This window comes from Streptomyces sp. GESEQ-4, assembly GCF_017948455.1.
Lineage (GTDB): Bacteria > Actinomycetota > Actinomycetes > Streptomycetales > Streptomycetaceae > Streptomyces.
In genome coordinates, this window is sequence record NZ_JAFFSU010000002.1 from 1 (window position 1) to 54,206 (window position 54,206).

The 54,206-nt window shown below is 69.4% G+C and carries 56 protein-coding genes, 1 pseudogene and 1 riboswitch (1 of these 58 running past the window's edge); of the genes and pseudogenes, 32 read left to right on the plus strand and 25 right to left on the minus strand.

All coding sequences use genetic code 11. From position 1 onward, the window contains the following. Positions 1-161: 161 nt before the first annotated feature. The 10 genes from KCH48_RS05305 to KCH48_RS05350 all read left to right on the plus strand — a co-directional run bounded on the left by KCH48_RS05305 (position 162) and on the right by KCH48_RS05350 (position 10,397). The gene (locus tag KCH48_RS05305; protein WP_210570956.1) at positions 162-773 is read left to right on the plus strand and encodes a CDP-alcohol phosphatidyltransferase family protein; all 612 of its coding nucleotides are present in this window, start codon (positions 162-164) and stop codon (positions 771-773) included. A 115-nt stretch (positions 774-888) separates the two neighbouring features. After that, positions 889-3,384, plus strand: a complete 2,496-nt coding sequence (locus tag KCH48_RS05310; protein ID WP_210570957.1) for a mannose-1-phosphate guanyltransferase — start codon at positions 889-891, stop codon at positions 3,382-3,384. Between the two features lie 167 nt (positions 3,385-3,551). Next, on the plus strand, positions 3,552-4,382 hold the full coding sequence (locus tag KCH48_RS05315; RefSeq protein ID WP_246884892.1) for a DUF881 domain-containing protein: 831 nt from the start codon (positions 3,552-3,554) through the stop codon (positions 4,380-4,382). Continuing rightward, positions 4,379-4,711, plus strand: coding sequence for a small basic family protein (locus KCH48_RS05320; protein ID WP_003988855.1), 333 nt, complete (start codon positions 4,379-4,381; stop codon positions 4,709-4,711). Before KCH48_RS05315 ends, KCH48_RS05320 begins: the two co-directional genes overlap by 4 nt. 5 nt (positions 4,712-4,716) lie before the next feature. Beyond that, on the plus strand, positions 4,717-5,580 hold the full coding sequence (locus KCH48_RS05325) for a DUF881 domain-containing protein (protein ID WP_210570959.1): 864 nt from the start codon (positions 4,717-4,719) through the stop codon (positions 5,578-5,580). Between the two features lie 130 nt (positions 5,581-5,710). Further along, positions 5,711-6,601 (plus strand): FHA domain-containing protein, encoded by an 891-nt coding sequence (locus tag KCH48_RS43395; protein ID WP_374104655.1) that lies wholly within the window; start codon positions 5,711-5,713, stop codon positions 6,599-6,601. 43 nt (positions 6,602-6,644) lie between these two features. Beyond that, complete coding sequence (locus tag KCH48_RS05335) at positions 6,645-7,382, plus strand: MerR family transcriptional regulator (RefSeq protein ID WP_210570961.1); 738 nt, start codon at positions 6,645-6,647, stop codon at positions 7,380-7,382. A gap of 85 nt (positions 7,383-7,467) precedes the next feature. Beyond that, the gene (locus KCH48_RS05340; protein WP_004002801.1) at positions 7,468-7,941 is read left to right on the plus strand and encodes a bifunctional nuclease family protein; all 474 of its coding nucleotides are present in this window, start codon (positions 7,468-7,470) and stop codon (positions 7,939-7,941) included. A 260-nt stretch (positions 7,942-8,201) separates the two neighbouring features. Further along, positions 8,202-8,846: a MerR family transcriptional regulator gene (locus tag KCH48_RS05345; RefSeq protein WP_210570962.1), complete on the plus strand. Its 645-nt coding sequence runs from the start codon at positions 8,202-8,204 to the stop codon at positions 8,844-8,846. Between the two features lie 57 nt (positions 8,847-8,903). After that, on the plus strand, positions 8,904-10,397 hold the full coding sequence (locus KCH48_RS05350; RefSeq protein WP_210570963.1) for a DNA polymerase IV: 1,494 nt from the start codon (positions 8,904-8,906) through the stop codon (positions 10,395-10,397). Here KCH48_RS05350 and KCH48_RS05355 read toward each other — a convergent pair. Continuing rightward, positions 10,319-10,690, minus strand: a complete 372-nt coding sequence (locus KCH48_RS05355; protein ID WP_210570964.1) for a PRC-barrel domain-containing protein — start codon at positions 10,688-10,690, stop codon at positions 10,319-10,321. The two genes, KCH48_RS05350 and KCH48_RS05355, sit on opposite strands and share 79 nt — an antisense overlap. Before the next feature lie 113 nt (positions 10,691-10,803). After that, positions 10,804-10,899: riboswitch (glycine riboswitch) on the plus strand. Between the two features lie 175 nt (positions 10,900-11,074). On the opposite strand from KCH48_RS05355, the gene gcvP reads away from it, so the two are divergent. After that, positions 11,075-13,960, plus strand: coding sequence for an aminomethyl-transferring glycine dehydrogenase (gene gcvP, locus KCH48_RS05360; protein ID WP_210570965.1), 2,886 nt, complete (start codon positions 11,075-11,077; stop codon positions 13,958-13,960). A 50-nt stretch (positions 13,961-14,010) separates the two neighbouring features. Here the strand turns inward: gcvP and KCH48_RS05365 are convergent, their stop codons facing one another. From KCH48_RS05365 to KCH48_RS05395, 7 genes are all read right to left on the minus strand, one after another. Next, positions 14,011-14,430: a molybdopterin-binding protein gene (locus tag KCH48_RS05365; RefSeq protein WP_210570966.1), complete on the minus strand. Its 420-nt coding sequence runs from the start codon at positions 14,428-14,430 to the stop codon at positions 14,011-14,013. A gap of 27 nt (positions 14,431-14,457) precedes the next feature. Next, positions 14,458-15,549 carry an ABC transporter ATP-binding protein gene (locus KCH48_RS05370; RefSeq protein ID WP_210571471.1) on the minus strand — a complete coding sequence of 364 codons (1,092 nt, stop codon included), beginning with the start codon at positions 15,547-15,549 and terminating at the stop codon, positions 14,458-14,460. Between the two features lie 259 nt (positions 15,550-15,808). After that, positions 15,809-16,648: an ABC transporter permease gene (locus tag KCH48_RS05375; protein WP_374104656.1), complete on the minus strand. Its 840-nt coding sequence runs from the start codon at positions 16,646-16,648 to the stop codon at positions 15,809-15,811. Beyond that, positions 16,645-17,463, minus strand: coding sequence for a molybdate ABC transporter substrate-binding protein (modA, locus tag KCH48_RS05380; protein WP_210570967.1), 819 nt, complete (start codon positions 17,461-17,463; stop codon positions 16,645-16,647). The genes KCH48_RS05375 and modA overlap by 4 nt, the downstream gene beginning before the upstream one ends. A 165-nt stretch (positions 17,464-17,628) precedes the next feature. Further along, positions 17,629-18,024, minus strand: a complete 396-nt coding sequence (locus KCH48_RS05385) for a molybdopterin-binding protein (protein ID WP_210570968.1) — start codon at positions 18,022-18,024, stop codon at positions 17,629-17,631. A gap of 58 nt (positions 18,025-18,082) precedes the next feature. Next, complete coding sequence (locus tag KCH48_RS05390; protein ID WP_210570969.1) at positions 18,083-18,610, minus strand: hypothetical protein; 528 nt, start codon at positions 18,608-18,610, stop codon at positions 18,083-18,085. 186 nt (positions 18,611-18,796) lie between these two features. Beyond that, positions 18,797-20,746 carry an APC family permease gene (locus KCH48_RS05395; RefSeq protein WP_210570970.1) on the minus strand — a complete coding sequence of 650 codons (1,950 nt, stop codon included), beginning with the start codon at positions 20,744-20,746 and terminating at the stop codon, positions 18,797-18,799. Between the two features lie 427 nt (positions 20,747-21,173). On the opposite strand from KCH48_RS05395, the gene kdpF reads away from it, so the two are divergent. The 9 genes and pseudogenes from kdpF to KCH48_RS05440 all read left to right on the plus strand — a co-directional run bounded on the left by kdpF (position 21,174) and on the right by KCH48_RS05440 (position 30,731). Further along, positions 21,174-21,263 (plus strand): K(+)-transporting ATPase subunit F, encoded by a 90-nt coding sequence (gene kdpF, locus KCH48_RS05400; protein ID WP_009326374.1) that lies wholly within the window; start codon positions 21,174-21,176, stop codon positions 21,261-21,263. An 8-nt stretch (positions 21,264-21,271) separates the two neighbouring features. Further along, positions 21,272-22,936 carry a potassium-transporting ATPase subunit KdpA gene (gene kdpA, locus KCH48_RS05405; protein ID WP_210570971.1) on the plus strand — a complete coding sequence of 555 codons (1,665 nt, stop codon included), beginning with the start codon at positions 21,272-21,274 and terminating at the stop codon, positions 22,934-22,936. Continuing rightward, complete coding sequence (kdpB, locus tag KCH48_RS05410) at positions 22,933-25,050, plus strand: potassium-transporting ATPase subunit KdpB (protein ID WP_210570972.1); 2,118 nt, start codon at positions 22,933-22,935, stop codon at positions 25,048-25,050. The genes kdpA and kdpB overlap by 4 nt, the downstream gene beginning before the upstream one ends. Positions 25,051-25,055: 5 nt before the next feature. Further along, positions 25,056-25,688 (plus strand): potassium-transporting ATPase subunit C, encoded by a 633-nt coding sequence (locus tag KCH48_RS05415; RefSeq protein ID WP_210570973.1) that lies wholly within the window; start codon positions 25,056-25,058, stop codon positions 25,686-25,688. Further along, positions 25,688-26,223 (plus strand): annotated as a pseudogene (locus KCH48_RS05420) (response regulator). The gene KCH48_RS05415 and the pseudogene KCH48_RS05420 overlap by 1 nt, the downstream one beginning before the upstream one ends. Before the next feature lie 287 nt (positions 26,224-26,510). Beyond that, positions 26,511-27,803 (plus strand): extracellular solute-binding protein, encoded by a 1,293-nt coding sequence (locus tag KCH48_RS05425; RefSeq protein WP_210571472.1) that lies wholly within the window; start codon positions 26,511-26,513, stop codon positions 27,801-27,803. 6 nt (positions 27,804-27,809) lie between these two features. Continuing rightward, positions 27,810-28,808, plus strand: coding sequence for a carbohydrate ABC transporter permease (locus tag KCH48_RS05430; protein WP_210570974.1), 999 nt, complete (start codon positions 27,810-27,812; stop codon positions 28,806-28,808). A gap of 56 nt (positions 28,809-28,864) precedes the next feature. Continuing rightward, complete coding sequence (locus tag KCH48_RS05435) at positions 28,865-29,629, plus strand: carbohydrate ABC transporter permease (RefSeq protein ID WP_246884931.1); 765 nt, start codon at positions 28,865-28,867, stop codon at positions 29,627-29,629. Positions 29,630-29,675: 46 nt separating this feature from the next. Next, positions 29,676-30,731 carry an endo-1,4-beta-xylanase gene (locus KCH48_RS05440; RefSeq protein ID WP_210570976.1) on the plus strand — a complete coding sequence of 352 codons (1,056 nt, stop codon included), beginning with the start codon at positions 29,676-29,678 and terminating at the stop codon, positions 30,729-30,731. Here KCH48_RS05440 and KCH48_RS05445 read toward each other — a convergent pair. The 3 genes from KCH48_RS05445 to KCH48_RS05455 form a co-directional block, all read right to left on the minus strand. Beyond that, positions 30,724-31,767, minus strand: coding sequence for a LacI family DNA-binding transcriptional regulator (locus KCH48_RS05445; RefSeq protein WP_210570977.1), 1,044 nt, complete (start codon positions 31,765-31,767; stop codon positions 30,724-30,726). The two genes, KCH48_RS05440 and KCH48_RS05445, sit on opposite strands and share 8 nt — an antisense overlap. A 242-nt stretch (positions 31,768-32,009) precedes the next feature. Further along, complete coding sequence (locus KCH48_RS05450) at positions 32,010-32,204, minus strand: DUF5999 family protein (protein ID WP_210570978.1); 195 nt, start codon at positions 32,202-32,204, stop codon at positions 32,010-32,012. Positions 32,205-32,662: 458 nt separating this feature from the next. Continuing rightward, the gene (locus tag KCH48_RS05455) at positions 32,663-33,247 is read right to left on the minus strand and encodes a hypothetical protein (RefSeq protein WP_210570979.1); all 585 of its coding nucleotides are present in this window, start codon (positions 33,245-33,247) and stop codon (positions 32,663-32,665) included. A gap of 558 nt (positions 33,248-33,805) precedes the next feature. On the opposite strand from KCH48_RS05455, the gene KCH48_RS05460 reads away from it, so the two are divergent. Then, positions 33,806-35,323, plus strand: coding sequence for a glutamate-cysteine ligase family protein (locus KCH48_RS05460; RefSeq protein WP_210570980.1), 1,518 nt, complete (start codon positions 33,806-33,808; stop codon positions 35,321-35,323). 10 nt (positions 35,324-35,333) lie between these two features. Here KCH48_RS05460 and KCH48_RS05465 read toward each other — a convergent pair whose 3' ends face one another. Beyond that, positions 35,334-37,106, minus strand: a complete 1,773-nt coding sequence (locus tag KCH48_RS05465; protein WP_210570981.1) for a substrate-binding and VWA domain-containing protein — start codon at positions 37,104-37,106, stop codon at positions 35,334-35,336. 110 nt (positions 37,107-37,216) lie between these two features. On the opposite strand from KCH48_RS05465, the gene KCH48_RS05470 reads away from it, so the two are divergent. Continuing rightward, positions 37,217-38,017: a CPBP family intramembrane glutamic endopeptidase gene (locus KCH48_RS05470; protein WP_210570982.1), complete on the plus strand. Its 801-nt coding sequence runs from the start codon at positions 37,217-37,219 to the stop codon at positions 38,015-38,017. 9 nt (positions 38,018-38,026) lie between these two features. Here KCH48_RS05470 and KCH48_RS05475 read toward each other — a convergent pair whose 3' ends face one another. Continuing rightward, complete coding sequence (locus tag KCH48_RS05475) at positions 38,027-38,836, minus strand: PhzF family phenazine biosynthesis protein (protein WP_210570983.1); 810 nt, start codon at positions 38,834-38,836, stop codon at positions 38,027-38,029. A 187-nt stretch (positions 38,837-39,023) separates the two neighbouring features. On the opposite strand from KCH48_RS05475, the gene KCH48_RS05480 reads away from it, so the two are divergent. After that, the gene (locus KCH48_RS05480) at positions 39,024-39,626 is read left to right on the plus strand and encodes a PadR family transcriptional regulator (RefSeq protein WP_210570984.1); all 603 of its coding nucleotides are present in this window, start codon (positions 39,024-39,026) and stop codon (positions 39,624-39,626) included. A 136-nt stretch (positions 39,627-39,762) separates the two neighbouring features. On the opposite strand, the gene KCH48_RS05485 is transcribed toward KCH48_RS05480, so the two are convergent. Beyond that, positions 39,763-40,191: an SRPBCC family protein gene (locus tag KCH48_RS05485; protein ID WP_210570985.1), complete on the minus strand. Its 429-nt coding sequence runs from the start codon at positions 40,189-40,191 to the stop codon at positions 39,763-39,765. A gap of 112 nt (positions 40,192-40,303) precedes the next feature. Beyond that, positions 40,304-40,492, minus strand: a complete 189-nt coding sequence (locus KCH48_RS05490; protein WP_210570986.1) for a hypothetical protein — start codon at positions 40,490-40,492, stop codon at positions 40,304-40,306. A gap of 161 nt (positions 40,493-40,653) precedes the next feature. Here KCH48_RS05490 and KCH48_RS05495 point away from each other — a divergent pair, with 161 nt between their 5' ends. Together KCH48_RS05495 and KCH48_RS05500 are read left to right on the plus strand one after the other, a co-directional pair. Then, positions 40,654-41,184: a Clp protease N-terminal domain-containing protein gene (locus KCH48_RS05495; RefSeq protein WP_210570987.1), complete on the plus strand. Its 531-nt coding sequence runs from the start codon at positions 40,654-40,656 to the stop codon at positions 41,182-41,184. Between the two features lie 80 nt (positions 41,185-41,264). Continuing rightward, the gene (locus tag KCH48_RS05500; RefSeq protein ID WP_210571473.1) at positions 41,265-42,275 is read left to right on the plus strand and encodes a DMT family transporter; all 1,011 of its coding nucleotides are present in this window, start codon (positions 41,265-41,267) and stop codon (positions 42,273-42,275) included. Positions 42,276-42,391: 116 nt separating this feature from the next. Here KCH48_RS05500 and KCH48_RS05505 read toward each other — a convergent pair whose 3' ends face one another. Further along, the gene (locus tag KCH48_RS05505; RefSeq protein ID WP_210570988.1) at positions 42,392-43,078 is read right to left on the minus strand and encodes a pyridoxamine 5'-phosphate oxidase family protein; all 687 of its coding nucleotides are present in this window, start codon (positions 43,076-43,078) and stop codon (positions 42,392-42,394) included. Positions 43,079-43,113: 35 nt separating this feature from the next. On the opposite strand from KCH48_RS05505, the gene KCH48_RS05510 reads away from it, so the two are divergent. Then, positions 43,114-44,445 carry an aminotransferase class I/II-fold pyridoxal phosphate-dependent enzyme gene (locus KCH48_RS05510; RefSeq protein ID WP_210570989.1) on the plus strand — a complete coding sequence of 444 codons (1,332 nt, stop codon included), beginning with the start codon at positions 43,114-43,116 and terminating at the stop codon, positions 44,443-44,445. Here KCH48_RS05510 and KCH48_RS05515 read toward each other — a convergent pair. After that, entirely contained in the window at positions 44,436-45,440 is a 1,005-nt protein-coding gene (locus tag KCH48_RS05515) for a DMT family transporter (protein WP_210570990.1), read from the minus strand. The two genes, KCH48_RS05510 and KCH48_RS05515, sit on opposite strands and share 10 nt — an antisense overlap. 75 nt (positions 45,441-45,515) lie before the next feature. On the opposite strand from KCH48_RS05515, the gene KCH48_RS05520 reads away from it, so the two are divergent. Continuing rightward, entirely contained in the window at positions 45,516-46,418 is a 903-nt protein-coding gene (locus KCH48_RS05520) for a LysR family transcriptional regulator (protein WP_210570991.1), read from the plus strand. Between the two features lie 118 nt (positions 46,419-46,536). Here KCH48_RS05520 and KCH48_RS05525 read toward each other — a convergent pair whose 3' ends face one another. Next, on the minus strand, positions 46,537-47,004 hold the full coding sequence (locus tag KCH48_RS05525) for a pyridoxamine 5'-phosphate oxidase family protein (protein ID WP_210570992.1): 468 nt from the start codon (positions 47,002-47,004) through the stop codon (positions 46,537-46,539). Positions 47,005-47,146: 142 nt separating this feature from the next. On the opposite strand from KCH48_RS05525, the gene KCH48_RS05530 reads away from it, so the two are divergent. Further along, positions 47,147-47,797 carry a cysteine hydrolase family protein gene (locus tag KCH48_RS05530; RefSeq protein WP_210570993.1) on the plus strand — a complete coding sequence of 217 codons (651 nt, stop codon included), beginning with the start codon at positions 47,147-47,149 and terminating at the stop codon, positions 47,795-47,797. Here KCH48_RS05530 and KCH48_RS05535 read toward each other — a convergent pair. Beyond that, positions 47,784-48,278, minus strand: coding sequence for a Rieske (2Fe-2S) protein (locus KCH48_RS05535; RefSeq protein WP_210570994.1), 495 nt, complete (start codon positions 48,276-48,278; stop codon positions 47,784-47,786). The genes KCH48_RS05530 and KCH48_RS05535 overlap by 14 nt on opposite strands. A 254-nt stretch (positions 48,279-48,532) precedes the next feature. Between KCH48_RS05535 and KCH48_RS05540 the strand changes: the two genes are divergently transcribed. The 3 genes from KCH48_RS05540 to KCH48_RS05550 all read left to right on the plus strand — a co-directional run bounded on the left by KCH48_RS05540 (position 48,533) and on the right by KCH48_RS05550 (position 50,448). Further along, complete coding sequence (locus KCH48_RS05540) at positions 48,533-49,222, plus strand: GAF domain-containing protein (protein ID WP_246884896.1); 690 nt, start codon at positions 48,533-48,535, stop codon at positions 49,220-49,222. Positions 49,223-49,277: 55 nt separating this feature from the next. Beyond that, entirely contained in the window at positions 49,278-50,015 is a 738-nt protein-coding gene (locus tag KCH48_RS05545) for a GAF domain-containing protein (protein WP_210570995.1), read from the plus strand. 229 nt (positions 50,016-50,244) lie between these two features. Continuing rightward, positions 50,245-50,448 carry a cold-shock protein gene (locus KCH48_RS05550; protein WP_210570996.1) on the plus strand — a complete coding sequence of 68 codons (204 nt, stop codon included), beginning with the start codon at positions 50,245-50,247 and terminating at the stop codon, positions 50,446-50,448. Between the two features lie 88 nt (positions 50,449-50,536). On the opposite strand, the gene KCH48_RS05555 is transcribed toward KCH48_RS05550, so the two are convergent. Then, positions 50,537-50,803: a DUF6480 family protein gene (locus tag KCH48_RS05555; RefSeq protein ID WP_210571514.1), complete on the minus strand. Its 267-nt coding sequence runs from the start codon at positions 50,801-50,803 to the stop codon at positions 50,537-50,539. Between the two features lie 100 nt (positions 50,804-50,903). Here KCH48_RS05555 and KCH48_RS05560 point away from each other — a divergent pair, with 100 nt between their 5' ends. Then, entirely contained in the window at positions 50,904-51,407 is a 504-nt protein-coding gene (locus tag KCH48_RS05560) for a DUF5709 domain-containing protein (protein WP_210570997.1), read from the plus strand. Between the two features lie 22 nt (positions 51,408-51,429). Here the strand turns inward: KCH48_RS05560 and KCH48_RS05565 are convergent, their stop codons facing one another. The 5 genes in view from KCH48_RS05565 to KCH48_RS05585 are tightly spaced (at most 43 nt apart) and all read right to left on the minus strand, a layout consistent with a single transcriptional unit that may run on beyond the window. Further along, a complete protein-coding gene (locus tag KCH48_RS05565) occupies positions 51,430-51,714 on the minus strand; it encodes a gas vesicle protein K (protein WP_210570998.1) in 285 nt (94 codons plus the stop codon). 43 nt (positions 51,715-51,757) lie between these two features. Further along, positions 51,758-52,561: a GvpL/GvpF family gas vesicle protein gene (locus KCH48_RS05570; RefSeq protein ID WP_210570999.1), complete on the minus strand. Its 804-nt coding sequence runs from the start codon at positions 52,559-52,561 to the stop codon at positions 51,758-51,760. Next, a complete protein-coding gene (locus tag KCH48_RS05575) occupies positions 52,558-52,926 on the minus strand; it encodes a gas vesicle protein (protein ID WP_210571000.1) in 369 nt (122 codons plus the stop codon). Before KCH48_RS05575 ends, KCH48_RS05570 begins: the two co-directional genes overlap by 4 nt. Beyond that, positions 52,923-53,975 (minus strand): SRPBCC family protein, encoded by a 1,053-nt coding sequence (locus tag KCH48_RS05580; RefSeq protein ID WP_210571001.1) that lies wholly within the window; start codon positions 53,973-53,975, stop codon positions 52,923-52,925. The genes KCH48_RS05575 and KCH48_RS05580 overlap by 4 nt, the downstream gene beginning before the upstream one ends. Next, positions 53,972-54,206: the final stretch of a DNA primase gene (locus KCH48_RS05585; RefSeq protein WP_210571002.1), read on the minus strand. Its footprint extends 368 nt past the window's final position; 235 of the gene's 603 nt are visible here — the last part of the coding sequence; its start codon lies beyond the right edge, outside the window; the stop codon is at positions 53,972-53,974. The genes KCH48_RS05580 and KCH48_RS05585 overlap by 4 nt, the downstream gene beginning before the upstream one ends.

Here is a 54,206-nt window from a genome sequence, read left to right on the forward strand (position 1 = left end):
GCGCCGATGGTACTGCAGGGGGGACCCTGTGGGAGAGTAGGACACCGCCGAACTCCTTTTAGAGCTCTGGCTCTTGGGCGTCATGCCCAAGAGCCAGAGCTTTTTTGCGTTGAGGTAAGGTCAGGGAGCATCGTTGGCTCGTTCCCACAGGAGGCTCCCGGGTGGAGGTCCAGGAGACCCGCGTCCAGACAGACCGGGTCCTCACCATCCCCAACATCCTCAGCATGGCCCGCCTTGTCGGCGTGCCTGTTTTCCTGTGGCTGATCCTCCGGCCCGAGTTCGGAGGGCCCAAGAGCGATGGCTGGGCGCTCCTTGTGCTGATGCTCAGCGGGGTGAGCGACTACCTGGACGGGAAGCTCGCCCGACGTTGGAACCAGATCAGCAGCCTTGGCCGGCTTCTTGATCCCGCCGCGGACCGGCTCTACATTCTCTCGACGCTGGTCGGACTCACCTGGCGGGAGATTCTGCCGATCTGGTTGACCGCTGTACTTCTGGCACGTGAGTTGGTCCTGCTGGTCATGGTGGGTATCCTCAGGCGCCACGGCTATCCGCCGCCGCAGGTGAACTTCCTGGGCAAGGCAGCCACGTTCAACTTGATGTATGCCTTCCCTCTGCTGTTGCTCAGTGACGGAAGTGGATGGATCTCGTCACTCGCTGCTATTTTCGGCTGGGCGTTCGCCGGATGGGGTACAACGCTGTACTGGTGGGCAGGAGTCCTCTACGTGGTACAAGTCCGCCGCCTGATCCGTGCGGACGCAGCCATGGCCGATTGAACTCGCGGATTGGGGCGGGCGTAGTCCCGCGATGGCCCGCGACGGAAATATGCGGGACAATCTGGACGGGTAAAGTCGGCTAGACCGTCGTCACTTCGAGGAGGACGCTTCCGACATGAAGGCCGTCGTGATGGCCGGAGGCGAAGGCACACGCCTTCGCCCTATGACCTCAAGCATGCCCAAGCCGCTCCTGCCGGTGGCCAACCGCCCGATCATGGAGCATGTTCTGCGGCTGCTCAAAAGGCATGGGCTCACCGAGACCGTCGTCACCGTGCAGTTCCTGGCCTCGCTGGTCAAGAACTATTTCGGTGACGGTGAGGAGCTCGGAATGGAGCTCACCTATGCCAACGAGGAGAAGCCACTCGGTACTGCCGGAAGCGTCAAGAACGCCGAAGAGGCGTTGAAGGACGATGCTTTCCTCGTCATCTCCGGCGATGCACTGACCGACTTCGACCTCACCGAACTGATCCGTTTCCACAAGGAGAAGGGCGCACTGGTCACGGTCTGTCTGACGCGTGTGCCCAATCCGCTGGAATTCGGTATCACCATCGTCGACGAAGAGGGCCGGGTCGAGCGGTTCCTCGAGAAACCGACCTGGGGCCAGGTCTTCTCGGACACCGTGAACACCGGTATCTACGTCATGGAGCCCGAGGTCTTCGACTATGTCGAGCCCGATGTGCCCGTCGACTGGTCCGGCGATGTCTTCCCTCAGCTGATGAAGGAGGGCAAGCCTGTCTTCGGCTATATCGCTGAGGGCTACTGGGAGGACGTCGGCACGCATGAGAGCTATGTGAAGGCGCAGGCCGACGTCCTGGAAGGCAAGGTCGACGTCGAGCTCGACGGCTTCGAGATCTCGCCGGGGGTGTGGGTGGCGGAGGGCGCCGAGGTGCATGCCGACGCTGTGCTCCGCGGTCCTCTCTATATCGGGGACTACGCCAAGGTCGAGGCCGGCGCCGAAATTCGAGAGCACACGGTCGTGGGCTCGAACGTGGTCGTCAAGAGCGGGGCGTTTCTGCACAAGGCCGTGGTGCACGACAACGTGTACGTGGGGCAGCACAGCAACTTGCGTGGCTGTGTCGTCGGTAAGAACACCGACATCATGCGCGCCGCCCGGATCGAGGACGGCGCCGTGATCGGCGACGAGTGCCTGATCGGTGAAGAATCGATCGTTCAGGGCAACGTCCGCGTCTACCCCTTCAAGACCATCGAGGCCGGTGCCTTCGTCAACACCTCGGTGATCTGGGAGTCCAGGGGCCAGGCACATCTCTTTGGAGCTCGTGGGGTCTCCGGAATCCTGAACGTGGAGATCACACCCGAACTCGCTGTGCGGCTCGCCGGCGCCTATGCCACGACCCTCAAGAAGGGCTCCACGGTCACTACGGCCCGCGACCACTCGCGCGGTGCACGGGCGCTGAAGCGAGCAGTCATTTCCGCGCTGCAGGCCAGCGCCATCGACGTACGGGATCTGGAGAACGTACCGCTGCCCGTGGCACGGCAGCAGACCGCGCGGGGCAGTGCCGGTGGAATCATGATCCGGACCACTCCGGGCGTGCCGGACTCCGTGGACATCATGTTCTTCGACGGACAGGGTGCCGATCTTTCGCAGGGCAGCCAGCGGAAGTTGGACCGGGTGTTCGCGCGTCAGGAGTACCGGCGGGCGTTCCCGGGTGAGATCGGTGATCTGCACTTCCCGGCCAGCGTCTTTGACTCGTACACGGGGTCGCTGCTGCGGAATGTCGACACCACCGGGGTCACTGAGTCGGGTCTCAAGGTCGTCGTGGACGCGTCGAACGGCAGCGCCGGGCTGGTGCTGCCGAGCCTGCTCGGCAAGTTGGGTGTGGACTCGCTGACGATCAATCCCGGTCTGGACGAGTCGAGGCCCACCGAGACGGCGGATGCGCGGCGGTCGGGGCTGGTGCGGCTGGGAGAGATCGTGGCGTCCGCCCGGGCCGCGTTCGGGGTGCGGTTCGATCCTGTCGGTGAGCGGCTTTCGCTGGTCGACGAGAAGGGACGGATCGTCGAGGACGACCGGGCGTTGCTCGTCATGCTCGACCTGGTGGCCGCGGAGCGGCGCAGCGGGCGTGTGGCCCTGCCGGTGACGACCACGAGGATCGCCGAGCAGGTGGCGGCGTACCACGGGACGCAGGTCGAGTGGACGACCACCTCGCCCGACGATCTGACCCGGGTCGGACGTGACGACTCGACGATCTTCGGCGGGGACGGCCGGGGTGGGTTCATCATCCCGGAGTTCAGCAGCGTCTTCGACGGTACGGCGGCCTTCGTGCGCCTGATCGGGCTGGTCGCGCGGACGCAGCTCACGCTCAGCCAGATCGATGCGCGGATTCCGCGGGCGCATGTCATCAAGCGGGATCTGGCGACTCCCTGGGCCGTCAAGGGCCTTGTGATGCGGCGGGTTGTGGAGGCTGCCGGAGACCGCTTCGTGGACACCACGGACGGTGTGCGGGTGGTGGAGACCGACGGGCGCTGGGTGATGGTGCTGCCCGACCCGGCCGAGGCGGTCACGCACCTCTGGGCGGAGGGCCCCGACGACGCCTCCGCGCAGGCTCTGCTCGACGAGTGGTCGGCGGTCGTGGACAGCGCCGGGCGCTGAAAAACGTGGCACGCGCGCGTGCCGGACAAGTGTCCTCAAGGGGGCCTGTCCGGCACGCCGGTGGGGCCATTCGGAGGTAGTGGCCGCGACATGCGACGATGTGCGGCATGCCGCAGCAGCCCCCCGTTCGGAGCACACCCACGCGCCCTGCGCGTCCGGATGCCTCCATGTCGCTGCTCACCAATGTGATGGACCACAGCCTCGACGAGGGGTACGCCGAAGCGGCGGCCCGGAAAGAGGCCGCCGGCGGCATGCCCAAGACCCTCAGGGCGAAACTGGGCCTTGCCGTCGGTCTGGTGCTGGCGGCGCTTGTCGTCACCGTCGGAGCCGCCCAAGCGCGTGTCGCCGCGCCTGTCGTGGCGAAGGAGCGCGAGGAACTGATCGACCGCATCGACCGTGAGACCTCGACTGCGGACCAGCTCGAGGACGCCGTCGATCAGCTGCGCGCCGAGGTGAGTACGCGGCAGCGCGAGGCTCTGAAGCGGAGCGGCGGCAGTGATCAGGCGGAGTTGGTGGGTCTGCTGTCGGGGGCCACGGAGGTGCACGGCCCCGGTGTGAAGCTGGTCGTCGACGACGCCGAGGAAGCGTCGACCGGTGGTGACGGTGATCCCCGTGAGACCTCCGGGTTCTCCGACACCGGACGGGTGCGCGACCGAGACATGCAGCGCGTGGTGAACGGGCTGTGGGAGTCGGGGGCCGAAGCCGTCTCCATCAACGGGCAGCGGCTGACGGCGCTGTCGGCGATCAGGGCCGCGGGTGACGCGATACTGGTCGACAACAAGCCGCTGGTGCCGCCGTACACGGTGCTCGCGGTGGGGGACGGGGACCGGCTGAGCACCAGGTTCCAGAACAGCGCCGACGGGCTGTATCTGAATGCCCTGCAGGAGAACTACGGCATCCGGACCTCCATCTCCGCGGAGGAGGACCTCCGGCTGCCCGCCGCACCGAGCGTGACCGTACGAACAGCACAGCCGAAAACCGAGAAGGGCACATCGTGATCGCCGTACTGGGCCTCGTCGTGGGAGTCGTGGCCGGCCTGTTGGTCCGGCCGGAGGTTCCGGCGGTCGTCGAGCCTTATCTGCCGATCGCCGTCGTGGCGGCGCTCGACGCCGTCTTCGGGGGACTGCGGGCCATGCTCGACGGCATCTTCGACGACAAGGTCTTCGTCGTGTCGTTCCTGTCCAACGTCGTCGTGGCCGCGTTGATCGTGTTCCTGGGCGACAAGTTGGGTGTCGGGGCCCAGCTGTCCACCGGCGTCGTCGTGGTCCTCGGCATCCGTATCTTCTCCAACGCCGCCGCCATCCGTCGGCACGTGTTCCGGGCGTGAGGCCGATGAGCGACAAGGACGAGGCGGCGGAGAACAGGCTGCGCAAGGAACTCCCCGAAGAGCTTCCCGCGGTGGCCGGCCCGGCAGAGGAAAGGCCCGCTGAGGAAGCGCCGGCTGACGACGCCCCCGCCGCGGCGGAGCCCGAGCTGACCGGACGACAGCGGCTGGTGCAGGGGATCTGGCCGCCGCGCGTCACCCGGGCCCAACTCATCGTCGCGCTGCTGCTGTTCGGCCTCGGCTTCGGCCTGGCCGTCCAGGTGGCCTCCAACAGTGACGGCGACAGTGCCCTGCGTGGTGCGCGTCAGGAGGATCTCGTGCGCATCCTCGATGAACTGGATGACCGTACCCAGCGTCTTGAGGACGAGAAGCAGGGGCTCGAGAAGCAGCGCGACGAGCTGGAGAACAGCTCGGACCAGGCTGAGGAGGCCCGGAAGCAGACACTCGAGAAGGAGCGGCAACTCGGCATTCTGGCGGGCACGGTGGCCGCGCAGGGGCCGGGCATCACGGTGACCATCGACGACACGAAGGGGACGGTCGAGGCGGACATGCTGCTCGACGCGATCCAGGAGCTGCGCGCCGCCGGCGCGGAGGCGATCCAGGTGAACGGCGTGCGGGTCGTCGCCGGCACCTACCTGACTGACTCCGGCAACAGCGTGAGCGTCGATGGGAACAAGATCAACGCTCCCTATCGTTTCAAGGTCATCGGCAAGCCGCAGGACCTCGAACCGGCGCTCAACATCCCAGGAGGCGTGGTGCAGACTCTCGAGAAGGAGCAGGCCACCGTGACCGTCGAGCGGTCCGGCAAGATCGTTGTGGATGCCTTGCGAGCGGCGAAGCGGCCTGACTACGCTCGGTCGTCCTCCCAGTGAACCGGGGGTGCATGGGGGACGTCCGGCGAGGGCAAGACGTTGCGGGGGGTCGGCGCACCGAATGGGTGGTGCGTGGTGGAAACTGTCTGGTGGATACGGACGTTGTGAGGATGTCCGGGTCGGCCGGTGAGTGCAATCAGGGTTCGTCCTGCCCCACGGGCGGGTCTGTTTCGGTCAAGGGGAATCGCCCGTGAAGTTGTTTGCGAAGTTGTTCGGCAAGAGCGCGCGAGAGGGTCGTGAAAACGCCACGGCTCGTCATCGCGCGCAGCCCGACGCAGAAGGTCAGCGCCCGATGTTCCGGGACCAGGTCGCTGGTCCGGGAGGTGACATTTCGGGAGGTCAGGGCGCGCCGTCTGTTGACCCTGCGCAGTCCGGCGGCATAGGTTTCGGGCAACCGTCAACCTCAGGTGCGGGTGGAGGATTTTCCGCCGACCCGTACGCGTCCAACGCCCCGGCGGGGCAGCCGCGGCAGGAGGATCCGTCCATGTCGGCCCTGGTATGTACGAGGTGCGGTAACCGCAACGCGGAGAACAGCCGCTTCTGCTCCAATTGCGGTGCCCCGCTGCGGTCCGGGGCCGCGGCCGAGCGTCCGTCCGAGACGACCTCCACGATCTCCATCTCCGGCCTTGAGGCGTACGACGCCGAGGTCACCGGCCAGACGCAGATGCCGATGCTCTCCCCGGAGGCGCAGGCGGCCGTCGACGCGCTGCCGCTGGGCTCGGCGCTGCTGGTGGTGCGCCGCGGGCCGAACTCCGGCAGCCGCTTCCTCCTGGACAGCGACCTGACCACCGCCGGGCGGCACCCGCAGAGCGACATCTTCCTGGACGACGTGACGGTCTCCCGACGGCACGTGGAGTTCCGCCGCAGCCCCGACGGCTCGTTCACGGTGGCCGACGTGGGCAGTCTGAACGGCACGTATGTCAACCGCGAGCGCATCGACCAGGTCGCCCTGTCGAACGGTGACGAGGTGCAGATCGGCAAGTACCGGCTGGTCTTCTACGCGAGCCAGCGAGGCTACTGACCCTCCCCCGGGCGCCGTCCGGGGGGACCCCCAGGGAAGGTCCATGCTTCAAACACCGAGCGGCGGTGCCGGAGCCGGTACCGCCGCCACGGACAGTGGGCTGATGAGCATCGGCACGGTGCTGAACGTGCTGCGCGACGAGTTCCCGGAAGTCACGATCTCCAAGATCCGTTTCCTGGAGTCGGAGGGGCTGATCGAGCCGCAGCGGACTCCCTCCGGGTATCGCAAGTTCAGTGCGGACGACGTCGAGCGCCTCGGCCATGTACTGCGCATGCAGCGGGACCACTATCTGCCGCTCAAGGTGATCCGCGAGCACCTGGACGCGATAGCCCGCGGGGAGGCCGTACAACTGCCCGCGCTGGCCCGCCAGCGTGACGGTGAAGCCGTGGTCGAGGCCTCCGAGGCTCCCACGGCGGCCCGGATCGGCCGGGCCGAACTGCTCGCCGCCGCGGAGATCTGCGAGCGGGAGCTGGAGGAGTGGGAGGCGTACGGCCTTGTCGCTCCGCTGCCGGACGGGGCGTACGACGCTGAGGCGGTCACTGTCGCGTCGCTCGTCTCCGAGCTGGGGCGGTTCGGGATCGAGCCGCGTCATCTGCGGGTCATGAAGGCCGCCGCGGACCGCGAGGCGGGCCTGGTGGATCAGGTGGTGGCCCCCCTGAAGCGGCATCGCAATCCGCAGACCAGGGCGCATGCGGAGGCGCGTACCAAGGAATTGGCAGTGCTGACCGTGAAGCTGCATGCCGCGCTGGTGCAGACCGCGCTGGGAGTGCGGTTGCCCTGAGGCGTCCGGGCCGTCGGCGTCCGGTTGCGGCACCCGTTTTCGGCCCGACTACCCAAACGTCCCGGGCACGGCCTAGGGTTGCTGTGTGAACGAGCTCGATGTCGTAGGTGTCCGGGTCGAAATGCCCTCCAACCAACCGATCGTGCTCCTGCGCGAAGTGGGAGGCGACCGTTACCTCCCCATCTGGATCGGCCCGGGGGAGGCGACGGCCATCGCCTTCGCCCAGCAGGGCATGGCCCCCGCACGACCGCTGACCCACGACCTGTTCAAGGACGTGCTGGAGGCCGTCGGCCAGGAGCTCACCGAAGTGCGCATCACGGATCTGCGTGAGGGCGTCTTCTACGCCGAGCTGGTCTTCGCCAGCGGCGTCGAGGTGAGCGCCCGCCCGTCCGATGCCATAGCGCTGGCCCTGCGCACCGGAACGCCGATCTACGGCAGCGACGGGGTGCTCGACGACGCGGGGATCGCGATCCCGGACGAGCAGGAGGACGAGGTGGAGAAGTTCCGCGAGTTCCTCGACCAGATCTCGCCCGAGGACTTCGGCACCAGCAGCCAGTGAAGCGCGGCGGCCCGGCGGACGCAGCCCCCTGTCGGGTCGGTCGATGCCTCGCGGTGGAGCGAAATGCCGGCATGTGCCACGGGCCCGTGAGAGCGTCGGTCAAGCCCCCTCCGAGCGCATTCGGCTAGCCTTTCCCCGCGGTGGGGTACGGGAAACCACTCCTAGGGTGATTATCACTCGGCGTGCCGAGTGTGGCGATCGTTGACGCACCCCCGGTGACTGCCTACCGTCGAGAAGGCAGGTCAAGGACGGAGGTCGGCGTGAGAAGCAGCGGCGACGGTACGGCTGGGGGTGCTCCCGGACATGGCCCGGGGGCGAGCGGTCCGTACCCGCTTCACGGCAGCGCGGCCGATCACGCTCCGCAGCACATGGCGGCCGTGCCCGGCAGCGGAGGGGCGACGTCCATGGCGTCCGAGCAGATCGGCTACCGCGGTCCGACGGCCTGTGCGGCCGCGGGCATCACCTACCGGCAACTCGACTACTGGGCGCGCACCGGGCTGGTCGAGCCGAGCGTGCGGCCCGCGCACGGGTCCGGCACGCAGCGTCTGTACAGCTTCCGGGACGTCGTCGTCCTGAAGATCGTCAAGCGGTTCCTGGACACCGGGGTGTCGCTGCAGAACATCCGTACCGCCGTCCTGCACCTCAGGGAGCGCGGTTTCCGCGACCTGGAGCGCATGACGCTGATGAGCGACGGCGCCACCGTCTACGAGTGCACCTCGCCCGACGAGGTCCACGCGCTGCTCCAGGGAGGCCAGGGCGTCTTCGGGATCGCGGTGGGCGTCGTGTGGCGGGATGTCGAGACCGCCCTCTCCCAGCTGCACGGGGAGCGGATCGACACCGGTGAGACGCTCGTCGGGAACAACCCGGCCGACGAACTGGCGCGGCGGCGGAACCGGGCGGTCTGAGCACCGTTCCACAGCGGTTCGCGGGCATTGTCAGTGGCGTAGGGCAGCATCGGACATGTGAGAAACGCGCCCACGATCCTGCATCTCGACATGGATGCCTTCTTCGCCTCGGCGGAGCAGGCGTCCAAGCCGAGCCTGCGCGGGAAGGCCGTCATCGTGGGCGGGCTCGGGCCGCGGGGGGTGGTGGCGACGTGTTCGTACGAGGCGCGTGTCTTCGGGGTTCACTCGGCGATGCCGATGGCGCAGGCCCGGCGGCTCGCGCCGAACGCCGCGTATCTCGTGCCGAGGTTCGGGTTCTACCGGTCGATCAGTGAGCAGGTGATGGGGCTGCTGCGGGATCTGTCGCCGCTGGTGGAGCCGCTGAGTCTGGACGAGGCGTTCGTCGATCTGGAGGCGGGTGGGGCGGCCTGGGACGAGACGTCCGCGCGGCTGGCCGGGGTGAAGCTGCGGGCCGACATCCGGGCCGTCACCGGGCTCACCGGGTCGGTCGGACTCGCCGCCTCAAAGATGCTCGCGAAGATCGCCTCGGAGCAGGCCAAGCCCGACGGTCTGGTGGTGATCGAGCCGGGGAGCGAGCGGGCGCTGCTCGGGCCCATGTCGGTGCGGACGCTGCCGGGGGTCGGACCGGCGACGGGCGACCATCTGCGGCGGGCCGGGATCACCACGGTCGACGAGATCGCCGAGGCGGGCGAGGACGAGCTCGTACGACTGCTGGGCAATGCTCATGGACACGCGCTGTACGCCATGGCGCTGGCGCGTGACGACCGGCCCGTGGTGGCCGAGCGGGAGACCAAGTCGGTGTCGGTCGAGGACACCTACGACGTGGACATTCATGACCGGGTGCGGGTCGGTCTGGAGGTGCAGCGGCTCGCCGACCGGTGTGTGCGGCGGCTGCGCGGGGCCGGGCTGTCCGGGCGGACCATCGTGCTGAAGGTGCGGCGGTACGACTTCTCCACGCTGACCCGGTCGGAGACCCTGCGCGGGCCCACGGACGATCCCGGGGTGGTGCGCGAGGCCGCGGCCCGGCTGCTGGAGTCCGTGGACACCACGGGCGGGGTGCGACTGCTGGGGGTGGGCGTCAGCGGGCTCGCCGACTACACCCAGGAGGACCTGTTCGCGCAGGCGGCGGGGGAGCGGGCGGAGAGTGAGGTGGAGGAGCCCGTGGCCGTCGAACCGGCCGAGGTGCAGTCGGCGCCCGTGGAGCGGCGGTGGCCGGCGGGGCATGACGTACGGCACGGCGAGTACGGGCACGGATGGGTGCAGGGCAGTGGGGTCGGGCGGGTCACGGTGCGGTTCGAGACGCCCGACTCGGAGCCCGGGAGGGTCCGGACGTTCCGGGTCGACGATCCCGAGCTGGCGCCGGCGGATCCGTTGCCGCTTGTGCCGCTTGTGCCGCTTGTGCCGCTTGTGGTGCGAAGACCCGACGAGCCGGAAGAGCCTGTGGTGCCGGAGGAGCCCGCGGTGCCTCCGGTTCAGGTGTCGTCCGTGCCGGCCAGCTTGCCGAAGTCGCGGTCCGGGAGCGAGGGCGGTGGAGCGACGTCGAGACCGTAGTGGTGGTAGAGCTGGAGTTCCTGCTCCGGTGAGAGGTGGCGGCCGACGCCGAAGTCGGGGGCGTCCTTGATCAGGGCGCGGTCGAAGGGCACGTGCAGGGCCCCCTCTATCAGCTCGCTGGGCTCCAGGGGGACGAAGGCGTCCCTGCTGAACAGGCCGGTGCGTATCGCGGCCCACTCCGGTTCTCCGGTGGCGTCGTCGAGGTAGACCTCGTCGATGGTGCCGATCTTGGAGCCACCGCGGTCGAACGCCTTGCGGCCGATCAGGTTGCGCGGATCGATGTCGGTCTGCACGGGCCCTCCAATTGGTCGCAACTCATCCGTAAGCACTACAAAAGAGCAGATTCACCAAGGTGGCCACTCGAAGGTTGCGGCGTTGACCTCGCTGGTACTCTGGCAGCGGCTGCTGACCCCGTGCGGGAGAGTCCTCCAGACACCATCGGAGGCGCCGAAGGAGCAAATCCTCCCCGGAATCTCTCAGGCTCACGTACCGCACGGACGAGGTCACTCTGGAAAGCAGGGCGGGTGTCGACGGCTTCCGCTCTCACCGACGGTGAAAGCCGGGTGCCCTTGGGCGTCCGGTGAAGCTCTCAGGTTGAGATGACAGAGGGGGAGGCCGTCCGGGCACCCGCGCCGTGGTGTCCCTCGAAGGTCGTGTCAGACCAGGAGGCCTCCGCAATGACCGCCCACCGCATTCCGCTCTCCGAGCTCGAACAGGGAATCCCCTTCGAGCAGCGCCACATCGGGCCCGACCAGGAGGCGCGGGCCAAGATGCTCGCGCAGGTCGGCTACGGCTCCCTCGACGAGCTGACCGCCGCCGCGGTGCCGGATGTGATCAAGAACGCCGACGACCTGGACCTGCCGGGTGCGCGCACCGAGGCCGAGGTGCTGGCCGAGCTGCGCACGCTGGCCGACCACAACCAGGTGCTCGGCTCCATGATCGGGCTCGGGTACTACGGGACCTTCACGCCGCCCGTCATCCTGCGGAACGTCATGGAGAACCCGGCCTGGTACACGGCCTACACGCCGTACCAGCCGGAGATCTCCCAGGGGCGGCTCGAGGCGCTGCTGAACTTCCAGACCATGGTCGCCGACCTCACCGGGCTGCCGACCTCCGGTGCCTCGCTGCTCGACGAGGGCACGGCCGCCGCCGAGGCGATGGCGCTGTCCCGGCGGATGGGCAAGAACAAGAAGGGCCTGTTCCTGGTCGACGCGGACGCGCTGCCGCAGACCATCGCCGTGATCGAGACGCGGGCCGAGCCGACCGGCGTCGAGGTCGTCGTCGCCGACCTCAGCGACGGCATCCCGGCCGAGCTCGCCGAGCGTGAGATCAACGGCGTGCTGATCCAGTACCCGGGCGCCTCCGGTGCCGTACGCGACATCAAGCCGGTCATCGAGCGGGCGCACGAGCTGGGCGCGCTCGTCACCGTCGCCGCCGATCTGCTCGCGCTGACGCTGCTGAAGTCGCCGGGTGAGCTGGGTGCCGACATCGCGATCGGTACGACGCAGCGGTTCGGTGTGCCGATGGGCTTCGGCGGGCCGCACGCCGGCTACATGGCCGTACACGAGAAGTTCGCGCGCAGCCTGCCCGGACGGCTGGTGGGCGTGTCCGTCGACGCGGACGGGCACAAGGCGTACCGGCTCGCTCTGCAGACGCGTGAGCAGCACATCCGTCGCGAGAAGGCGACCAGCAACATCTGTACCGCCCAGGTGCTGCTTGCCGTGATGGCCGGGATGTATGCCGTCTACCACGGGCCCGAGGGGCTGAAGGGCATCGCTCGCAGGACGCACCGGTATGCATCGATCCTCGCCGAAGGGCTGAGGAGCGGTGGTGCCGAGGTCGTCCACGGCGCCTACTTCGACACCGTCACCGTCCGGGTTCCGGGACGGGCCGCCGAGGTCGTCGCCGCCGCGTGTGGGAACGGCGTCAACTTGCGGCTGGTGGACGCCGATCTCGTGTCGATCGCCTGCGACGAGACCACGAACCGGGCCCAAGTGGGCGCCGTATGGAGCGCGTTCGGGGTCGAGGCCGACATCGAGGCGCTGGACTCCGCCGCGGCGGACGCGCTGCCGGACGCGTTGCTGCGCTCCGACGAGTACCTGACCCACCCGGTCTTCCACCAGCACCGTTCCGAGACCGCGATGCTGCGCTATCTGCGCCGGCTCGCCGACCGGGACTACGCGCTGGACCGCGGCATGATCCCGCTGGGCTCCTGCACCATGAAGCTCAACGCCACGACCGAGATGGAGCCGGTCACCTGGCCCGAGTTCGGGCAGCTGCACCCCTTCGCGCCCGCCGAGCAGGCGCAGGGCTATCTCACGCTCATCCGTGAGCTGGAGGAGCGGCTCGCCGAGGTCACCGGGTACGACAAGGTGTCGCTGCAGCCCAACGCCGGTTCGCAGGGTGAGTTCGCCGGGCTGCTCGCCGTACGCGGGTATCACCGGGCCAATGGGGACGAGCAGCGGACCGTGTGCCTGATTCCGTCCTCGGCGCACGGGACCAACGCCGCCAGTGCCGTCATGGCCGGGATGAAGGTCGTCGTCGTGAAGACCGCCGAGGACGGCGAGATCGACGTGGCGGATCTGCGGGCGAAGATCGAGCAGTACCGCGACGAGCTGTCGGTGCTGATGATCACGTACCCGTCGACGCACGGTGTGTTCGAGGAGCATGTCGCCGACATCTGCGCGCAGGTGCATGAGGCGGGTGGCCAGGTGTACGTCGACGGCGCCAACCTCAACGCGCTTGTGGGGCTTGCCAAGCCGGGGCACTTCGGCGGTGACGTCTCGCATCTGAATCTGCACAAGACCTTCTGCATCCCGCACGGTGGTGGCGGTCCGGGCGTCGGTCCGGTGGGTGTGCGTGCGCACCTGGCGCCGTATCTGCCGAACCATCCGCTGCAGCCAGCGGCCGGTCCTCAGACGGGTGTCGGGCCGATCTCGGCCGCGCCGTGGGGTTCGGCGGGGATCCTGCCGATCTCGTGGGCGTACGTCCGGCTCATGGGCGGCGAGGGGCTCAAGCGGGCCACGCAGGTGGCGGTGCTCAGCGCCAACTACATCGCCAAGCGGCTCGAGCCGCACTACCCGGTGCTCTACACCGGTCCCGGCGGGCTGGTAGCGCACGAGTGCATCATCGATCTGCGGCCGCTGACCAAGGCGACCGGCGTGAGCGTCGACGATGTCGCCAAGCGGCTGATCGACTACGGGTTCCACGCGCCGACGATGTCGTTCCCGGTGGCCGGGACGCTGATGATCGAGCCGACCGAGTCCGAGGATCTGATCGAACTCGACCGGTTCTGCGAGGCGATGATCGCCATACGGGCGGAGATCGAGAAGGTCGGTTCGGGCGAGTGGCCCGCGGACGACAACCCGCTGCGGAACGCGCCGCACACCGCGGGCGCGCTCGGCGGGGAGTGGAAGCACGCGTACACGCGCGAGGAGGCCGTCTTCCCGGAGGGCGTCTCGGCGTCCGGGAAGTACTGGCCGCCGGTGCGGCGGATCGACCAGGCCTTCGGTGACCGGAACCTGGTGTGCTCCTGCCCGCCGTTGGACGAGTACGAGGACTGAGGCCTACGTCGTCGGGGGGCTCCGCCGTCATGGCGGAGCCCCCCGACGCGTCATGCGGTCGCCAGTGAGACCTCGGTCGACTTGATCAAGGCGACGACCGGTGTGCCGGGTGACAGGGCCAGGTCCGCTGCGGCGTCCTTGGTGATCGCGGCGGTCAGTTCGCCGCCCTCGACGCGGATCTTCACGGAGGCCATCGCGTTGCCGGTGGTGATGTCGGTGACCGTGCCGGGGAGCTGGTTGCGGATGCTCAGGCCCTCGACCGGGGCGGTGGCCAGGGACACCTCCGTCGACTTCACGAGGGCGCGGACGGCGGAGCCCGGCGTGAGGGCGAGGTCGGCGACGGCTTCCAGGGTGATCGCCGAGGTGAGGTTCTGGCCGCCGCTGAGGCGGACGCCGACGGTTGCCATCACCTCGCCGGGCGTGACGGTGACGACCGTGCCGGGGAGCTGGTTGCGGATGCTCAGGGTCATGGGCATCAACCTAGGGCTCCGGGCGGCTCATGCCGGGTATGCGTGGGTCTGCGTCGCCTTGACCGTTGCCCACACCTGGGCGCCCGGGTGCAGGTCGAGTTCGGCGGCGGCGACCGTGGTTAGGTCGGCGGCGAGGGGGAGTTCGCCGGTGAGGTCCGTGCGGATCTGGTCGCCGTGGGTCTCAAGACCGGCCACTTCGCAGCGCCACAGGTTGCGGGCGCTGGAACCGGTGGGGCGGTCGCGGTGGAGGGTGACCGCGCTGGGAGGGAAGGCGACGAAGACCGGTCCGGCGAGGTCTTCCGTGGTCGTGATGTCAGGGCCGGCGTCCAGGTGGACCGTGTGGCCCGCTGCCTGTCCCTTGTAGAGGTTCAGGCCTACCAGTTGGGCGATGTAGTCCGTACGGGGATGGCGGGCGATGTCGGACGGGGTGCCCTCCTGGACGACTGCGCCGTGCTCGATGACGACCAGTCGGTCGGCCAGCACCATTGCGTCCAGGGGGTCATGGGTGACCAGGACGGCGACTGCCTCGAAGTCGGCGAGGTGGCGGCGGAGTTGGGCACGGACTTCGAGGCGGGTGCGGGCGTCCAGAGCGGCGAGTGGTTCGTCGAGGAGGAGCAGGCGGGGGCGGGTGGCGAGGGCGCGGGCGAGGGCTACGCGTTGGGCCTGGCCGCCGGAGAGGCTGCGGGGCTTGGCTGTGGTGTGCGCGGTGAGGCCCATACGGTCCAGCCACTCGGCCGCCTGGGCGCGGGCCTCGGTCTTGGTGGCGCCATGGCAGCGGGGGCCGAAGGCGACGTTGTCCAGGGCGGTGAGGTGGGGGAAGAGGAGGTAGTCCTGGAAGACGACGCCGACCGGGCGGGATTCCGGGGGTGTGCGGTGCAACTCGGTGCCGTCCAGGTGGAGATGGCCGGAGGTGAGGGGGGTGAGGCCGGCGAGGGCGCGGAGGGCGGTGGTTTTGCCTGCGCCGTTGGGGCCGAGTAGGGCTACTACCTCGCCGGGGGCGGCGGTGAGGGTGATGTTCAGGTGGAAGAGGCCGCGGGTGACGGTCAGGTGGGCGTCGAGGCCTTCTGGGTTTGTGCGGCTGGTGGGGTGATCGGGGGGTGTTTTGTCGAGGTCCGTCATGGGGTGCACGTCCGAAGGGTGGGCGCGGTGCGGGGGGTTTCGGGGCGGGTCGGTGCCGGTGCTGGGGGGTGGGTTTCGCTCGCCCGCGCTGGCGGGGTGCCGCTGCGCCCACCCGTGCCGCCCCAGCGGCACGACTGCCCGCAGCGAAGCGCTCCGCGGGGAGGGCAGGGATAGGCCGTCGATCGTCCGCGGGCATCGTTGTGGCTGGTCGCGCAGTTCCCCGCGCCCCTTCGGGGCGCTGCCGAACCGCAGGTGTTGCTCATGATGGTGTCATCCAGCGGTCCCGTAGGCCTGCCAGGACTGCGATGGAGACCGTCAGGAGGACCAGGCTCAGGGCGATGGCTGCCGCTGGGTCGCTTTGGAGGGCCAGGTAGACCGCTAGGGGCATTGTCTGGGTGCGGCCGGGGAAGTTGCCGGCGAAGGTGATTGTCGCGCCGAACTCGCCGAGGGCGCGGGCCCAGGCGAGGACCGCGCCTGCTGCGATGCCGGGGGCGATGAGGGGGAGGGTGACCCGGCGGAAGGCCGTGAAGCGAGAGGCGCCGAGGGTGGTGGCTGCCTCCTCGTAGCGGGGGTCGGCGGCCCGTAGCGTGCCCTCCACGCTGATCACGAGGAAGGGCATCGCCACGAAGGTCTCCGCCAGGACCACGCCAGCGGTGGTGAAAGGGAGTGTGATGCCGAACCACTCGTCCAGCCATTGGCCGACGACGCCGTTGCGGCCGAGCGCCAGCAGCAGGGCGACGCCGCCGACCACAGGGGGCAGGACGAGCGGCAGGGTGACCAGGGCGCGGACCAGGCCCCGGCCGGGGAAGTCCGTGCGGGCCAGCAGCCAGGCGAGCGGGACGCCGATGACCAGGCTCAGTGCCGTCGCCGCCGTGGCGCACACCAGCGACAGGCGCAGCGCCTCCCACACCTCGGGGCTGGTCAGCTGGTCGGGCAGGGTGCGCCAGGGCGTCCGTACGAGCAGGGCGACGAGGGGGAGCAGCAGGAACGCCAGGCCGAGGAGGGCCGGGATCAGCAGGGGGAGCGGCACCAGGCGGGGGCGGGTGCGGATGCGCGTACGAGCGCGCCCGCTCTCGATCGTCTCGGCCGGGCCTCTCACGGCTTGAGGAACCCCGCCCCGGTCAGGACCTGCTGGCCCGCGGGTGACTTCACCAGTTCCATGAACGCCTTCGCCGCCTCGGCGTTGGGGGCGTCCTTGAGGAGGGTGATCGGGTAGTCGTTGATGGCCTCGGCCGACTCGGGGAAGTCCACGCCCTCCACCTTGTCACCCGCAGCCTTCACATCCGTCTTGTAGACGACGGCGGCGTCCGCCTCCTTCAGCTCGACCTTCGTCAGGGCGCTCTTCACGTCCTGCTCGTAGGAGACCGGGGTGAGCTTCAGGTCGCTGGCCTGCAGGGCCTTCTCCCCGGCGGAGCCGCACGGCACCGTCTTGTCGCACAGGACCACCTTCAGGCCGGACTTGGTGAGGTCCTTGAGGGAGGCGATCTTGTCGGGGTTGCCCGGCAGGGTGGCGATCTCTAGCTGGTTGCGGACGAAGGTGGACGGGGTGCCGTCCGCGGCCTTGGCGTCCGTCACGATCGCCATCGTCTTGGCGCTGGCCGCGGCGAAGACGTCGGCCGGGGCGCCGCCCGTGATACTCGAGGCGAGGCTGTCGCTGCCGCCGAAGCTGAAGGTGACCTTCGTGCCCGGGTGCTTCTGCTCGAACTCCTTGCCCAGCGCCGTGAAGCTCTCCTTGAGGGAGGCGGCGGCGAAGACGGTGACGGTGCCGGACAGCTTCGGCGACCCCGATGACGCGGGGTCGGAATCCGCTGCGGAGCCGGACGAGGAGGAGCAGGCCGTCAGGGCCAGCAGCAGGGCGGCTCCTGCGCCGGCCGCCTGCGGGGTCCGGCGGGTCCGGCGCGCGGAACGGGTCATCACAGGTCCACTCCCTCTGTCTCCCGGGGTGGGTTCCCAGAGTCCCCGGGCTCTTCCGATGCGTCGATCATACTGGCGCATATGCGAGGCGTAAGTATCCTGTCGCATCGCATGAGCGGGGGAGAGTGGGTGTGGTGGTTCGTATGTGCGGAGTTCCACCTGTGCTCAGACGCGGTCGATGTGCACGTTCGTCGACTTCACGCGGGCCGTGGCCTCCATGCCGACCTCCAGGCCCAGTTCCTCGACGGCCTCGCGGGTGAGCAGGGAGACGAGTCGGTGCGGGCCGGCCTGGATCTCGACCTGGGCGGCGACGTCGCCGAGTTTGATCGCGGTGACGATGCCGGGGAAGGCGTTGCGGGCCGATGTGTAGGGGGTCTCCTCGTCGCCGGCTCCCGTCTTCGCGAGTTCGACCGAGAACGCGGCCAGGTCCCGTCCGTCGATGAGCCGTCGTCCGCTGTCGTCGCGATGGGTCGCCATCCGGCCCGCGTCCGCCCAGCGGCGTGCGGTGTCCGGGCTCACGCCGAGCAGCCGAGCCGCCTGGCCGATCGTGTAGGACTGCATGCCGGTCACGATAGGGCGGGAAGCGGGCGGTGGTGGACGTGGGGTCGGCCCGACTGCCTCAGGAAATCCCCGAAGCCTTGAGTACCGCCTGTGCGGTCTCGTCGTCGATGCGGCGCCGGAGCCGGCCGAGGACGTCGGAGTCCTTGGAGTTCCGGCACAGCGTGCCACATTCGAGGGAGCGCCGGACGCCGGTGTCGAGTTCGTGCCAGAGGAGGGGGTTGGCGATCAGGACGCGGGGGTCGAGTTCGAGGCGGTGACCGTGGGCGTCGCGCAGGATCAGGTGCGAGGAGACGTCGCCGTACTGCCGTACCGCCACCAGCGCGTCCGTATGGACCGTGTGGGTCGTCAGCGGGCCGCGGGCGGTGAGCCAGCCGGGGCCCGCTGTGATGCGCTGGGGGAGGAGGACCGCGAAGACCGTGGTGGCGAGGGTGAGCCACAGCAGGGTGCGGGGCGGGGTGAGGGTCTGCGCGTCCCAGTCGACCAGCAGGGCCATCGTGCCGAAGGCGAGAGCACACGATGCCGCGAACCGGACGCTGCCGCGCCAGTGGCGGTCGCCGGCCGGGCTCGGCGGTCCGCTCGGTCGCATGGGGCTGACGGTAGGGGCCCGGTCGTACGGCGGTGGTGTCGTTGACGGGGTTCTGGCGCCGTACGGCCGCATTTTGACGCGATCCCAGCGCACGGATCCCAGCACACGGATCCCAGCGCACGGCAGCGCGATCCTCGGATACGAGGCTCCCTCCCCGTGTCCGCCTCGCGAACCGGGCGTCCCCGCTCAGCCCGTGTGCACGCGCGGCCGGCGGGCGCGGTCCGGTTCTGCCTCGCGCAGGACCTCGCGGGTGACCGGGGCGACCTCGCCCTGGCCGAAGAGGAAGAAGCGGAGGAAGTTGGCGAAGGGGTTGCCCTCGGTCCATTCGAAGTAGATGTGCGGGATGCAGTTCGTGGTGTCGCGGACGTGGAGGAGCAGCGCGGCCAGGGCGTTGGAGACGGACGAGGACTCCAGGGACAGGACGCGATAGCGGTTGTGCATGACCTCGCCGCGCACCGTCAGGCCGGACTCGAATTCGGACGGGTCGGTGACCGTGACCTCGACGAAGACGAAGTCCTCCTGCTCGGGGACGTCGTTGTCCTGCCGGATCTGCTCGATCTTGTCCCGGTACTCGGCGACGTCGCGGGCGTCGGGCTCGTTGGCGATGAACCGGATCTTGCGGCTGGCGATGTCCCGGACGAATCGTTCCGCCATGTTATCCATCGTCACGCTGGTCACGCGGAGCTCGAAGGCGCGGGCCAGCCGGGAGGCCAGGGAGAGGACGATGATGCCCGCGATGAAGCAAGCACCGATCTTCACGCCGTCCGGGCGCTCGATGACATTCACGACGGTCGTGTAGAGGAACACCGCCGAGATCACCGCGAAGGCGATGGTCCAGTTCCGCTGTCCGGCCTTGCGGGCGGCGATCGTCACAGCGATCGCGGCGGAGCTGATCAGCACCAGCACACCGGTGGCGTAGGCGCCGCCCTGCGCGTCGACGTCGGCGTCGAAGATCCAGGTCACCAGGAAGCCGACCAGCGTGAAGACGATGACCATGGGGCGCACCGCGCGGGCCCAGTGCGGGGCCATGCCGTAGCGGGGCAGATAGCGGGGCATCAGGTTGAGCAGGCCGGCCATGGCGGAGGCGCCGGCGAACCAGAGGATGGCGATGGTCGAGACGTCGTAGACCGTGCCGAAGGCGCCGCCGAGGTAGTCGTGCGCGAGGAACGCGAGGGCGCGGCCGTTGGCCTGGCCGCCGTCCTCGAACTCCTTCTCGGGGATCAGCAGCGTGGTGATGAAGCTGGTGCAGATCAGGAAGCAGCTCATGATCAGGGCGGCCGCGGTGAGCAGCTTCTTGGTGCCCCGGATCCGGCCCTTCGGGTCCTCCTCGGTGTCCCCCGCATCACCCTTGACGTGCGGCATCACGGCGACGCCGGTCTCGAAGCCGGACAGGCCGAGAGCGAGCTTCGGGAAGACGATCAGGGCCATGCCGATCATGACGAAGACATTGCCGTGCTCGGTGGTCAGGGCGCTCGACCAGTCGGTGACGACGTGTCCTTCGGTGATGATGTGCCACAGGCCGACGATCACCACGACGACGTTCAGCGCCAGATAGAGCCCGACCAGGGCGACGGCGACGCCGATCGCCTCCAGGAAGCCCTTGAGGAACACCGCGCCGAGCAGGGCGACGAGTACGAGGGTGATGAGCATCTGCTGGTCGTGCAGGGCGCTGTGCAGATGGGGGTTCTCGACCAGGTGGGTGGAGGCGTCCGCGGCGGAGAGCGTGATGGTGATGAGGAAGTCGGTGGCGGCGAAGCCGAGCAGGGTCAGGACGAAGAGCTTGCCCTTCCAGAAGGTGAGCAGCCGCTCCAGCATCGCGATCGAGCCCTGTCCGTGCGGGCTCTCCTCCGCCACCCTGCGATAGACCGGCAGCGCGCCCGCCAGGGTGACGATCACGAGGATGATGGTCGCGATGGGGGAGAGCAGGCCGGCCGCGAGGGCCGCGATGCCCGGCTGGTAGCCGAGGGTCGAGAAGTAGTCGACACCCGTCAGGCACATCACTCGGAACCAGTGCTGGCCCTCTTCCGGCTTCGGCTCGGCGTGCGGAGTGTGCTGCGCGCCGGCCTTGCCCATGTCGGACAGGCCCTCCAGCATCCAGGCCCGCAGACGACTGGGCGACTGTTCCGTGGTGGCCATCTGCGTGCTCCTGATGTGGTGCTCAGCGTGCGATTCCGGCCATCACGCGGACGGCCGCACCAGCGTAAGCGGAGAGTGACGCCCGGGCCCACGGATGAGGGGGGCGGAGGCGTCAAGCTTGCGTTAAGACTGGCCGTGTCAGCGGGGCGGATACCCAGCGTCATGTACGTCCCATGGGCCGGCCGCGGTTCGACTGTGCTGAGACCCGCGCCATACGCGCCGTAAGAGTTCCGTCAAAGCGGCGCAGTGCCCCGTATGGGACCCGTCAACGGCGGCCGTATCCAGCCGGAAAAGCGGTTCTCTCTAACCGTCCCTGTCCCACCGAACCTCAACTCCAGGAGCTCACGATGGCCGATCTGGCCTTCGTCGTCATCACGATCGCGGTCTTCGCGCTGGTGGCTCTCGCCGCCAAGGGGGTGACGAAGCTGTGACCGCCGAGAACGTCGTTGGCCTGGTCGTGGCCGTCGCCCTGCTGGGCTATCTCGTCCTCGCCCTGATCTTTCCGGAGAGGTTCTGAGAACAGATATGGGTCCCGTACTCGCAGGCATCCTTCAGCTGCTTGCCTTGATAGCGGCGCTGGCGCTCGCCTACATCCCCCTCGGCAACTACATGGCCAAGGTCTACTCCTCCGACCGGCACTGGCGGGTCGAGAAGTGGATCTACAAGGGGATCGGAGCCAACCCCGACACCGAGATGCGCTGGCCCGCGTATCTGCGCGGGGTGCTGGCCTTCTCCGTGATCGGCGTCCTCTTCCTGTACGCCCTCCAGCGGCTCCAGGGTGTCCTGCCCGGCTCGCTCGGGTTCGCCTCGATCGATCCGGACCAGGCGTTCAACACCGCCGTGTCCTTCGTGACCAACACCAACTGGCAGTCGTACTACGGCGAGCAGGCCATGGGCCATGTCGTGCAGACCGCCGGTCTGGCCGTGCAGAACTTCGTGTCGGCCGCGGTCGGTATCGCCGTCGCGGTGGCCCTCGTACGCGGGTTCGCGCGCTCCCGTACCGGTGAACTCGGCAACTTCTGGGCCGACTTGGTGCGTGGTGTCGTACGCATCCTGCTGCCGTTGGCGGCCGTCGCCGCGGTCGTGCTGGTCGCGTGCGGTGTGATCCAGAACTTCTCCGGGATCCATGAGGTCGGACAGTTCATGGGCGGCCAGCAGCAGTGGAACGGCGGCGCGGTCGCCTCGCAGGAGGCCATCAAGGAGATCGGCACCAACGGTGGCGGCTACTTCAACGCCAACAGTGCCCACCCGTTCGAGAACCCCACCCCCTTCTCGAACCTCTTCGAGATCTTCCTGCTCCTGGTCATCCCGTTCTCCCTGACCCGGAGCTTCGGCGTCATGGTCGGCTCGGTCAGGCAGGGTTACGCGATCCTCGCCACGATGGCGACCATCTGGGTCGGTTTCGTCGCCCTGATGATGTGGACCGAGTTCGCCCACCACGGCACGGCGTTCGAGCTCGCCCACGGCGCGATGGAGGGCAAGGAGAGCCGCTTCGGCGTCGGCGCCTCGTCGATCTTCGCCGTGTCGACCACGCTCACCTCGACCGGCGCGGTGGACTCCTTCCACTCCTCGTTCACCGGTCTCGGCGGCGGCATCACCATGCTCGGCATGATGCTGGGCGAGATCGCGCCCGGCGGTACCGGCTCCGGCCTCTACGGCATGCTGATCATGGCGGTCATCGCGGTGTTCATCGCCGGTCTGATGGTCGGCCGTACGCCCGAGTACCTGGGCAAGAAGATCGGTACGCGCGAGATCAAGCTGGCTGCCTGCTACATCCTCATCACCCCGGCGCTGGTGCTCGTCTTCACCGCCTTCGCGATGGCGCTGCCGACCCCGGCGAACTCCATGACCAACAGCGGGGCGCACGGATTCTCCGAGATCCTGTACGCCTACACGTCCGCCTCGAACAACAACGGCTCGGCGTTCGCCGGTCTGAACGCGGACACGCAGTGGTTCAACAGCACGCTCGGTCTGGCGATGCTGCTCGGCCGCTTCCTGCCGATGGTGTTCGTGCTGGCGCTGGCCGGCTCGCTCGCCGAGCAGCAGCCGGTGCCGGTCACCGCGGGAACGCTGCGCACCGAGAAGCCGCTGTTCACCGGCCTGTTGGTGGGCGCGATCCTGATCATCACCGGTCTCACCTACTTCCCCGCCCTCGCGCTGGGCCCGCTGGCCGAAGGGTTGGCGGCATGACCACCGACGTAACGAATCACGAGGACTCCATGTCCACTCCCACCTTCGCGCCCCACCAGGACGCGCCGACCGGGCACAAGGCTCCCGAGGGCCGCGTCGGCGCGGGCCTGTTCGACGTCGGCCAGCTGCTGAAGTCGCTGCCGGACGCCTTCCGCAAGCTCGACCCGCGGGTGATGGTCAAGTCCCCCGTGATGTTCGTGGTGTTGGTCGGGTCCGTCCTGACGACGGTCTTCTCCTTCACGGACCCGGGCGACTGGTTCGGCTGGGCGATCAGTGCCTGGCTGTGGCTGACGGTGATCTTCGCGAACCTCGCGGAGGCCGTCGCCGAGGGCCGCGGCAAGGCGCAGGCGGACACCCTGCGCAAGGCCAAGACCGACACGGTGGCCCGCAGGGTCGACGGCACCGTGGTCGCCGGCACCGAACTGCGGATCGGCGACCTGGTCGTCTGCGAGGCGGGCGACATCATCCCCGGCGACGGTGACGTGGTCGAGGGCGTGGCCAGCGTCGACGAGTCGGCGATCACCGGCGAGTCGGCTCCGGTCATCCGTGAGTCCGGGGGCGACCGGAGCGCCGTCACCGGCGGTACGAAGGTGCTCTCCGACCGCATCGTCATCAAGATCACGACGAAGCCGGGCGAGACCTTCATCGACCGGATGATCAACCTGGTCGAGGGCGCCGCCCGGCAGAAGACGCCGAACGAGATCGCGCTGAACATCCTGCTCGCGTCTTTGACGATCGTCTTCCTGCTCGCGGTGGCCACGCTGCCGCCGTTCGCCGACTACGCGGGCACGCATCTGACGCTGGTCGTCCTGGTGGCCCTGCTGGTCTGCCTGATCCCGACGACGATCGGCGCCCTGCTCTCCGCGATCGGCATCGCGGGCATGGACCGGCTGGTGCAGCGCAACGTACTCGCCATGTCCGGCAGGGCAGTCGAGGCCGCCGGTGACGTCTCGACGCTGCTGCTCGACAAGACCGGCACCATCACACTCGGCAACCGTCAGGCCGCCGAGTTCGTGCCGGTGCGCGGCACCACCGAGGCCGAGGTCGCCGACGCCGCCCAGCTCTCCTCGCTGGCCGACAAGACGCCCGAGGGCCGCTCCATCGTCGTACTGGCGAAGGAGAAGTACGGGCTGCGGGAGCGGCACCAGGGCGAGCTGGCGCAGGCCGAGTGGATCGCCTTCACCGCCCAGACCCGGATGTCGGGGGTGGACGTCGACGGACGCAAGGTCCGCAAGGGCGCGGCCGGTTCGGTCATCACCTGGGTCAAGGAGCGGGGCGGCCGGGTCGCGGACGACGCGGACACGCTCGCCGACAAGATCTCCGAGGCCGGCGGTACGCCGCTGCTGGTCGCTGTCGAGGACTCGGAGGGCGCCCGCATCCTGGGCGTCATCCACCTCAAGGACGTCGTCAAGGACGGCATGCGGGAGCGGTTCGACGAATTGCGCCGCATGGGCATCAAGACCGTCATGATCACGGGCGACAACCCGCTGACCGCCAAGGCGATCGCCGAGGAGGCGGGCGTCGACGACTTCCTCGCGGAGGCCACTCCCGAGGACAAGATGGCGCTGATCAAGCGGGAGCAGGCGGGCGGCAAGCTCGTCGCGATGACGGGTGACGGTACGAACGACGCGCCCGCGCTCGCGCAGGCCGACGTCGGTGTGGCGATGAACACCGGTACGTCGGCCGCCAAGGAGGCCGGCAACATGGTCGACCTCGACTCCAACCCGACCAAACTCATCGAGATCGTCGAGATCGGCAAGCAACTCCTCATCACCCGGGGCGCGTTGACCACGTTCTCCATCGCCAACGACGTCGCGAAGTACTTCGCGATCATCCCGGCGCTGTTCGCGGCGGTCTACCCGGGCCTGGACAAGCTCAACATCATGAACCTGTCCTCGCCGGACTCCGCGATCCTGTCCGCGGTCGTCTTCAACGCGCTGATCATCATCGCGCTGGTCCCGCTCGCCCTGCGCGGTGTGCGGTACCGGCCGATGAGCGCGGACCGCATGCTGCGGCGGAACCTCGGGATCTACGGCCTCGGCGGCCTGATCGCCCCCTTCATCGGGATCAAGATCATCGACATGCTCATCTCCCTCATCCCCGGAATCGGTTGATCGCCATGAACAACTCGGTCATGAACACAGCCCGGTTGCTCGGGGCGGGTCTGCGCGCGCTGCTGGTGCTGACCGTGCTCACCGGCATCATCTATCCGCTCGCGGTCACCGGTGTGGTCCAGGCGCTGTTCAACGACAAGGCGAACGGCTCGGAGATCACGGCGGACGGCAAGGTCGTCGGCTCGTCCCTGATCGGCCAACAGGGCTACAGCCTGGACTACTTCCAGCCGCGCCCCGCCAATGGACTGGGCGAGAACTCGGTCAACACCCAGTACAAGCTGATCCTTTCGGGCGCGACCAACCGGTCCGGCGACAACCCCGAACTCATCAAGTGGGTCAAGGAAGCCCAGGCCAAGGTCGTCAAGGACAACTCGACGGCCGACTACAAGGTGAAGCCGTCCGACGTACCCGCCGACGCGGTCACGTCCTCCGCCTCCGGCCTGGACCCGGACATCTCGCCCGCCTACGCCGACCTCCAGGTACACCGGGTCGCCGAACGCAACGGCCTGTCCGCCGGGCAGGTCCAGAAGCTCGTCGACCAGCACACCGAGGGCCGCACCCTCGGCTTCATGGGTGAGCCCCGGGTGAACGTCCTCGAACTCAACATCGCTCTCAAGGGACTGACCAAGGGCAACTGATGACCCGAGTGCTGGTCGTGGAAGACGACCCACAGCTCGTACGAGCGCTCGTGATCAACATGCAGGCACGCCGGTACGGAGTGGACGCGGCGCCCGACGGCGCCACGGCCCTCCGGCTGGACCCGCGTGCCGATCCTGGTGCTGTCGGCCCGCCAGGGGTCCGACGGGAAGGTCGCCGCGCTCGACGCGGGCGTCGACGACTACATCACCAAGCCCTTCAGCATGGACGAGCTGCTCGCCCGGCTGCGGGCCGCCGTGCGCCGCACCGAGGAGGCACCGCTCGCCCCCGAGGCGACACGGGTCACGACGGACGAGTTCACCATCGACCTGCTCGCCGAGAAGGCCGTGCGCGGCGGACGTGACGTGCGCCTGACGCCGACCGAATGGCATCTGCTGGAGAGGGGTGTCCCAGCGCAACAAGACCAACTATCTGCGCGTCTACATGGCCCAGCTGCGCCGCAAGTTGGAGGCGGACCCCGCGCACCCTCGCTACCTCATCACCGAACCGGGCATGGGGTACCGCTTCGAAGGATGACTTGTAGTCCGCTCCGGAATGTTCGTCGGCGAAGGCGAATGTTTCGTTCATCCTCGCAGTACTGACGCCCTGCGGACGTACGAGAGCGGAAGAGTGTTGGGCGAGCTGGACGGCCGCCGCACTGCACGCTCCCGCCTCTGACCGCAGATTCGCTGCGTACAAGGGGTTGCCACGCTTTGGCTGCTGTCTCTAGGGTGCGGCAGCAGCGAAGCTTTCTGGAATTGTTCCGAAAGTTTCGGTCCAGTGGACAGGCGTGGACGCGCCGTCCCGTACCCAAGGAGCGCATGATGGGCGACCGGGCACTGTCCCGCCGCGGCTTCCTGGCGGCCTCCGCCGCGGCCGGTCTGGGCATGACGGCATTGAGCGGCTGTGGCGGCGACTCGGACGGAGGATCCTCGGGGACGACCACGGTCGAGTGGTGGAACATCTCCACCACTCAGCCGGCGAAGGATGTCTGGGCCGGCCTCGCGAAGAAGTTCGAGGCCCAGAACCCCAAGGTCAAGATAAAGATCGTCCAGTTGGAGAACGACGCCTACAAATCGAAGATGACGGCGCTGACCGCCTCCGGGAAGCTGCCGGACATCTTCCACACGTGGGGCGGCGGCGTCCTGAAGCAACAGGTCGACGCCGGGCTCGTCGAGGACCTAACGGACCGTACGAAGCCGTGGTCCGACGGTCTGCTGGCGGCCGCGAAGAAGCCGTATCTGCTCGACGACCGGCTGTACGGCGTCCCGTTCGACATCGGCATGATCGGTTTCTGGTACAACAAGGCGCTGTTCAAGCAGGCCGGAATCGCCACGCCGCCCACCACCTGGAGCGGCTTCCTCGACGCGGTCGGCAAGCTGAAGTCCGCCGGCATCACCCCCCTCGCCCTCGCGGGCAAGGAGACGTGGACCGGTATGTACTACTGGGCGTACCTGGCGATGCGCACCGCGGGCGCCGGCGCGCTGGAGAAGGCCAACGACGACAAGGACTTCACCGGGACCGAGTTCGTCCAGGCCGGACAGCACCTCAAGGAACTCGTCGATCTCCAGCCGTTCCAGAGGGGGTTCCTCGGCGCCGCCTACTCCAGCCCCACCGGCCAGGCCGCCGCTGTCGGCAACGGCAAGGCGGCGATGGAACTCATGGGCCAGTGGGCGCCGGTGGTCCAGGCGGACGCGGGCAAGGGCCTCGGCGACGACCTCGGATTCTTCCCGTTCCCGGAGGTCGAGGGCGGCAAGGGCGCCATCACCGAGGTGTTCGGCGGGGGCGGCGGACACGCCCTGCGGCAGGGCGCTCCGCAGGCGGCCGTCGACTTCCTGGAGTTCTTCGCCTCCGAGGCGACGGACCTGGAACTGGTCAAGAAGACCGGCGCCATTCCGGTGGTGCCCGCCGCCGAGAAGGCCCTCACCGACCCCAACCTCAAGGCCGTACAGGCGCAGTTGAAGGGCTCCACCGGCTTCCAGCTCTACCTGGACCAGGCGTACGCACCCGCGCTCGGCCAGGAGGTCAACGACAGTGTGGGCGCGCTGATCGCCGGTTCCAAGTCGCCCGAGCAGGTCACCGAGTCGATCACACAGACCGCGAAGGAAGAGCAGTAGGCCCCGATGACCTCCACGTTCCTTCCGGACAAGCGGACCGGCGCCGACGCCGAGACTCCGCCCCCGGCAGTCAGGGCAGGCCGGGGGCGGGCCCGGCGGCGGACGCTGAACTGGCTCACCGCGGTCGGCTTCCAACTGCCCGCGCTGGTGCTGTTCCTGGTGCTGGTCCTGCTGCCGATCCTGTTCGCCCTGTACGCCGCCTTCTTCCGGTGGGGCGGCTTCGGCATGCCCTCCGACTACGTCGGCGTCGACAACTTCACCCGGCTCTTCGACGACCCGGTCTTCCTGGGCGACCTGTGGCGCTGTCTCGTCCTGGTCCTGCTGTCGCTCGCCGTGCAACTGCCGTTCGCGCTCGCCATGGCCGTCCTGCTGAACCAGCGGATCCGCGGCCGGGCCGTGTACCGGATGCTGTTCTTCGCGCCGTACGTCCTGTCCGAGGCCATCACCGGCATCCTGTTCGCGATGATCTTCGCCCCGGACGACGGCCTCGCCGACCAGGTCCTGGGCAGCGTGGGCCTGGACGGGCTCGGCGGGACCTGGTTCGCGGACCCCTCCACCGTCATGGCGACCCTGTTCCTCGTCATGACCTGGAAGTACTTCGGCTTCCACATGATGCTCTACCTGGCCGGACTCCAGTCCATCCCGGCCGAGTTGACGGAGGCGGCGCTCATCGACGGCGCGAGCCCCTGGCAGCGCTTCCGCAATGTCACCCTGCCGCTGCTCGCGCCCACCCTGCGCATCAGCGTCTTCCTGTCCGTCATCGGCGCCATCCAGCTCTTCGACCTGGTGTGGGTGACCACCGCGGGCGGCCCCGACCACCACTCCGAGACCATGGCCGTGACCATGTTCCAGTACGGCTTCAAGCGCTATCAGGTCGGCTATGCCAGCGCGATCAGCGTGGTCATGTTCGGCATCAGTCTCGTCTTCGCCCTCGCCTACCAGCGGTTCGTGCTCCGCCGCGACCTCGAAGGGGCGACCACGACCATGCGGGGAGGCCAGAAGTGAAGGCACCGGCGCGGCAACTCCCGTTCCACTTCATCCTCGTCCTCGTCGGCGCGATCATGGGCATACCGCTGCTCTACGCGGTCATCTCCGGCTTCAAGTCCACCGACGAGCTCTCCCGGAACCCGATCGGGCTGCCCGAGTCGTGGGTGACCTCCAACTACACCGACATCCTCGGCTCCGGTTCCTTCTGGCGGCTGGTCGGCAGCAGCACGTTCATCGCCATCGGTACGACCGTCCTGGTCGTCGCGGTGTCCGCGCTCGCCGCCTTCTCCTTCGCCCGGTTCTCCTTCCGCGGCCGGGAGTTCCTGTTCACCCTGTTCACGATGGGGCTGATGTTCCCCTTCGCGGTGGCGGCACTGCCGCTGTTCCTGCTGCTGCGCTCCCTGGGGCTGCTGGACAACCCACTGGGCGTGATCCTGCCGCAGGCCGCGTTCGGGCTGCCGATGACCATCATCATCCTGCGCGGCTTCTTCCGGGAGATCCCCGGCGAGCTGGAGGAGGCGGCCACGCTCGACGGGTGCACCCCGCTCGGGTTCTTCTGGCGGGTCCTGCTGCCGATGGCACGGCCCGCACTCGGCACCGTCTCCGTGCTCGCCGTCGTCACCAGCTGGAACAACTTCTTCCTTCCGCTGCTGGTGTTCACCGACTCCACGTGGTGGACCATCCCGATCGGCGTCCAGCAGTTCCAAGGCCAGTACTCGGCCGAGTACGCCAGGGTCTTCGCCTACCTCGTCCTGGCCATGGTCCCCGCACTCGCCTTCTACTCGGTCGCCGAGCGTCAGCTCGTCGGCGGCCTCACCGCCGGCGCCACCAAGGGATGACCCGCGCCGGCGGACGTACACCACATCGACCGTGAGGAGTCGCACCATGCGCACCACCCGCACACGGCTCAGACTCACCGGCGCATTCGTCGCCCTGCTCCTGGCCGCCGGCGTCCCGGCGGCCCAGGCCGGTGAGGACCGGCCGGCCCCCGACCAGCCGACCCTCGCCGAACTCGCCCAGCGCCACGGCCGCTACTTCGGCAGCGCCACCGACAACCCCGAGCTCACCGACGAGCCCTACAAGGCGATCCTCGGCACCGAGTTCGACATGATCACCCCCGGCAACGGCATGAAGTGGTACGCCACCGAACCCCAGCAGGGCGTCTTCGACTTCTCCCAGGGCGACGAGATCGTGAACCTCGCCCGCGCCAACCACCAGCGCGTACGCGGCCACACCCTGGTCTGGCACAGCCAGCTCCCGGACTGGCTCACCTCGCGCGAGTGGACGGCCCCCGAGCTGAGAGCCGTACTGAAGAAGCACATCCAGACGGAAGTACGCCACTACCGCGGCAAGGTCTACGCCTGGGACGTCGTCAACGAGGCCTTCAACGAGGACGGCACCTACCGGGAGACGATCTTCTACAAGACCCTCGGCCCGGGCTACATCGCCGACGCCCTGCGCTGGGCCCACCAGGCCGACCCGAAGGTGAAGCTCTACCTCAACGACTACAACGTCGAGGGGATCGGCCCGAAGAGCGACGCCTACTACCGGCTGGTCAAGGAGCTGAAGGCGCAGCGCGTCCCGCTCCACGGCTTCGGTCTGCAGGCCCATCTCGCCCTCCAGTACGGCTATCCGAGCACCCTGGAGGACAACCTCCGCCGCTTCTCCCGGCTGGGTCTGGACACCGCGCTCACCGAGGTGGATGTGCGGATGTACGTGCCCGCCGACGAGGCCAAGCTGGCCACGCAGGCGGAGTGGTACCGGGACATGACCGAGGCGTGCCTCGCCGTGCGGCGGTGCGTGGGGATCACGCTGTGGGACTACACCGACAAATACTCCTGGATCCCGGCGTTCTTCGAGGGTGAGGGCGCGGCGCTGCCGTGGGACGAGGAACTCCGGCCCAAGCCCGCGTACTTCGCGATCAGGGAGGCGCTCAGCTAGCGGGGGCCGTGCTCGACCGCACCACCAGCTCTGTGCCCAGCTCCACCCGCGGCGAGTCCGGCTGCTCGCCGCGGGCCAGGCGCAGCACCGTACGGACGGCGAGCTTGCCCATGTCGGCGAGCGGCTGGCGGACGGTGGTGAGCGGCGGGGCCGACCAGCGGACTTCCGGAAGGCCGTCGAATCCGACCACGCTCATGTCCTCCGGCACCCTGAGGCCCCGCCGGCGCAGCGCCTCGATCGCGCCGAGCGCCATCTGGTCGCTGGCCGCGAAGACGGCGGTGGGCGGGTCGGGCAGGTCCAGGAGGGCGTTGCAGCCGGTGAATCCGGACTCGGGGTGGAAGTCGCCGGGCACGACGAGGGTGTCGTCGAGCGTGAGACCGGCGCTCTCCAGCGCCGTGCGGTAGCCGTCGAGCCGGGCGCGGGAGCACAGCAGCCGGGGCGGCCCGGCGATCAAGCCGATCCTGCGGTGGCCGAGGGCCAGCAGATGCTCGGTGGCCGCCATGCCGCCGGACCAGTTGGCGGCGCCGATGGTGGGGGCGTCCAGGGCGGGCGAGCCGGCCGGGTCGACGATCACGAGCGGGACGCCGAGGATGCGCAGTTCCTCGTACAGCAGCGGCTCCAGGGCCGAGGTGACCAGGATGACGCCGTCGGAGGCGCGGGCCCGCAGATTGCGCATCCACTCGCGGGCGCCGCCCGAGCGTCCGTGGATCGTCGACACCACGGTGCCGACGCCGGCCGTGTGGGCCGCCTCCTCCACGCCCTGGATGATCTCCACGGCCCAGGGGCTGTCGAGGCTGTTGAAGACCAGGTCGAGCAGGGCGGCACGGGTGGCGGAGGTCGTGGGGCGCCTGCGGTAGCCGTGCCGGCGCAGCAGGTCCTCCACGCGGGCGCGGGTGTGGGGCGACACGTCCGAGCGGCCGTTGACGACCCGGGACACGGTCGGCACCGAGACCCCGGCCTGCCGGGCGATCTCCGTGATCGTGACCCTGCCCCCGTCCTGTGGCGCCTGCTCGGCATCGACCTCGCGTGCTGCCAATTCCCCACCTCCGTCGACCGGTCGCGCATCCGCCACTGCCTACCGGACACACGCCTCGAAACTTCCAGGAGTCTTCCGGAAAGCGGGCGGTGTTGGGAAGGGAAGGGTGCGGTGGACCGGATCACGCACGGGGGACTACGGGGAGTGACGGGCGCCCGACATGCGTCGGGGCCGGTTCGCAGGATGTGTCTGCGTCCGGCCCCTCATGTCTCCGGGCGGGAGGTCGGTCCGCCCGGTGCCGCTCAGGCTGCGGTCATCACCACTGCACGGTGCGGGGCGATGATCTGGCCGTCGGGCAGAAGCTCACCGGTGTCCTCGAACAGCAGAACGCCGTTGCACAGCAGGCTCCATCCCTGCTCCGGGTGGTGCGCCACGAGTCGGGCGGACTCCCGGTCGGCTGATTCGGCTGTCGGACAGGGTGGCTGGTGCTGGCACATGGGTGGGTTCTTTCGCTCTGTCGTGTGGAGTGAGTGGGTTGTCGGGTCTGTCCTGTGGCGTGAAGCCTCGTTCATGGCCGCCCCCGTTTGTTTAAGTCGGTCGGAACCCAGTGTTGCCCCACGGGCGTCATTCCGCAGGGATTTAGCGGCACCACTTCTCACAGGTTCAGGACGCATCACCCGCGTGAAGGGTTCATTCCAACTGCACGGCCACTTCGGGTGGTTCGGGATGGTCGGATGGGGCTAGTCAGGACGGGGAGGCGACCCTATTCGGCTCGTTAGAGCGCCTTAATGCTCGTGCGAGCGTGATAGGGCTTGATGAGGGTTCCAGGCGCCTACAAGGGTTTCTGCAGCATTCTTCAGCGCGTACGAGCGTACGGGTTCCGGCAAACAGCGTCGTACCCCGCTACCCGGAATTCCGGTGGCGGGGTACGAGGGTGTTTCGCGGGGCCGGTCGGTCAGGCGGGCTGGCCGAGCAGCGGGGTGGGCGTCACCCGGTGGGTGAGCATCGGGAGGAGCTCGGCGACGCGGTGCGGCCGGTGGGCCGCGATGCCGGGCGGAGCCGGCGCCAGCGGGACGAGCAGGTCGGTGGCGGCGGGGTGGCCGGTGGTGCCGTCCGAGGAGCAGTCGCCGTGCAGCCACAGCGTGAGCATGTACAGGCCGGGCAGCGACAGCAGGCGCGGCTGGTACGCCCCGCTCACCGACTCGGCCTGGCGCAGCGCGCGCTCGGTGGAGGCGACGTACGGGCCCTCGAAGAAGTGCGAGAAGGCCCAGCCGTCCGGGGTCAGCATGGTCTCGGCCGCGGCCACCGCGCGGTCGCCGCAGCGGATCAGGAAACGCCACCCGGCCAGCCGGGTCGCGGACACGCCCTCGGAGGTGATGCGGTCGAGTACGTGCACGGGCAGTGGGAGTTCGGGAGTGGCGGTGCCCTGCGCGGTGCGCAGGGCGGGAGTCCGGGCCTCGCGGACCGCGGTGGGGGAACCGAGGGCGGTGAGGACGGAGCGAAGGGCGGGCGCTGGAGCCGGGGGGACATGCAGCGGCATGGTGGGTCGCCTCTCATTCGACAGGCACAGTGGCGCGAGGGCGTGGCGGGGGCGGACGACGCTGTCAGCTCACGGGGTCAGAGAGGCGGGGGCCGGGGTCTGGGGATGCGTGGGTGTGAGTGAAGCCCGCCGCACATCACCTGACGGCAGGAACCCGGACCGGGGCGCCAACCCTCTGCCTTGCTCGCGGAGTTTATACGACACGTGTTCACATTGTGTTTCGTCTAGCTGTTTCCGGGGACTTCGGCAAGGGGTCATTCGGTCGGCGGCCAGCGGGAATCATCCCTGTTCCGAACCCGTCGCCCCGCGATGACCTCGGGAAATGCAGATGACTCGGTCGGCCAATACTCGTCGGTGTTTTTCACGAGTTGGCAAGGTGCCGGAAACTGCACTATGTGCCATGCCTGGTGAATGTGCCGCCGGTCACGTCCGTCAGAGTAGCGCGCGCCCGCTCTGCCCGCGACGTTATCGATCGCTTCGGCTGGGCATCATCCCACCTGACCCGGGACACCGGCGGCCGGACCTGATCGGCCCGCCCATGCGAGGAGGGACGCTCCGATGGGGGAGAAGGTCGTGGCAGGCGGGTTCGACCTGTCCGATCGGCAGCGGTACCGCGGCAAGCTCCGGGAGTGCCTGACGGGCCTGGAGCGGCTTCTGGCGGAGCAGCGGTTCGATCGCCCGAAGAACCTCATGGGGCTGGAGATCGAATTGAATCTCACCGGTGCGGACGGCATGCCGAAAATGCTGAATGCGCAAGTACTGGAGAGGATCGCAAGCCGAGATTTCCAAACAGAACTCGCCATGTTCAATCTGGAAGTCAACATAGCCCCACATCGCTTGAGCGGGCGGGTATTCGACCGGCTCGCCGAGGAACTGCGCACCTCGCTGGCATATGCCGACCGGAAAGCGCGCGAGGTCGATGCGGGCATCGTGATGATCGGTATTCTGCCGACGCTCGACCGCGACGACCTGGTCTCCACGAACCTCTCCGACGTCGACCGCTACACCCTGCTCAACGACCAGATCGTGGCCGCCCGCGGCGAGGACTTCGTGCTCGACATAGCGGGCGTGGAGCATCTGAGCTGCACCTCCAGGTCCATCGCGCCGGAAGCCGCCTGCACCTCCGTCCAGTTGCACCTCCAGGTCACGCCGGGCCGCTTCGCCGACGTATGGAACGCCGCGCAGGCCGTCGCCGCCGCGCAGATCGCCGTGGGCGCCAACTCTCCCTTCCTGTTCGGCCGCGAGCTGTGGTGCGAGTCCCGGCCGCCGCTGTTCCAGCAGTCCACCGACACCCGCCCGCCCGAACTCCAGGCCCAGGGCGTCCGGCCGCGCACCTGGTTCGGCGAACGGTGGATCTCCTCGGCGTACGACCTCTTCGAGGAGAACCTGCGCTACTTCCCGGCCCTGCTGCCCATCTGCGACGACGAGGACCCCCTCGCCGTCCTCGACGCGGGCGGCACCCCGAAACTCGCCGAACTCGTCCTGCACAACGGCACCGTGTACCGCTGGAACCGGCCCGTCTACGGCATCGCCGACGACGTCCCGCACCTGCGCGTCGAGAACCGCGTCCTGCCCGCCGGGCCGACCGTCACGGACGTCCTCGCCAACGCCGCCTTCTTCTACGGCGTCGTCCGCGCCCTCGCCGAGGAGTCCCGGCCGGTCTGGTCCCGGCTGCCGTTCGAGGCGGCCGCCGCCAACTTCGACAGCGCGTGCCGGCACGGCATCGACGCCCGCCTGATCTGGCCCCGGCGCGGGCGCTACGGCGGCACCACCGAGGTCGACGCGGTGAGTCTCGTACGCGACGAACTGCTGCCGCTCGCCGAGGCGGGGCTGGACGCGTGGGGCGTCGATCCGGCCGACCGGGATCTGTATCTCGGCGTGATCGAGGAGCGCTGCCGGCGCCGGGTCAACGGGGCGGCATGGCAGTCGGCGACCTTCCACCGGGCCCTGGAGTCGGGGCTGTCCCGGGAGGCCGCGCTGGCGGCCACCACCAAGTGCTACCGCCGGCTGATGCACCACGGGGAGCCGGTGCACACCTGGCCGGTGGGGCTGCCGGAGGCGGTGCCGCTGGGGTAGGGGCCGACGGTCACCCCTGGTTCCCCCGCGCCCCCGCCGCGACGATCGCCTGCAGGATCACCGAGTGGATCTGCGACGGGTCACTGACCTCGTGTCCTGAGCCGCCGGTCGCCTTGGCGATCTGCTCGGCCTCTTCGCGGTCGGCGTCCGGGCCGACGGCGATCATGATGAGCGGCACCGGGCGCTCGGGGTTGGTGAGCTGCTCCAGCCGCTCGACGAGGTCGGAGCGGGAGATGCTGCCGGGGTCCTGGTTCACTCCGTCGGTGAGGATGACCAGCGCGTTGAACTTTCCCTTGTCGTACGAGGACATGGCCGCCTGATACGCGGCGAGCGTCGTGTCGTACAGCCCGGTCGCCCCGTTGGGCACCGGCGCCAGCGCGCTGAACGCCGCCGACAGCAGATCCCGCTGTGTGCCCTCGCCGGCCCGGTCGCCGAGCCGCTCGGTCGGCACGCGGACGCGGTAGTCCTTGTCGCCGTCCAGCTTGGTGGAGAAGTCCCACAGCCCGATCTCGTCCTCGGGCGTGAACGTGGCGAGGGCCTGCAACAGCGAGGCCTTGGTGACGTCCATACGGGTCTGTCCGGTGTCGCCGACCGGTTCGGACATGGACGCGGAGGCGTCCACGACCGTGGTGATCCGGGCGCTCTGCACCGTGATCGTCCAGGTGCCGAGCGCTTCCTGGAGCGCGATCTCGTCGGCGGGCCGCGCGGCGGGTTGCGCGTACGGCTGCGGGCTGGTGCCCCCTGCCTTGGTCACCAGCGCCTGAGACACCTCGTCGGCGGAGGTCCGGAAGCCGTACTTCTCCAGCAGCCGGCGCTGCTCGGGCTGCCGCAGATAGCTCGTGAACCGGATCGCGGCCCTCTTCTCGTCCGTCGACAGCCGGGTCTGGTCGACCAGGGTGTAGGGGTAGTCGAGCCGGGGCGAGCCGTCCTTCGGATAGAACATGTCCAGGCTGCCCGCGCCGCCGGCCGAGGAGTTGTACGCGAACGCCGCCTGCTCGCTGAGGATCAGCGCCTGGTTGCGCCGGGGGTTGCCCTGCTCGGTGCCCGAGGAGTCGCGCGGCAGGGTGTCCAGGACCTGGGTGTCGCTGTCGGAGGTGCGCTGCGCCAGCGTCTTCATCACGGCCGCGGCCTGTGTGTCCCCGCCCTTGATCTTCGCGGCGGCCGCGCCCACCTGCGTGAGCGCCAGCAGCCCGGTCGCACTGCGCGCCGGGTCGGCCGCGCCGAGCCGGAGGGCGTCGTCCTGGAGGCTGGCCCCGGCCAGCTCCATCCAGCTGTACGTCCGCTTCGGCCACCCCAGCGACTTCGCGGCCGCCGGCACCATCGCCACCCCGACCGGGGTGGACGCCACCGTGCCCGCCAGAGTCACCTGCGTCGCACCGCTGTCCGCCGAGACCCGCTGCACCCACACGTCCGAGTCCGGCACCCACACCTGGATGTCGGCCTTCTCGCCCGTCGCGAGCGCGTCGGCGACCTTGTACGGGTCGCGTGCGCTCACCGAGACCGCGACGCACCGCCCGTCGGAGGTGAGGTCGTCCTCGCGTGCCTGCTTCGCCGCCTGGCGCAGCGCGGGGGCCATGTCCGGGGAGGCGGCGAGCTTCAGCCGGACCGGGTCGTCCTGGCAGGAGGAGCCGAAGGAGAGCAGCCCGCTCTGGACGGCGACCGCGGTGCCCCCGGCGATGGTGAGAACCAGTGCCGTGGCGACGGCCACCGTGCGGCGGCGGGCGCGCGGACGGGGGTCGCTGCCGCCCGCCACATACTGATCGGGCAAGCTGTGACGTCCCATGACGGTGGTGCCCCCCCATCGGCCTGTCGCGCACGATCTTCGTAACTTCTTTCGAGACCCTAGCGGCGCGGCGATGGGGATGAGGCGGGATTACTCAACTGGAGGCAGGTGTGCACTCGGAGGCGGGCTCGGTGGCCGAATCTTTTCCTCAGGAGCGGCCCTCACAGCGAATTCTCCGTTCCGAGACGCTGCTCGTTCTGGGGCTTTCGCTCGGTGCGAGCGGTGTGTCCGCCCTGATCAGTTTTGTCGGATCGGTCACCAAACCGGGCGGTCTCAAGGACCAGGCGGCCACCCTCAACGCGTCGGCCGCGCCGGGCCGTCCCTGGCTGGATCTCGCCTGGCAGCTCTTCGGGATCACCACGGCACTCGTGCCCGTCCTGCTCGTCGCGCACTTCCTGCTGCGCGAGGGCGAGAGCCTGCGCACCCTCGGCTTCGACCGGACCAGACCCTGGCCGGACCTCGGCCGCGGTGCGGCGATCGCGGCGGTGATCGGCAGCACCGGAATCGCCTTCTACCTGGCCGCCCGCGGACTCGGCTTCAACCTCACGGTGGTGCCCGAGGCGCTGCCCGACGTGTGGTGGAAGTACCCGGTCCTGATCATGTCCGCGATGCAGAACGCGATCCTCGAAGAGGTCATCGTCGTCGGCTATCTGCTGCGCCGGCTCGGACAGTTGGGCTGGTCCCCGGGCACCGCGCTGATGGCCAGTTCCGTACTGCGCGGCTCCTACCACCTCTACCAGGGCATCGGCGGCTTCCTCGGCAACCTGGCGATGGGCGTGGTGTTCGTCTATCTCTACCGACGCTGGGGCCGGGTCGGTCCCCTGGTCGTGGCTCATTCGCTGCTCGACATAGGGGCGTTCGTCGGCTACGCGCTGCTGGCCGGGAAGGTGGGCTGGCTGCCGACGGCTTGAGTGCTTTCGTTACGCGAGCAGCTCCCCGTCGATGACCGTGACCGCGCGTCCGGTCAGCAGCGTGCGGTCGCCGCGCAGCTCGGTGCGGACGCGCCCGGAGCGGGGTGAGGCCTGGAGGCCGGTAAGGCCGGGGCGCCCGAGGCGCTCGGACCAGTAGGGGGCGAGGGCCGTGTGGGCGCTGCCGGTGACCGCGTCCTCGTCGATGCCGACGTTCGGGAAGAAGCAGCGGGAGACGTAGTCGTAGCCCCGCGTGGGGTCCTCGGCGCGGGCGGTGGCGATGATGCCGCGGGTGGAGTAGGCGGCGAGTGCCTTGTGGTCCGGTGCCAGGGCGTGGACGGTCTTCTCGTCGGCGAGTTCGAGGAGCAGGTCGCCGACGTTCGGGCCGGTGTCGAAGGCGGTGCGTGGCTCGGCGCCGAGCGCGTCGGTGACCCCGTCCGGCACGTCGACCGGGGTGAGCGGTGCGGTCGGGAAGTCCAGGGTGATCGAGCCGTCCTCGCCCGGCGCCGCGACCAGTACGCCGCTGCGGGTGGCGAAGCGCACCGGGCCCTGATGCGCGCCGGTGGTGTGCAGGACGTGGGCCGCGGCGAGCGTGGCGTGGCCGCACATGGCGACCTCGGTGACGGGCGTGAACCAGCGCAGCGCCCAGTCGGCCTCGCCGCCCTCGGGCAGTCGGTGGGCGAAGGCCGTCTCGGCGTGGTTGACCTCCCTGGCCACGTTCTGGAGCCAGGTCTCGTCCGGGAAGGCGTCGAGGAGCAGGACGCCGGCCGGGTTGCCGGCGAAGGGGCGGTCGGTGAAGGCGTCGACGATTCGAATCCGCATGCCGCAGACGCTAGGCGCGGGGCGAAGCGGCAGGCCAAGGCCAATTCCGGGGTGCTGGACCGATTTTGGTCCGGGCCGTGTTCAGGGCTGTCTTGGGGTCGTCTTCCTGGTGGGTGTTGCCGCGCGAGCTATTCCGATATATCGTTGAGGCATCGCGACTGATCAACGACTGAGTGGAGTGATGGCGATGCGTTCCCATGGATTCGAACGAGGACACGGTGGACACGGCTCGCACGAGCGAGGCGGATTCGAGGCCCTGCGCGGTGCCTTCGGGCCCTTCGGGCCGGGTGGCCCCGGCTTCGGCGGACCGGGCCCCTGGGGTCATCGAGGGCGCGGCGGACCGCGGGGGAGGGCGCGGCGCGGCGACGTACGCGCGTCGATCCTCGCCCTGCTGAAGGACCGGCCCATGCACGGTTACGAGATGATCCAGGAGATCGCCGAGCGTAGCGGCGGGGCGTGGAAGCCCAGCCCCGGCTCGGTGTACCCCACCCTCCAACTGCTGGAGGACGAGGGGCTGATCACCAGTGAGTCCGAGGGCGGCAAGAAGCTGTTCTCGCTCACCGAGGCCGGCCGTACCGCGGCCGAGGAGGGTCCCGAGGCGCCCTGGGAGGAGGCCTCCCGCGGCGTCGACTGGGAGGTCCTCGGCGAGATCCGGCAGGCCGGCTTCGGTCTGATGGAGGCCTTCGGGCAGGTCTGGAAGACCGGCAGCAAGGAACAGCGCGAGAAGGCGCTGGCCGTCATCAACGAGGCCCGCAAGAAGCTGTACCTGATCCTCGCCGACGAGGACTGACGAGGACTGACGAGGACTGACGAGGACTGACGAGGACTGGCGGGGACTCGCGGGGGCTGACGAGGTTCCAGGCTTGATCCCGGCGCGGGGCGCCCTCGCGGAGACATCCGCGGGGGCGCCTTCGCGTGTCCGGGGGTCAGGCCACCAGCCCCGCCAGCTTGCGCAGCGACTCGTTCAGCGCGGCCGTCGCCGAGTCCTTCAGCCGGCCCGCCATCAACGACACTGCGGCGCCCGTGAACTCGCCGTCGATGCGGACCGTGGTGGCGTCGCCGTCCGGCGTCAGGGTGTAGCGCGTGGCCAGGTCGACCGCCATCGGTCCCTTGCCGCGGATGGCCAGCACCCGGGCCGGCTCCAGTTCCTCGATGGTCCAGTCGACCTCGGCCGGGAAGCCCATCAGCTTCAGGTTCTCCTGGAAGGTCCCGCCCACTGCGAGGGTCTCGGGGCCGCCCTTGGGGAAGCCGGTGTGGGTCGCGTTCCACTCGGCGTACGCGGACCAGTCCGTGAGCTGCGCCCACACCTTCTCCGCGGGGGCCCCGATCCGTGCCTCCGCGCTGACTTCGGCCATGCGACCACCTCTTCGTGTCGGGCTACGGTGTCGCGGAACGTAGCCGCACGGCCTGCAACATTCAATACTGATGAACCGTCAGAAAATGTGGAGGCGGCCTGCCAGGCCGGCCTCAGCCGACCAGCCGTATCTCCGCCGCGTCGAACAGGTCCCACGCGCGCGGGAAGGCGCTCTCGTCGTGGCAGTGCCAGGCGTCCCAGAACAGGTCGGCCGGCAGTGCGTCCTCCGGGGCCCACACCCGGTACACGTACTGCCTGCCGTCGACGGCCGGAAGGGTCACCAGCCAGTACCTGCTCTCCATCCCTTTGTGGGGGACGTGCGACGGAGCGTTACGGTTGCGTGATCTCATCCGTAAGGAGGAGATTGGGGCCGCCCGGGTCCACTCTCTGTGGGACGCGGTGGGACGCGAAAATGCTTCCCTCCGGGGATGTCCCGATCTGGAGGGACTGATGAGGTAGGGGTGTGCAACCCCGAATCCCCCGGCAGGCGGCCCAAGAACAGGGCGGCCGGCGAACGGACACCGATGCCGGGCTCAGTGACGAGCTGGCATCGGTGCTCTCCGGTGCCCGCCGACGTGCCGTGCGGGACGGGGACCGGCAGATCGACACCGCCCATCTGCTGCACTCGCTCCTGGAGTCCGACCCCGAGGTGCGGGCCGTCTTCGAGGACGGGCCGCAGGTGGCCCGGCTGCTCGGCTACCTCGTGCAGCGCAGCATCGGCTACGGCCTGCGCTGGCAGGGCGCCGTCGAGGACTCCGGTGCCGTACCCGTGGTGACGGGCGAGGCGGGCTTCTCTCCGCTCGCCGCGGGCGCGATGGAGTACGCCCGCGAGCGTGCTGTCCGGCGCGGTGGCGAACCGGCGCTCGGGATCGACCTGCTCGCCGCCATCGTCGTGGACCCGCAGGCACGCGCGGTCGAGGTGCTCGACCGTGCCGGGGTCGATCCGCACGCCCTCTACGTTCGGATCGAGAGGTACTTGGCGAAGACCGGCTGACCGGCCGACGGCCTGGGTACCGTCCACGCGATGAGACAGGTGTCATCGGGGGTGACGCTCATGTCATGGCCTGTCATCATGTGCCGGTGCATACGTCAGACAGCAGCGGCGGCAGCGGCAGCGGTGGAAAGGGCGTGGGGCTCGGTCTCGCGCTCGCTTCCGCGCTCGCCTTCGGGGGATCCGGTGTCGCGGCCAAGCCGCTGATCGAGGCCGGACTCGACCCGCTCCACGTGGTGTGGCTGAGGGTGGCGGGGGCCGCCCTGGTGATGCTGCCGCTGGCCGTGCGTCACCGTTCGCTGCTGCGCCGGCGGCCCGCGCTGCTCGCCGGGTTCGGGCTGTTCGCCGTCGCCGGTGTCCAGGCCTGCTACTTCGCCTCGATCTCCCGGATCCCCGTCGGGGTCGCCCTGCTCGTCGAGTACTTCGCACCCGCCCTCATTCTCGGCTGGGTGCGGTTCGTGCAGCGGCGGCCGGTCACGCGTGCGGCGGCGCTCGGCGTGGTCCTCGCGGTCGGTGGGCTCGCCTGCGTCGTGGAGGTGTGGTCCGGGCTGAGCTTCGACGCGCTCGGACTGCTGCTCGCGTTCGGTGCGGCTTGCTGCCAGGTTGGCTACTTCGTGCTGTCCGACCATGGCGGCGACTCCGGCGCGGAGGCGCCTGATCCGCTGGGCGTCATCGCCTACGGCCTGCTGGTCGGCGCCGCGGTGCTGACCGTTGTCGCCCGCCCGTGGCGCATGGAGTGGTCGCTGCTGGCGGACAGCGCGGACATGAACGGGACGCCGGTCGCCGCGGGTCTGTTGCTCGGGTGGATCGTGCTGGTGGCCACGGTGGTTGCGTATGTGACCGGCGTGGTGTCCGTGCGGCGGCTGTCACCGCAGGTCGCGGGTGTGGTGGCCTGCCTTGAGGCGGTCATTGCGACGGTGCTTGCGTGGGTGTTGCTCGGGGAGCACCTTTCGGCTCCGCAGATTGTGGGTGGGGTGGTGGTGCTGGTGGGGGCGTTCATTGCGCAGTCTTCGGCGCCGGGGAAGGGGTCTGGGGAGCCGGTTGCCGCTGGGGGTGCGGAGATGCGGGTGTCGGCGCGGGGGACGACCGAGTAGGTGCCTCGCTGGGTGGGTGTGTCGTGTGCGGGTCGGATGTGGCTGGTCGCGCAGTTCCCCGCGCCCCTTTCGGGGCGCTGTGCGAACCGCTCCTCACATGGTGCGCCTGCGTTGGGTCACAGGGACGCCAGGTAGTCCGGGAGTTTTGTGTCGGGGGCCAGTTGGGCGTCCGCGACCGGGGTGTCGTAGCCCTTGCGCAGGGGGACTACTCCGGCCCAGTGGGGGAGGGCGAGGTCGTCGGGCTCGTCGTTCACGCCGCCGGTGCGGGCCTTGGCGGAGACCTCGTCTAGGTCCAGGCGGATGACGGCGGTGGCGGCCAGTTCCTTCTTGTTGGCGGGGCGGGCGTCGTTGGCGCGTCCGGGTACGACCTGGTCGACGAGGGCGTCGAGGGCGGCCCGCTTCTCGTCGGGGTCGGTGACGTCGTGGGCGACGCCGTGCACCACGACTGAGCGGTAGTTGATCGAGTGGTGGAAGGCCGAGCGGGCCAGGATGAGCGCGTCCACGTGTGTGACCGTCAGGCACACGGGGAGGCCCGGGTCGGTCTGGCCCGTCATCCGCAGGGGGCGGGAACCGGTCGAGCCGTGCACGTAGAGCCGCTCGCCGACCCGGGCGTACAGGGTGGGCAGCACCACCGGCGCTCCGTCGCGGACGAAGCCGAGGTGGCAGACGTAGGCCTCGTCGAGTATCGCGTGCACCAGATCCCTGTCGTACGACGCCCGGTCGGCGGAGCGCGTGGGAACGGTGCGGTCGGTGGGTGTGTAGGCGGCCTGGTGTCGCGTCGGCTGCTGCTGGGTTCCCTGCATTGCGCCCTCCATTGCACTAGTGCATAATTGACTTTGTGCTAGAAGGATATCGGATCAGTGGGCGGCGCGCAGCCGAGATTGCGGCCAGCGTCGAGAGCGCGGTGGGCTCGGGCGGGCTGGAGCCGGGCCAACTTCTGCCGCCGATGCGGGAGTTGGCGGTCGAGCTGGGCGTGAATCCAAATACGGTCGCGGCGGCGTACCGCATCCTGCGTGAGCGCGGGGTCATCGAGACCGCCGGGCGTCGTGGCAGCCGGGTGCGGTCCAAGCCGGCCACCACGGGGCGCGAGTACCTCCGGGTGGACGTGCCCGAGGGGGTGCGGGACGTGGCGAGCGGCAACCCCGATCCCGCGCTGCTGCCTTCGCTGGCCAAGGCGTTCGCGGTGGCCGCCGAGCAGGGCGACCGCGAGCCCGTGCTGTACGGGGACGAGCCGGTGGAACCGGAGTTGGCCCGTCGCGTGCGGGCCGATCTGGACGCGGGCGGTGTGCCGGACGGGCCCTTCACAGTGACCTCCGGCTCCCTCGACGCCATCGAGCGTGTCCTCGCCGCGCACCTCAAGCCCGGGGACACGGTCGCCGTCGAGGACCCCGGCTGGGGCAGCCTGCTCGACCTCGTCCCCGCGCTCGGGCTGCGCACCGCCCCCGTCGGCGTCGACGACGACGGCCCGCTCCCCGATGACGTACGCCGTGTCCTCGAGGCCGGGGCGCGCGCCCTGATCGTCACCGACCGGGCGCAGAACCCGACCGGCGCCGCGGTGAGCGCGTCACGCGCGCGTGCCCTGCGTGCCGTGTTGCGTGAACACCCGGACATCCTGCTGATCGACGACGATCACGGGCACGGCATCGTCGACCTGCCTCTGCACACCCTCGCCGGTGTCACCGGCAGCTGGGCCTTCGTGCGCTCGGTCGCCAAGGCGTACGGCCCCGATCTGCGGCTCGCCGTGCTCACCGGGGACGCCGTCACCGTCGACCGGGTGTGCGGGCGGCACCGGCTCGGGCCCGGCTGGGTGAGTCGGATCACCCAGCGGGCCGTCGTACGGCTGTGGGCCGACGGCGCGGTGGACGCGCGCGCGGTGTCGGCGGCGTACGGGGAGCGCCGGGACGCGCTGATCGGCGCGCTCGCTGAGCGCGGGGTCGCCGCGTACGGGCGCAGCGGTCTGAACGTCTGGATTCCCGTGCCGGACGAGACCGGAGCGGTGGCCCGTCTGCTGCATGCCGGCTGGGCCGTCGCCCCTGGTGCTCGTTTCCGGATGAGTGCACCGCCGGGCATCCGGGTCACCGTCTCGACGCTGGCGGTGGACGAGACGGTGGGGCTGGCGGATGCGATCGCTTCAGCGGTGGGGCCGGCGGCGATCCGGAACTACGTCTGAGGGCGTCGGGTCAGTGCGGCGACCGGTCGGTGGTTGTCTGCGGGTCCGTCTTGGCTGGTCGCGCAGTTCCCCGCGCCCCTGTCGGGGCGCTGTCGAACCGTAGCCGACCTCGCCTGCGTCAGTGCCGCTCCCGCCAGGACGATGACCGCTCCCACTGGTGTCCACCAGTTCAGTGTCTCGCCCAGGATCGCGACGCCCGCGGTCGTGGCGATGACGGGGATGAAGTACGTGACCATCGTGGCCGTGGTGGGGCCGACCTCGGCGACCAGGCCGTACTGGATCAGGAAGGCGAGGCCGGTGCCGAGTGTGCCCAGGGCTGCTATCGCCAGGAGCGGGCCGACGGCGACCTGTGTCGGCCAGGATGTGAACAGTGGGGTCACGACGGCCAGTTGCAGGGTGGCGAGCAGCAACTGGGCGCCGGTCAGCGAGAGATGCGAGTGGTCTGATCCGGCGAGGGTGCGGCGGACGTAGATCCAGCCGATCGGATAGCTCAGGGACGCTCCCAGTGCCATCGCCGTGCCCGTGGCGTCCAGGCCGTGGAAGCCCTGCCAGGCGCCGAGCACCGTGAGGACGCCGAGGAAGCCGAGGCCGAGACCGGCGACGCGGACACGGGTGGGCCGGTCCTCGGAGAGGGCGACCAGGGAGAGGGCCATGCCCCACAGCGGCGAGGTGGCGTTGCAGATGCCGGCCAGGGTGGACGGGATGGTCAGCTCGGCGTAGGCGAAGAGCGAGAACGGGAGCGCGTTGAGCAGGAACGCGGCGACCGCGAGGTGCCCCCAGGTCCGCGGCTCGCGCGGCAGCCGCTGCCGCTTCATCGCCATCGCGGCCGCGAGCACCGCCGTCCCGAACACCAACCGGCCCAGCGTGACCTGGAAGGGGGCATAGCCCTCGGTGCCCACCTTGATGAGCAGGAAGCTGAAGCCCCAGACCAGGGCGAGGACGCCGAAGCGAAGCCGCCAGTCGAGGGCGGCACGGAGGGGGGTAGGGGTGCTCATGGCGACCAGGGTGGTGGACCATGACCTCGTAGCACAAGCTAGATTTTCCGCACGGTATCTCGTAGCATTGCTTACATGTTGAACCTGGAGCGCCTCCGCACCCTGGACGCCCTGGCCCGGCACGGTTCGGTCAGCGGTGCCGCCGAGGGCCTGCACATCACGACCTCGGCCGTCTCGCAGCAGATGTCCAAGCTGGAGCGCGAGGTCGGCCAGCAGCTCCTCGCCAAGAACGGCAGGGGTGTACGGCTCACGGACGCCGGCCGGCTCCTCGCCGAGCACGCGGCGCGCATCCTCTCCCAGGTGGAGCTCGCCCAGTCCGATCTGGAGGCACAGCGCGGGCAGGTCGTCGGCGAGCTGCGGCTGGCCGCGTTCCCCACCGCCCTGCGCGGGCTGTTCCCCATAGCTCTCACCACCCTGCGTTCCCACCACCCGGCACTGCGCGTGCGCTCGCGGGAACTGGAGCCGGAGAACGGGGTCAACGCGGTGCTCCGGGGCGACGTGGACCTGGCCGTCGTCCTCGACTGGTACAACAAGCCGCTGCCCATGCCGCAGGGGCTCGCCAAGGCGTCGATCCTCGAGGATCCCGTCGGCGTCGCCATGCCCGACGGACATCCGCTCGCCGGGCGGGACGAGGTCGACCTGGAGGATTTCGCGGGTGACGAGTGGGTCGCCTGGCCCGAGGGCGAGTTCTGCCACGAGTGGCTGCTCTACACCCTGCGCGCCAAAGGCATCGAGCCCCGCATCGCCCATCGCGCCGAGGAGCACCACACCCAACTCGCCCTCGTCGCCGCCGGGTTGGGCGTCTGCGTCGCCCCCCGCCTCGGCCGCGACCCCATGCCCGCAGGCGTGCGCGCCGTGCCCGTGCGGCACGGCGCCCAGCGGTACATCTACGCGGTATGGCGCGCGGACGCGGACCGCCGCCCATCGATCCGGGCGGCGGTGGAGGCGTTGCAGGAGGCGGCCCTGAAGGTGGGCTGAGGAGGTGGGGCGCAATCCGCTGCGGGTCGACAGCGCCCCGAAGGGGCGCGGGGAACTGCGCGACAAGCCACGACGGCGCCGCAGACGACCGACGACCCAGCGCGGCACTCCAGCGGAGCTACCCGTTGCCCAACTTCCGGAAGTCCCAGGAGACGATCTTCGCCGGCGTCAACCGCACCCACGCGTGCCGTCCATCGTGCGGCATCTCCTCAAGACCGAAGTTCTTCCGCGCGAACAAGGTCTCCGGAACGTCAAGTTCCGCCCGCAGCTCGCCGGTGCGCGGACTCTCGCCCACGAAGTCGACGGTCCCGGACAGCTCGACGCCGCGCAGTTCGTCGTACTCCTCACCCGTGTCGACCACGATCGCGACCCGCGGGTCGCGCCGCAGATCGGTCCACCGCTTGCTGCGCATCACCGAGTACAGCCACATCGAGGTGCCGTCCCAGGCGAACCAGAGGGTGCTCACGTGCGGGGAGCCGTCGGCGGAGATGGTGGCGACCCTGCAGGTGCGCTGGCTGGTGAGGAACTCGTCCAGCTCGCCCGGTGTCATCATGATCTTCCGGCCCCGGCGCTGCGTGGCGGTCATGTGTCCCCCTCTTCTCTTCTCCCACGTCGTGTCAGAGGAGAGATCCTCTGACATCACGTCAGAAAAGGATGAGCGGTCTTCCTTCCCTGCGCAATGGTGGCTAGTCTCGCCCGCCCCATCAGGTAGGCGACAAGGGGGCACCATGCCGTCGCACGAACAACTTCGCGAACTCCTCGACCCCGTGACCACCGTGCTGCTCACGGTCGAGTGCCAGCAGGGCGTCGTCGGCCCGGACAGCGCCTTGCCAGAACTCGCGAAGGAGGCCCGCTCCTCCGGCGCCCTCGCCAACGTCGCCCGGCTGGTGGCAGGGGCGCACGAGAGCGGGGTGCAGGTGATCCACGCGATCGCCGAACGCCGCCCGGACGGCCGGGGCGCGAACCGTAACGCCCGGCTGTTCCGCGCCGCCGAACGGCTCCCGGTCCAGCAGCTCGCCGGCTCCACGGCGGTCCGGGTGGCGGCCCCGATCGAGGTCGCCGAGGAGGACCTCGTCGTACGACGGCTTCATGGGCTGTCGCCGGTCCAGGGCACCGAGGTCGACGCGCTGCTGCGCAACCTCGGCTGCCGCACCCTGATCGTCACCGGTGTCTCGGCCAACGTGGCCGTCCCCAATGCCGTCTTCGACGCGGTCAACCGCGGCTACACCGCCGTCGTCCCGACGGACGCCATCGCCGGGGTGCCCTCCGACTACACCCCGGCGATGATCCGCAACACCCTCGCATTGGTCGCCACGGTCGCGACCACGGACGAGGTGCTGGGCTGCTGGAAACGACCGCACCCGGTCACGCGAGCGTGATCGAGTCCCCGGACACGGTGATCTCCTTGGCCTCCAGCGGCTTGGTGGCGGGCCCCTTCTGCACACTGCCGTCGGCGATGGAGAACGTACTGCCGTGGCAGGCGCAGGAGATGATGTCCTCCTTGAGGTCCGTCATCGGACAGCCCTGATGCGTGCAGATCGTCGAGTACGCCTTGTAGTCACCCGCCGCCGGCTGCGAGACCACGACCTTCTCGTCGGCGAAGACCTTGCCGCTGCCCTCCGGTATGTCGGAGGTCTTCGCGAGCGCGGCACCGCCGGCGCCGCCGTCCGCTGCGGGGGAGCTGGCGGTGCCGCCTCCCGCGGGGGAACTGGCGTCGGCGCCCTGCTCGGTGGACGAGCCGGACGCGTCGTCCTCCGACCCGCACGCGGTCAGCGCGACGGCGAGCCCCGCCACGCCGACCGCCGCCACGACGGTACGGCGGCTCGGTGCCGACACCGGCTGAACTGATTCGCTGGTCATGCTGACGTTCCTTCCGGGTGTTCGTGAATTGCCGAGAGGTACGGCCCATGAGGACCGGCTGTTCAGACGCTGGGGAAATCCTGGCCCGCCTCCGGAGCGGGGCGGGTAAAGCGGAGCTGTCGGTTCCCTGTCGAGGGCTGTCGATCCGCTGTCGGCCCGGCTGGTGATCAGCGGCGCCGGACCTGACCATGGCTGTTTGCCTGTGCCAAGATCGCGTGAAACCGTTGGTGGAGTGGCCGTGGGAGGTGATGGTCATGGCCGGGGACGACCTGCTGGGCGGGGAGAACGCCGAGCAGGATACGGATGTCGAGCGTGCCCGCATCGCCCACGCGCTCATCGCCGGAGTGCGCGGACTGCCCCCGCATGAGGTGCCCGACGGTCTGTGCCGTACCTGTGTCGCCCTCCTCCCGGCGTTCTCCGGGTTGTCCGTCTCCGTGCTCGGGGACGGCGCGGACACGGGGGTCGTGCTGTGCGCCAGCGACGACGTGGCGGCCCGGCTGGCGGAGATCCAGTACATCCTGGGCGAAGGCCCGTGCCGGGAAGCAGTCCGGCTGCGTGCACCCGTGTTCGCGTCGGACCTCACGCGTGATCCGGACCGGCGCCGCTGGCCGCTCTTCTCCGACCTGGCGGTCAAGGCGGGCGTGGCTGCTGCCTTCTCGCTGCCGCTGGCGAGCCCCGGAAGCGCGTTGGGCACCCTGGACCTCTACCGGAAGACGCCGGGGCCGTTGGGTGCGGACCGTCTCCGCACGGCCATGCTGGTCGCCGACGCGGTGACCTTGGCCGTCATCGCTCTGGACCACGCTTCCCCGGACCCGGAAGGAGTCGCTGGGAGTGAGCGCCGAGGAGGCGCTCCTGCGCCTGCGCGCGCGGGCTTTCACCCAGGGCCGTACCTCCACGGAAGTGGCCCGGGCGATCATCGACCGCAGCATGGACCTCCGCGATGACTGAACGGACGGTATACGCGCCGATCACCGTAATCACAGCGCCGGGGAGGCGAACATGAACCGCGAGCGCCAGCTGGCGCAGGCTTTCGTCGTCCTGGCGGACACCTATGCCGCGCAGTTCGACCCTTTGCATCTTTTCCATCGTCTGGTCCACGCCTGCCGCGACCTGCTGGACGTGGACGCCGCGGCCGTGATGATCGCGGACGCCCGCGGCAGTCTGAAGACCATGGCCGCGACCGACGAGGACGCGGCCTTCGCCGAACTCCTGCAACTGCAGAACGGCCACGGTCCCTGCATGGACTGCTACCGCACCGGGGAACCGGTGAGCGTTCTCGACATCACCACCGAACAGGAGCGTTGGCCGAAGCTGGTCGCGGCGATGACCGAGAACGGGTACGAGTCCGTGCAGGCGATCCCGGTGCGTTTGCACGAGCGACCGCTGGGAGCCCTCACGCTGCTGCGTCAGCGCTCGGGGCACCTTGCGGAGGACGACGTACATCTCGCGCAGGCCCTCGCGGATTCCGCCGCGCTGGGCCTGATGCACTGGTCCACGGAACCGGCGCAGGTCGACGACGTGATCACCCGCGTGCAGAGCGTGATCGCGGCGAAGGCCACGCTGGAGATCGCCAAGGGCATGGTCGCGCAGTACGCGGCGTCCACGATCGGTGAGGCGGCCCGGTTGCTCAGCGCCTACGCGAGCCGGCGGCAGGTCCGTCTCACCGAGCCCGCCCACGCCCTGGTCACCCGGACCATGACGCCGGACGCCATCGTGGATGACCGGCCTCGGACGTGACCTTGGCCGGTCTGGTGCCTTCTGTGAGATGAACTCTGCGTTTCAGTGGCCGAGCGCCGCCAGTCGGTGTAGCGTCATGATCAGCAGTCGTGGTTCCGAAGTCCCGTTCGCCCGTGATTCGCAGTCACGGGCGTTTTTGCTGTTCAACGCCTCTCCGGACCAGGGCGATCACCTCCGGATCCCGCACGGTGCGGGGTCCGACACGAGTCCCGTCGAAGGAGACAGGCACATGGCTACAGGCACTGTGAAGTGGTTCAACGCCGAAAAGGGTTTCGGCTTCATCGAGCAGGACGGCGGCGGCCCCGACGTCTTCGCCCACTACTCGAACATCGCCGCCCAGGGCTTCCGTGAGCTCCAGGAAGGCCAGAAGGTGAAGTTCGACATCGCGCAGGGCCAGAAGGGCCCGCAGGCGGAGAACATCACTCCCGCCTGACGACGCACGAAGAAGCCCCGGCCCGTGAACTCACGGGCCGGGGCTTTCCCGTGTCGCCCCATCGCCAGACCCGGCTCCACGCCGACCATCATGAGGTCGCCAGCACGACCACCATCGCCACCAGGCCGATGGCGACGAGTGCGACGACGATCCAGATCAGTGTGAGAGGCGCGACGGCCCATCCCTTCTTCAGCGCTTCGCGCTCGGGAGCGCCGAGCCCCGAGACTCCGGACTCGGCGGGAGGTGCCGCACCGGGAGCCATCGAGGTGTCCTCCGGTACGGCCAGTCCCTCCACGGGGCGGGGATCGGTTTCAGCCGCAGTGCCGTCGGCTCGGTGTGCGCGTTTGTCGTTCATGAGCTCTTCCCTTCGCCTCTGACGGGTTTCACGCGTTCGGCCAGCGGAAACCCGGTGCGAGCGGTTCGAGAGAGCCGTACGACTGCCTGAGGAGCACCGGATGCCCGACGAACAGCGTGAGTACGACGACGAGTCCATGGGCGACGAGGTGTACCAGCCCGACGATTCGGAGGTCCAGGACGATGCCGCGCTCATGGACCCGGAGGACACCCTGGACGACCGCGGTATCGATCCGGCGATCGACGAGGGCTACTCCCCGCCCGAGAGGCCGCTGGCGGTGCAGCGCCGCGGTACTACGGCGGCGGAGCAGCGTGAGCGGGACCCGCTGGACGAGCGACTGCGGGCCGAGCTTCCCGACACCGAGCCGCCGCCGGGCGACGAGATCGGAGACGTACCTGACGGGGAAGGCGAGCCTGTCGACGCGGAGGCCGGTGACAGGCGTGCGGGACGGCTGACGGCTGCGGGGGGAGAGGCCGAGAGGCAGGATGACACCGTGGCCGAAGACGCCGGTATCGCCGGCGGCGCGGCATCCTCCGAAGAGGCCGCGGTGCACGTCGTGGACAACCCGGGTGAGTCCGACGACGAGGGATCGCGGACCGCCTGACACCCGAGGGGCGCGGCGCCTCTCACTCCCGAGGAAGCAGCGGCCCCAGTGGCCCGAGGTCCAGGTTGAGGTCCTCGGCGCGCAGCCCGTAGCGCTCGCGCAGCTCGGTCATGCGCTCCTCGAGCAACATCAGCGTGAGCCCGATGCGTTCCTCCTGGTCCTCGCTCAGATCACCCTGGTCGAAGCGGCGCAGCGCCTGGCGCTCCATCAGCTGGCGCAGCAACTCGACCACGGTGAGGACGAGTTTCACCAGGTCGCGTTCGACGGTGTCGGGCTCGAGGTCGAGTCGGTTACGGCGCTCGGTCACGGCGAGTCACCCCAGGGGGACGGTACTTGTCGGTTCACGGAGGTCATGTTCCCGCCGCCTCCGCGCCGCTGCTCTCGACGAAGTCGACGATGTCGACGAAGGAGTAGGCCGCCCACGGCCCGGTCAGCTCGATCCGGATTCCGCTCTCCCCGCTCTTGGTGTGGTCCAGGACGTCCATGAACTCATCGGAGGAGGAACGGGGCACCAGATACGCGGCGTTGAGCACGTTCTGGCCCGGGGCCGAGGACAGGGCCGGGTTCTGCGGCGGATGCAGCCGGGTGCGTTCCGCGTGCGCGGAGAGCGCGGTGTGCAGCCGGTCGGCGAACCGTTCGGCCCGCTGCCAGGTGTCCTCGCGGGCCAGGACCGATCGGCGCCGCTGCCGCAGGTAGTCGCGGCCCGAGGCCGGCCTGCTGTGAGGGCCGTCGCCCTCCGCCGGCTCAGCGCCGGGTTCGGGTTCGGCGTAGACCTTCACACCCCATTCGACGCGGCCCCGAAGCCGGCCGAGGGTGTCCCGGAAGTGCGCCTCCTGCTCCTCCATCATCAGGCGTACGCCCGTGTCGTCATGGAAGACGGTGGCGAGGCGCAGCGGCAGCGGGGTGGTGAGGGCCATGAGCGCGTGGATCACCCGCTCATGGGCGCGGGCGGTCTCGGTGAGCCAGTCGAGGTCCTCCAGGTGGGCGCGGAGCGGCTGCTCGGCGAAGTCCCGTTCGGGCACATGGCCGACCACGGCGACCAGGCCGAGGTGCGGGAACATGTGCGGCCGGTCGTCCGCGACGCCGGTGAGTCCGGCGGGGAGGGGTGCGCCGAGCGGCTCGCAGATCGCGTAGACGTACCGCAGTTCGGTCATCCCGCGTCCCCTCCTCCGTCCTCGCGGGTGCGCTCGGCCCGGGCGGTGGGAGGCGCCGCCTCCAGCTCCTCCAGCCGCGCCAGCCGTTCGCGCAACTCGGCGTTCTCGCGCGCGAGTTCGTTGCGGCGGGCGCGGGAGGAGAGGGCCGGGTCGTCCTCCCACCAGTCGATGCCCATCTCCTTGGCCTTGTCGACGGAGGCGACGATCAGGCGGAGCTTGACGGTGAGCAGTTCGATGTCGAGCAGGTTGATCCTGATGTCACCGGCGATCACGATGCCCTTGTCGAGGACACGTTCCAGGATGTCGGCGAGATTGCTGCTGCCGTCGTGCGCATAGGGCTGCGGGAGCCGGCTCGGCGTCGTCATCGCCGGCTCCCGCCCTCGGCGTACTCCTCTTCGTCCTCGTACGCCTTCTCGTCCTCGGGCTCCGCTTCCTCGTACTCGTCCTCGGGCTCCGCTTCCTCGTACTCGTCTTCGGGTTCCGCCTCCTCGTACTCGTCCTCGGGCTCCTCCTCGTACTGCTCGTCGCCCTCCTCTTCCGCGATCGCGTCCTCGTGGCTGCGGAGGACCTCGCCGTCGCTGATCTCGCCGCGCCAGCCGTCGGACGCCTCGCCCTTGAGGGAGATGAAGCGGGCGTAGTTCTTGAGGTCGAGGCGGGCCCGGCGGCCCTGGGCACGCCAGAGGTTGCCGGTCTTCTCGAACAGGCCCTTGGGGTAGTACTCGATCACCAGCAGGACGCGCGTGAGGTTGTCCGCGAGGCGGTGGAAGGACACGACGCCCTTCGTAGTGCCCTTGGCGCCCTCCGACGACCAGGCGATCCGGTCGTCCGGGACCTGCTCGGTGGTCTTCGCCTTCCAGCTGCGGTTCGACCAGAAGACCTTCAGCTGCCAGTCCGACTGGGTGTCGTCCGCGCGGCTCGCGCTCTTGACGCCCTTGGCGAAGGTGCTGAACTCCTGGTATTGCGTCCACTGGTCGTAGGCGGTGCGCACCGGCACGCCGACGTCGACCTGCTCGATGATGACGGTCGGCTTGTTGCCCGAGCCGCCCTTGCGCTTGCCCTTGCCGCCGCCGAGGTTCTTCAGGGCGCCGACGACGTTGTCCTTCGCCCCGGAGACGCCCAGTTCCAGGGCGGAGCGCAACGGGCCCTTGCCCTCGGTGACCTTGCGGCCACCGTCCAGTGCGAGCTTGGCGAAGCCGGGGCTGTTGCCCTCCGCGATGTCGTTGAGCTTGGCGGTGGTCTCGCCGAGCTTGCGGCCGACGCCGACGAGCAGGCGCTCGGCCTGCGCGGAGACGTATTCCTGCACCTCCGCCTTGAGCCGGTCGGCGGCCTCGCTCTGGGCGAGGCCGGACAGCGGAGTCGTACCGGTGGCCTTGCCGGCTGTGTCAGTGGCCGTGGATGCCGGGTTCGGAGTCACCGCTCGCCGCCTCCTTTCCCTTCCGTGGCCCGCGAGGCGGTCCTGGTGGCCGTCTTCCGGGCGCCCGAGGTCTTCTTCGTGGCCGTCTTCCGGGCGGGGGCCTTGCGCGCGGCCTTCCTGGCGGTCTTGGAGGCGTTCCTGGAGGCACTCTTCTTCGCCGGCGCCTTCCTGGCGGTGCTCTCGCGTGACGTCTCCTCGTCCTCGTCGGCGTCCCGGGACTCGTCGCGGTCC

What these genes read in the sequence shown, in the direction of transcription:
- KCH48_RS05310 (WP_210570957.1), top strand. Translation starts at nt 889, where the DNA reads ATGAAGGCCGTCGTGATGGCCGGAGGCGAAGGCACACGCCTTCGCCCT.
- KCH48_RS05315 (WP_246884892.1), top strand. Translation starts at nt 3,552, where the DNA reads ATGTCGCTGCTCACCAATGTGATGGACCACAGCCTCGACGAGGGGTAC.
- KCH48_RS05325 (WP_210570959.1), top strand. Translation starts at nt 4,717, where the DNA reads ATGAGCGACAAGGACGAGGCGGCGGAGAACAGGCTGCGCAAGGAACTC.
- KCH48_RS05335 (WP_210570961.1), top strand. Translation starts at nt 6,645, where the DNA reads ATGCTTCAAACACCGAGCGGCGGTGCCGGAGCCGGTACCGCCGCCACG.
- gcvP (WP_210570965.1), top strand. Translation starts at nt 11,075, where the DNA reads ATGACCGCCCACCGCATTCCGCTCTCCGAGCTCGAACAGGGAATCCCC.
- KCH48_RS05365 (WP_210570966.1), bottom strand. Translation starts at nt 14,430, where the DNA reads ATGACCCTGAGCATCCGCAACCAGCTCCCCGGCACGGTCGTCACCGTC.
- KCH48_RS05370 (WP_210571471.1), bottom strand. Translation starts at nt 15,549, where the DNA reads ATGACGGACCTCGACAAAACACCCCCCGATCACCCCACCAGCCGCACA.
- modA (WP_210570967.1), bottom strand. Translation starts at nt 17,463, where the DNA reads ATGACCCGTTCCGCGCGCCGGACCCGCCGGACCCCGCAGGCGGCCGGC.
- KCH48_RS05385 (WP_210570968.1), bottom strand. Translation starts at nt 18,024, where the DNA reads ATGCAGTCCTACACGATCGGCCAGGCGGCTCGGCTGCTCGGCGTGAGC.
- KCH48_RS05390 (WP_210570969.1), bottom strand. Translation starts at nt 18,610, where the DNA reads ATGCGACCGAGCGGACCGCCGAGCCCGGCCGGCGACCGCCACTGGCGC.
- KCH48_RS05395 (WP_210570970.1), bottom strand. Translation starts at nt 20,746, where the DNA reads ATGGCCACCACGGAACAGTCGCCCAGTCGTCTGCGGGCCTGGATGCTG.
- kdpA (WP_210570971.1), top strand. Translation starts at nt 21,272, where the DNA reads ATGGGTCCCGTACTCGCAGGCATCCTTCAGCTGCTTGCCTTGATAGCG.
- kdpB (WP_210570972.1), top strand. Translation starts at nt 22,933, where the DNA reads ATGACCACCGACGTAACGAATCACGAGGACTCCATGTCCACTCCCACC.
- KCH48_RS05415 (WP_210570973.1), top strand. Translation starts at nt 25,056, where the DNA reads ATGAACAACTCGGTCATGAACACAGCCCGGTTGCTCGGGGCGGGTCTG.
- KCH48_RS05425 (WP_210571472.1), top strand. Translation starts at nt 26,511, where the DNA reads ATGGGCGACCGGGCACTGTCCCGCCGCGGCTTCCTGGCGGCCTCCGCC.
- KCH48_RS05430 (WP_210570974.1), top strand. Translation starts at nt 27,810, where the DNA reads ATGACCTCCACGTTCCTTCCGGACAAGCGGACCGGCGCCGACGCCGAG.
- KCH48_RS05435 (WP_246884931.1), top strand. Translation starts at nt 28,865, where the DNA reads ATGGGCATACCGCTGCTCTACGCGGTCATCTCCGGCTTCAAGTCCACC.
- KCH48_RS05440 (WP_210570976.1), top strand. Translation starts at nt 29,676, where the DNA reads ATGCGCACCACCCGCACACGGCTCAGACTCACCGGCGCATTCGTCGCC.
- KCH48_RS05450 (WP_210570978.1), bottom strand. Translation starts at nt 32,204, where the DNA reads ATGTGCCAGCACCAGCCACCCTGTCCGACAGCCGAATCAGCCGACCGG.
- KCH48_RS05455 (WP_210570979.1), bottom strand. Translation starts at nt 33,247, where the DNA reads ATGCCGCTGCATGTCCCCCCGGCTCCAGCGCCCGCCCTTCGCTCCGTC.
- KCH48_RS05460 (WP_210570980.1), top strand. Translation starts at nt 33,806, where the DNA reads ATGGGGGAGAAGGTCGTGGCAGGCGGGTTCGACCTGTCCGATCGGCAG.
- KCH48_RS05465 (WP_210570981.1), bottom strand. Translation starts at nt 37,106, where the DNA reads ATGGGACGTCACAGCTTGCCCGATCAGTATGTGGCGGGCGGCAGCGAC.
- KCH48_RS05475 (WP_210570983.1), bottom strand. Translation starts at nt 38,836, where the DNA reads ATGCGGATTCGAATCGTCGACGCCTTCACCGACCGCCCCTTCGCCGGC.
- KCH48_RS05480 (WP_210570984.1), top strand. Translation starts at nt 39,024, where the DNA reads ATGCGTTCCCATGGATTCGAACGAGGACACGGTGGACACGGCTCGCAC.
- KCH48_RS05485 (WP_210570985.1), bottom strand. Translation starts at nt 40,191, where the DNA reads ATGGCCGAAGTCAGCGCGGAGGCACGGATCGGGGCCCCCGCGGAGAAG.
- KCH48_RS05490 (WP_210570986.1), bottom strand. Translation starts at nt 40,492, where the DNA reads ATGGAGAGCAGGTACTGGCTGGTGACCCTTCCGGCCGTCGACGGCAGG.
- KCH48_RS05505 (WP_210570988.1), bottom strand. Translation starts at nt 43,078, where the DNA reads ATGCAGGGAACCCAGCAGCAGCCGACGCGACACCAGGCCGCCTACACA.
- KCH48_RS05515 (WP_210570990.1), bottom strand. Translation starts at nt 45,440, where the DNA reads ATGAGCACCCCTACCCCCCTCCGTGCCGCCCTCGACTGGCGGCTTCGC.
- KCH48_RS05520 (WP_210570991.1), top strand. Translation starts at nt 45,516, where the DNA reads ATGTTGAACCTGGAGCGCCTCCGCACCCTGGACGCCCTGGCCCGGCAC.
- KCH48_RS05525 (WP_210570992.1), bottom strand. Translation starts at nt 47,004, where the DNA reads ATGACCGCCACGCAGCGCCGGGGCCGGAAGATCATGATGACACCGGGC.
- KCH48_RS05530 (WP_210570993.1), top strand. Translation starts at nt 47,147, where the DNA reads ATGCCGTCGCACGAACAACTTCGCGAACTCCTCGACCCCGTGACCACC.
- KCH48_RS05535 (WP_210570994.1), bottom strand. Translation starts at nt 48,278, where the DNA reads ATGACCAGCGAATCAGTTCAGCCGGTGTCGGCACCGAGCCGCCGTACC.
- KCH48_RS05540 (WP_246884896.1), top strand. Translation starts at nt 48,533, where the DNA reads ATGGCCGGGGACGACCTGCTGGGCGGGGAGAACGCCGAGCAGGATACG.
- KCH48_RS05545 (WP_210570995.1), top strand. Translation starts at nt 49,278, where the DNA reads ATGAACCGCGAGCGCCAGCTGGCGCAGGCTTTCGTCGTCCTGGCGGAC.
- KCH48_RS05550 (WP_210570996.1), top strand. Translation starts at nt 50,245, where the DNA reads ATGGCTACAGGCACTGTGAAGTGGTTCAACGCCGAAAAGGGTTTCGGC.
- KCH48_RS05555 (WP_210571514.1), bottom strand. Translation starts at nt 50,803, where the DNA reads ATGAACGACAAACGCGCACACCGAGCCGACGGCACTGCGGCTGAAACC.
- KCH48_RS05560 (WP_210570997.1), top strand. Translation starts at nt 50,904, where the DNA reads ATGCCCGACGAACAGCGTGAGTACGACGACGAGTCCATGGGCGACGAG.
- KCH48_RS05570 (WP_210570999.1), bottom strand. Translation starts at nt 52,561, where the DNA reads ATGACCGAACTGCGGTACGTCTACGCGATCTGCGAGCCGCTCGGCGCA.
- KCH48_RS05575 (WP_210571000.1), bottom strand. Translation starts at nt 52,926, where the DNA reads ATGACGACGCCGAGCCGGCTCCCGCAGCCCTATGCGCACGACGGCAGC.